Annotated in this window: 50 protein-coding genes; 45 read left to right on the top strand and 5 right to left on the bottom strand. The window is 59.6% G+C overall.

What is annotated here, in order from left to right; genetic code table 11:
• Positions 1–151: 151 nt before the first annotated feature.
• From cbl to N1689_RS10220, 20 genes are all read left to right on the top strand, one after another.
• Positions 152–1,111, top strand: coding sequence for an HTH-type transcriptional regulator Cbl (gene cbl / locus N1689_RS10315; RefSeq protein ID WP_013358380.1), 960 nt, complete (start codon positions 152–154; stop codon positions 1,109–1,111).
• Between the two features lie 160 nt (positions 1,112–1,271).
• A complete protein-coding gene (locus N1689_RS10310) occupies positions 1,272–2,729 on the top strand; it encodes an NAD-dependent succinate-semialdehyde dehydrogenase (protein ID WP_161735946.1) in 1,458 nt (485 codons plus the stop codon).
• Positions 2,730–3,176: 447 nt separating this feature from the next.
• Positions 3,177–4,646, top strand: a complete 1,470-nt coding sequence (locus N1689_RS10305) for an aldehyde dehydrogenase (RefSeq protein ID WP_161735945.1) — start codon at positions 3,177–3,179, stop codon at positions 4,644–4,646.
• 27 nt (positions 4,647–4,673) lie between these two features.
• Entirely contained in the window at positions 4,674–5,342 is a 669-nt protein-coding gene (locus N1689_RS10300; RefSeq protein WP_161735944.1) for a haloacid dehalogenase type II, read from the top strand.
• A gap of 10 nt (positions 5,343–5,352) precedes the next feature.
• Positions 5,353–6,630: an FAD-binding oxidoreductase gene (locus N1689_RS10295; protein WP_260058794.1), complete on the top strand. Its 1,278-nt coding sequence runs from the start codon at positions 5,353–5,355 to the stop codon at positions 6,628–6,630.
• Between the two features lie 81 nt (positions 6,631–6,711).
• Positions 6,712–8,319: an ABC transporter substrate-binding protein gene (locus N1689_RS10290; protein WP_161735942.1), complete on the top strand. Its 1,608-nt coding sequence runs from the start codon at positions 6,712–6,714 to the stop codon at positions 8,317–8,319.
• A 41-nt stretch (positions 8,320–8,360) separates the two neighbouring features.
• Complete coding sequence (locus tag N1689_RS10285; RefSeq protein ID WP_010247875.1) at positions 8,361–9,317, top strand: ABC transporter permease; 957 nt, start codon at positions 8,361–8,363, stop codon at positions 9,315–9,317.
• Positions 9,314–10,165: an ABC transporter permease gene (locus N1689_RS10280; RefSeq protein WP_161735940.1), complete on the top strand. Its 852-nt coding sequence runs from the start codon at positions 9,314–9,316 to the stop codon at positions 10,163–10,165. Before N1689_RS10285 ends, N1689_RS10280 begins: the two co-directional genes overlap by 4 nt.
• Positions 10,162–11,826 (top strand): ABC transporter ATP-binding protein, encoded by a 1,665-nt coding sequence (locus N1689_RS10275; RefSeq protein ID WP_161735939.1) that lies wholly within the window; start codon positions 10,162–10,164, stop codon positions 11,824–11,826. Before N1689_RS10280 ends, N1689_RS10275 begins: the two co-directional genes overlap by 4 nt.
• 138 nt (positions 11,827–11,964) lie before the next feature.
• Positions 11,965–13,296 carry an FAD-binding oxidoreductase gene (locus N1689_RS10270; protein ID WP_222925470.1) on the top strand — a complete coding sequence of 444 codons (1,332 nt, stop codon included), beginning with the start codon at positions 11,965–11,967 and terminating at the stop codon, positions 13,294–13,296.
• 11 nt (positions 13,297–13,307) lie between these two features.
• Positions 13,308–14,150 (top strand): GNAT family N-acetyltransferase, encoded by an 843-nt coding sequence (locus tag N1689_RS10265; protein WP_260058791.1) that lies wholly within the window; start codon positions 13,308–13,310, stop codon positions 14,148–14,150.
• Complete coding sequence (locus N1689_RS10260; protein ID WP_260058789.1) at positions 14,150–15,076, top strand: glyoxylate/hydroxypyruvate reductase A; 927 nt, start codon at positions 14,150–14,152, stop codon at positions 15,074–15,076. The genes N1689_RS10265 and N1689_RS10260 overlap by 1 nt, the downstream gene beginning before the upstream one ends.
• Position 15,077: 1 nt before the next feature.
• On the top strand, positions 15,078–16,211 hold the full coding sequence (locus N1689_RS10255; RefSeq protein ID WP_161735936.1) for a M20 aminoacylase family protein: 1,134 nt from the start codon (positions 15,078–15,080) through the stop codon (positions 16,209–16,211).
• 113 nt (positions 16,212–16,324) lie between these two features.
• Positions 16,325–17,641, top strand: coding sequence for a 4-aminobutyrate--2-oxoglutarate transaminase (gene gabT / locus N1689_RS10250; protein ID WP_161735935.1), 1,317 nt, complete (start codon positions 16,325–16,327; stop codon positions 17,639–17,641).
• 165 nt (positions 17,642–17,806) lie between these two features.
• Positions 17,807–18,319, top strand: a complete 513-nt coding sequence (locus tag N1689_RS10245) for an Lrp/AsnC family transcriptional regulator (RefSeq protein ID WP_010247853.1) — start codon at positions 17,807–17,809, stop codon at positions 18,317–18,319.
• A gap of 252 nt (positions 18,320–18,571) precedes the next feature.
• Entirely contained in the window at positions 18,572–19,018 is a 447-nt protein-coding gene (locus tag N1689_RS10240; RefSeq protein WP_253419135.1) for a GNAT family N-acetyltransferase, read from the top strand.
• Positions 19,019–19,036: 18 nt separating this feature from the next.
• Entirely contained in the window at positions 19,037–21,082 is a 2,046-nt protein-coding gene (locus tag N1689_RS10235; RefSeq protein WP_260058786.1) for a hydantoinase/oxoprolinase family protein, read from the top strand.
• A 1-nt stretch (position 21,083) separates the two neighbouring features.
• Positions 21,084–23,042: a hydantoinase B/oxoprolinase family protein gene (locus tag N1689_RS10230; RefSeq protein ID WP_260058784.1), complete on the top strand. Its 1,959-nt coding sequence runs from the start codon at positions 21,084–21,086 to the stop codon at positions 23,040–23,042.
• A gap of 62 nt (positions 23,043–23,104) precedes the next feature.
• Positions 23,105–24,886: a thiamine pyrophosphate-requiring protein gene (locus N1689_RS10225; protein ID WP_222925305.1), complete on the top strand. Its 1,782-nt coding sequence runs from the start codon at positions 23,105–23,107 to the stop codon at positions 24,884–24,886.
• Between the two features lie 98 nt (positions 24,887–24,984).
• Positions 24,985–25,827 (top strand): oxidoreductase, encoded by an 843-nt coding sequence (locus N1689_RS10220; RefSeq protein ID WP_161735930.1) that lies wholly within the window; start codon positions 24,985–24,987, stop codon positions 25,825–25,827.
• Positions 25,828–25,919: 92 nt separating this feature from the next.
• Here the strand turns inward: N1689_RS10220 and N1689_RS10215 are convergent, their stop codons facing one another.
• Both N1689_RS10215 and N1689_RS10210 read right to left on the bottom strand, forming a co-directional pair.
• Positions 25,920–26,141 carry a hypothetical protein gene (locus N1689_RS10215; protein WP_010670899.1) on the bottom strand — a complete coding sequence of 74 codons (222 nt, stop codon included), beginning with the start codon at positions 26,139–26,141 and terminating at the stop codon, positions 25,920–25,922.
• Between the two features lie 85 nt (positions 26,142–26,226).
• Positions 26,227–26,694, bottom strand: coding sequence for a hypothetical protein (locus tag N1689_RS10210; protein WP_260058783.1), 468 nt, complete (start codon positions 26,692–26,694; stop codon positions 26,227–26,229).
• A 366-nt stretch (positions 26,695–27,060) separates the two neighbouring features.
• Between N1689_RS10210 and N1689_RS10205 the strand changes: the two genes are divergently transcribed.
• The 3 genes from N1689_RS10205 to N1689_RS10195 are packed head-to-tail and all read left to right on the top strand — an operon-like array spanning position 27,061 to position 30,477.
• Positions 27,061–28,497, top strand: coding sequence for an amidase (locus N1689_RS10205; protein WP_260058782.1), 1,437 nt, complete (start codon positions 27,061–27,063; stop codon positions 28,495–28,497).
• Entirely contained in the window at positions 28,494–29,810 is a 1,317-nt protein-coding gene (locus N1689_RS10200) for a cytosine permease (protein WP_161735927.1), read from the top strand. The genes N1689_RS10205 and N1689_RS10200 overlap by 4 nt, the downstream gene beginning before the upstream one ends.
• Positions 29,791–30,477, top strand: a complete 687-nt coding sequence (locus N1689_RS10195) for a cysteine hydrolase family protein (protein WP_161735926.1) — start codon at positions 29,791–29,793, stop codon at positions 30,475–30,477. Before N1689_RS10200 ends, N1689_RS10195 begins: the two co-directional genes overlap by 20 nt.
• A gap of 93 nt (positions 30,478–30,570) precedes the next feature.
• On the opposite strand, the gene N1689_RS10190 is transcribed toward N1689_RS10195, so the two are convergent.
• Entirely contained in the window at positions 30,571–32,757 is a 2,187-nt protein-coding gene (locus N1689_RS10190; protein ID WP_161735925.1) for a bifunctional diguanylate cyclase/phosphodiesterase, read from the bottom strand.
• Between the two features lie 416 nt (positions 32,758–33,173).
• Here N1689_RS10190 and N1689_RS10185 point away from each other — a divergent pair, with 416 nt between their 5' ends.
• From N1689_RS10185 to phnE (N1689_RS10105), 17 genes are all read left to right on the top strand, one after another.
• Positions 33,174–34,274 (top strand): mechanosensitive ion channel family protein, encoded by a 1,101-nt coding sequence (locus N1689_RS10185; RefSeq protein ID WP_222925311.1) that lies wholly within the window; start codon positions 33,174–33,176, stop codon positions 34,272–34,274.
• A gap of 659 nt (positions 34,275–34,933) precedes the next feature.
• Positions 34,934–35,647: a bacteriorhodopsin gene (locus N1689_RS10180; protein WP_260058779.1), complete on the top strand. Its 714-nt coding sequence runs from the start codon at positions 34,934–34,936 to the stop codon at positions 35,645–35,647.
• On the top strand, positions 35,644–36,453 hold the full coding sequence (locus N1689_RS10175) for a Brp/Blh family beta-carotene 15,15'-dioxygenase (protein ID WP_260058777.1): 810 nt from the start codon (positions 35,644–35,646) through the stop codon (positions 36,451–36,453). Before N1689_RS10180 ends, N1689_RS10175 begins: the two co-directional genes overlap by 4 nt.
• Positions 36,454–36,689: 236 nt before the next feature.
• Positions 36,690–37,403, top strand: coding sequence for a phosphonate metabolism transcriptional regulator PhnF (phnF, locus tag N1689_RS10170; protein WP_260058971.1), 714 nt, complete (start codon positions 36,690–36,692; stop codon positions 37,401–37,403).
• On the top strand, positions 37,403–37,849 hold the full coding sequence (phnG, locus tag N1689_RS10165) for a phosphonate C-P lyase system protein PhnG (protein ID WP_161736015.1): 447 nt from the start codon (positions 37,403–37,405) through the stop codon (positions 37,847–37,849). Before phnF ends, phnG begins: the two co-directional genes overlap by 1 nt.
• On the top strand, positions 37,849–38,424 hold the full coding sequence (gene phnH, locus N1689_RS10160) for a phosphonate C-P lyase system protein PhnH (protein ID WP_090959849.1): 576 nt from the start codon (positions 37,849–37,851) through the stop codon (positions 38,422–38,424). Before phnG ends, phnH begins: the two co-directional genes overlap by 1 nt.
• Entirely contained in the window at positions 38,424–39,500 is a 1,077-nt protein-coding gene (locus N1689_RS10155; protein ID WP_260058774.1) for a carbon-phosphorus lyase complex subunit PhnI, read from the top strand. Before phnH ends, N1689_RS10155 begins: the two co-directional genes overlap by 1 nt.
• Complete coding sequence (locus N1689_RS10150) at positions 39,493–40,341, top strand: alpha-D-ribose 1-methylphosphonate 5-phosphate C-P-lyase PhnJ (protein WP_110330551.1); 849 nt, start codon at positions 39,493–39,495, stop codon at positions 40,339–40,341. The genes N1689_RS10155 and N1689_RS10150 overlap by 8 nt, the downstream gene beginning before the upstream one ends.
• Entirely contained in the window at positions 40,331–41,092 is a 762-nt protein-coding gene (gene phnK, locus N1689_RS10145; RefSeq protein ID WP_161736012.1) for a phosphonate C-P lyase system protein PhnK, read from the top strand. Before N1689_RS10150 ends, phnK begins: the two co-directional genes overlap by 11 nt.
• On the top strand, positions 41,093–41,806 hold the full coding sequence (gene phnL, locus N1689_RS10140; protein WP_222925314.1) for a phosphonate C-P lyase system protein PhnL: 714 nt from the start codon (positions 41,093–41,095) through the stop codon (positions 41,804–41,806). It begins immediately after the preceding gene.
• Positions 41,803–42,939 carry an alpha-D-ribose 1-methylphosphonate 5-triphosphate diphosphatase gene (gene phnM, locus N1689_RS10135; protein ID WP_161736010.1) on the top strand — a complete coding sequence of 379 codons (1,137 nt, stop codon included), beginning with the start codon at positions 41,803–41,805 and terminating at the stop codon, positions 42,937–42,939. The genes phnL and phnM overlap by 4 nt, the downstream gene beginning before the upstream one ends.
• On the top strand, positions 42,939–43,475 hold the full coding sequence (gene phnN / locus N1689_RS10130; RefSeq protein WP_260058773.1) for a ribose 1,5-bisphosphokinase: 537 nt from the start codon (positions 42,939–42,941) through the stop codon (positions 43,473–43,475). The genes phnM and phnN overlap by 1 nt, the downstream gene beginning before the upstream one ends.
• Entirely contained in the window at positions 43,472–44,242 is a 771-nt protein-coding gene (gene phnP / locus N1689_RS10125; protein ID WP_260058771.1) for a phosphonate metabolism protein PhnP, read from the top strand. The genes phnN and phnP overlap by 4 nt, the downstream gene beginning before the upstream one ends.
• A gap of 78 nt (positions 44,243–44,320) precedes the next feature.
• A complete protein-coding gene (gene phnC / locus N1689_RS10120) occupies positions 44,321–45,151 on the top strand; it encodes a phosphonate ABC transporter ATP-binding protein (protein ID WP_161736007.1) in 831 nt (276 codons plus the stop codon).
• A gap of 26 nt (positions 45,152–45,177) precedes the next feature.
• Positions 45,178–46,104, top strand: a complete 927-nt coding sequence (gene phnD / locus N1689_RS10115; protein ID WP_161736006.1) for a phosphonate ABC transporter substrate-binding protein — start codon at positions 45,178–45,180, stop codon at positions 46,102–46,104.
• Positions 46,105–46,196: 92 nt separating this feature from the next.
• Complete coding sequence (gene phnE, locus N1689_RS10110) at positions 46,197–47,057, top strand: phosphonate ABC transporter, permease protein PhnE (protein ID WP_260058769.1); 861 nt, start codon at positions 46,197–46,199, stop codon at positions 47,055–47,057.
• Positions 47,054–47,938, top strand: coding sequence for a phosphonate ABC transporter, permease protein PhnE (gene phnE, locus N1689_RS10105; protein ID WP_161736004.1), 885 nt, complete (start codon positions 47,054–47,056; stop codon positions 47,936–47,938). The genes phnE (N1689_RS10110) and phnE (N1689_RS10105) overlap by 4 nt, the downstream gene beginning before the upstream one ends.
• On the opposite strand, the gene N1689_RS10100 is transcribed toward phnE (N1689_RS10105), so the two are convergent.
• The gene (locus N1689_RS10100) at positions 47,892–50,501 is read right to left on the bottom strand and encodes an ATP-binding protein (protein WP_161736003.1); all 2,610 of its coding nucleotides are present in this window, start codon (positions 50,499–50,501) and stop codon (positions 47,892–47,894) included. The two genes, phnE (N1689_RS10105) and N1689_RS10100, sit on opposite strands and share 47 nt — an antisense overlap.
• Before the next feature lie 147 nt (positions 50,502–50,648).
• Between N1689_RS10100 and N1689_RS10095 the strand changes: the two genes are divergently transcribed.
• From N1689_RS10095 to N1689_RS10080, 4 genes are all read left to right on the top strand, one after another.
• Entirely contained in the window at positions 50,649–52,163 is a 1,515-nt protein-coding gene (locus N1689_RS10095) for a sugar ABC transporter ATP-binding protein (protein WP_161736002.1), read from the top strand.
• A gap of 10 nt (positions 52,164–52,173) precedes the next feature.
• Positions 52,174–53,154, top strand: a complete 981-nt coding sequence (locus N1689_RS10090) for an ABC transporter permease subunit (protein ID WP_161736001.1) — start codon at positions 52,174–52,176, stop codon at positions 53,152–53,154.
• 89 nt (positions 53,155–53,243) lie between these two features.
• Positions 53,244–54,182, top strand: coding sequence for an ABC transporter substrate-binding protein (locus N1689_RS10085; protein WP_161736000.1), 939 nt, complete (start codon positions 53,244–53,246; stop codon positions 54,180–54,182).
• A 44-nt stretch (positions 54,183–54,226) separates the two neighbouring features.
• Positions 54,227–54,910, top strand: a complete 684-nt coding sequence (locus N1689_RS10080) for a D-lyxose/D-mannose family sugar isomerase (RefSeq protein ID WP_161735999.1) — start codon at positions 54,227–54,229, stop codon at positions 54,908–54,910.
• 15 nt (positions 54,911–54,925) lie between these two features.
• Here N1689_RS10080 and N1689_RS10075 read toward each other — a convergent pair whose 3' ends face one another.
• Positions 54,926–55,669, bottom strand: coding sequence for a response regulator (locus N1689_RS10075; RefSeq protein WP_161735998.1), 744 nt, complete (start codon positions 55,667–55,669; stop codon positions 54,926–54,928).
• A gap of 422 nt (positions 55,670–56,091) precedes the next feature.
• Here N1689_RS10075 and N1689_RS10070 point away from each other — a divergent pair, with 422 nt between their 5' ends.
• Complete coding sequence (locus N1689_RS10070; protein ID WP_222925472.1) at positions 56,092–57,390, top strand: NCS2 family permease; 1,299 nt, start codon at positions 56,092–56,094, stop codon at positions 57,388–57,390.
• Positions 57,391–57,671 lie beyond the last annotated feature (281 nt).

Raw genomic sequence — 57,671 nt, 5'->3', positions numbered from 1 at the left:
CTGCCAGGCCAATCATCTCAGCATGTTCGCACAACCTCAGCCCCACCCCGTTATTCCCTAAATTCATAAAGCCAAATTTTTTAGTATTTCCTGTTATCAATAATAGTTCTTAACATCGGGGAATCAGATTATGTAAAGGGAGGTAAATACCGTGAATTTCCAGCAGCTTAAAATCATCCGCGAGGCGGCCCGCTGTGAGTTTAATTTAACGGAAGTCGCTAATACGCTGTTTACCTCTCAGTCAGGTGTCAGTCGGCATATTCGTGACCTGGAAGATGAACTGGGTGTTGAGATCTTTATCCGTCGCGGTAAGCGCCTGCTGGGAATGACCGAACCGGGTAAAGCGCTGCTGACCATCGCCGAACGCATCCTCGATGAAGCGGGGAAGGTACGACGTCTGGCCGATGTTTTTACCAATGAAACCAGCGGCATTCTGACCATCGCCACTACCCACACTCAGGCGCGCTACAGCCTGCCGAAAATCATCAAAGCGTTTCGTCAGCTCTACCCCAACGTCCGGCTGGAACTCAATCAGGGATCGCCACAGGAAATTGTCACCATGCTGCTGGCGGGTGAAGCGGATATCGGCATCGCCAGTGAAATGCTGGTTAATAACAGCAGTCTGGCGGCATTCCCCTGGTTCAGCTGGCATCACGCATTGCTGGTGCCGAAAGATCATGAACTGGTGCAGAATCAACCGGTTTCACTGAGCACCCTCAGCCGTTATCCTCTTATTACTTACCGCCAGGGTATCACCGGCCGTTCGCGGGTTGACCGTGCCTTCCAGTCGGCGGGCTTAAAACCGGATATCGTGCTCAGCGCCCAGGACTCCGACGTAGTGAAAACCTACGTTAAACTTGGTCTGGGCGTCGGGATACTGGCCGATCAGGCGTGTGAAACCGAAGAGAGTGAAGAGCTGGTACGCATCGACGCCACACATCTGTTTGATGCCAGCACCGTCTGGCTCGGCCTCAAGCGGGGTCAGCTGCAGCGTAATTACGTCTGGCAGTTCCTGGAGCTCTGCAACGCTAACCTGTCGCTGGAGGAGATCAAACGGCAGGCGCTCTCCTACAGTAATGACGACGAACCGGTTATCGACTTCCAGATTTAAAGCGCGTGCGCATCCCGCCGGATGCGCGCCCATTTCCGCACAGCATAAAATTTCAAATCACCGCGAAAAACTCGCTTAGCGACCTTTCTGACCCCGCACAACAACATCCTGCGCTGACACGGCGCGATAAAGTGGAATCAGCTGACCACAAGGGGATGTTATGTCGCGATTACAACTTAAAGACAGCGATCTGCTGCGCCAGCAGGCGCTGTTTGCCGGACGCTGGCAGGATGCGCATCAGGGTGCCACGCTGCCGGTTACCGATCCCGCCACGGGCGAAACGCTGGCGACTATTCCGGCGCTGGGCCGTGCGGAAACAGAGCAGGCGATAGCCTATGCGGAAACGGTACGCATCAGCTGGGGCAAAACCCCTAACGCCAGCCGTGCCGCACTGCTGGAAAAATGGCATCAGCTGATTATTGAACATGCTGACGACCTGGCAATCATCATGACTGCCGAGCAGGGAAAACCGCTGGCGGAAGCCAGAGGTGAAGTGCTCTACGGGGCCAGTTTTGTGAAATGGTTCGCGGAAGAGGCGCGCCGTATCTATGGCGACACTATTCCCGCGCCCAGCGACGACCGGCGCATTCTGGTGCTGAAACAGCCGGTAGGCGTTGCCGCCGCCATCACACCCTGGAACTTCCCGATTGCGATGATCACCCGCAAGGTGGCTCCCGCACTGGCCGCCGGATGCCCGATTGTTGTCAAACCCTCTGAGTTAACGCCGCTCTCGGCACTGGCGCTGGCGGTACTGGCAGAGCGTGCCGGTTTTCCGTCAGGCGTATTGCAGGTGCTGACCGGCCTGCCCACGGAGATTGGCGCGGCACTGACCAGTAGCCGTACGGTGCGTAAAATCTCCTTTACCGGCTCGACCCGCATCGGGCAGTTATTAATGCAGCAGAGCGCTGACAGCATCAAACGTCTGAGCCTGGAACTGGGCGGCAACGCCCCGCTGATCGTGTTCGATGATGCCGACATTGAGATTGCGGTCGCGGGCGTCATGCTCAGCAAGTTCCGCAATGCCGGGCAGACCTGCGTCTGCGCCAACCGCATTCTGGTGCAGCGCAACATCTATCCACGCTTTACCGCAAGACTGCTGGAGGCGGTCGCCACCCTGAAAGTGGGCGATGGCTTTGCACCCGACAGTACCATTGGCCCGCTGATCAACAGCCGCGCGGTGGAGAAAGTGAACGGTCACATTGATGATGCGCTGAGTCAGGGAGCTACGCTGTTGACCGGCGGCATCAGCCAGGGCAACGGCACTTTTGTTCAGCCCACGGTGCTCGGCGAGGTCACGTCCAGCATGCGCATCGCCCATGAAGAGACGTTCGGCCCGGTCGCGCCGCTGTTTATTTTTGATGATGAAGAGCAGGCGATCGCGATGGCGAACGACACGCCATACGGCCTGGGCGCCTACTTCTTTACCGAAAATATCCGGCGCGCCTGGCGGGTGGCGGAAGCGCTGGAGTTTGGCATGGTCGGCTTCAATACCGGCGCGATTTCTCTTGAGGTTGCGCCGTTTGGTGGCGTGAAACTTTCCGGTATTGGCCGGGAAGGATCCCGCTACGGAATGGATGAATATCTGGAACAGAAAACGTTTCACATTGGCAGTCTGTAATTAAATATGACCCCAACGCCAGCCGGAAAATCCGGCTGGCGTTTTTTTTCGCCTGGCGCACAGAATAAATTCTGCTGCGTCAAATAATCCTCTTTAAAAAGTAAAGAATTTATCAGGGATGTGAGGCGGGTCGGTAAATTGGCGGGGCATGAGCGCAAAAGTGGGCAGCCTGACCCGGAATATCCGCTTTGGTGCAATTTCCGTGCAGGTTGCACCAGCAGGGCGCATAAATTTTGTGAAGTAAATCATCTGTTTAATTGTTCGGCAAATCCACAAAAATTATCCCGGTAATACGGCAGAAAATTTTTTTGCGCTGTTTTAAACGCATTTTTATTTTTTGCCCGGCTGGCATACTTTCTGCATTAGCTTATTAACAGCGCAGAAAATGCCAGTTAAAAACGCTAATAAGCCAGCAACTGATGGGTGTTACAAATAAGGAATTCTTCCATGTTAAGTTTCGACCCTGAAAAAGTTTCTCTTCCGGTTGGCCATTATATTGGCGGCCAGCATTGCCAGAGCCAGGGCGCAGCCTTCGAGGTTAAACGTCCCTCTGATGGCAGCGTCTATGCCACGCTGCAGGACGCCATGCCGCAGGATGTTGATCGTGCCGTCACCGTCGCGCATCAGGCGCTAAAAACCAGCGGCTGGTCAGGCTGTCCGCCGCGTGAACGTGGTCGCGTCTTACGCCGTTGGGCCGATTTGATCGAGCAGGATACGCTACTGGCTCAACTGGAAGCGCTGGGCTCAACGCGACCCATCAGCGACGTGGTGCTGCACGAAATTCCATTTACCGCCGAGGCGATTCGCTTCTATGCCGAATGCGCCGACAAATACAGTGGCGATCTCTTTCCCACCCGCGACAGCAGCCTCGGCATGCTGATTGCGGAACCCTATGGCGTCATCGCCGCGATTACCCCGTGGAATTTCCCGCTGTCGATGGCGTCGTGGAAATGCGGACCCGCGCTGGCAGCAGGCAATGCGGTCGTGCTGAAACCCTCTGAACTGACCCCGTTTTCAACGGTGCGCATGGCCGAACTGGCGATTCAGGCGGGCCTGCCAGCGGGCGTGCTGAACATTGTGCAGGGCAGTGGCGCGGTGACCGGCAGCGCGCTGGTGAAACATCCGCTGGTGCGCAAAGTCTCGTTTACCGGCTCGACCCTGACTGGCGCGCGCATCATGAGTGATGCCGCGCAGCACGGCATGAAACCGGTGACGCTGGAACTGGGCGGCAAAAGCCCGCAGCTGGTGTTTGATGATGCCGGTGACCTTGAGGTGCTGGCTCAGCGCATTCTGCGCGGCTTCACCGCCAACGGTGGTCAGGCCTGTGTAGCGGGCACCCGTCTTATTGTGCAGCGCAACATTGCCGATCCGCTGGTTGAGCGACTGGCCCAGCTTTGCCGGGAAGTGAAACCGGGCGTCACCTGGCAGGAAGGCAGCCGCTACGCGCCGCTGATCGATGAACGCCAGGGCAATAAAGTCTGCTCGGTCATTGAAGCCGCAAAAGCGCAGGGCGCAGAGGTGCTGGTGGGTGGAGAGCGCTTTGCCGACACCCAAGGCGGCTGGTTCTGGCAGCCGACGCTGCTGAGCCATGTGGCGCAGGATAACCCGGCGGTACAGCAGGAAATTTTTGGTCCGGTGCTGACGGTACAGACGTTTGATGATGAAGAGCAGGGCCTGGCGATGGCTGCGCACGACACCTATGGCCTCTGCGCCGGTGTTCACACCCTAAGCCTGCCGCGCGCGCTGCGGGCGATGCGCGCCATCGACGCGGGCACTGTCTGGATCAATCGCTATGGTCGCTCCGGCGACTTCATCATTCCCACAGGCGGTTTTCTCGGCTCCGGCATTGGTAAAGATTTAGGGCGTCAGGCGTTTCAGGCCTGCCAGCGCCAGAAAAGCGTACTCATCGATTTCTAAGCGCAACTGACAAGACAGGGGTGTTACATGGCACTGTTTAAACCGAAATTCATCACGTTTGACTGTTACGGCACGCTGATTCGCTTCGATATGGCCGGTGCGGCACAACGCTGTTTCAGCGACCGCGTCGACCCGGATGCGATGAACGCGTTTACCGCCGACTTTGCCAGCTACCGGCTGGATGAGGTGCTCGGCGCATGGAAACCCTATTACGACGTGGTCAGTAATGCGATACAGCGCACTTGCAAAAAGTGGGGCATTAAGTGGGACAAAGCCGACAGCGACTTTATCTACACCGACTGCGCCAGCTGGGGTCCGCACCCCGACGTGCCGGCCGGACTGGCAAAAGTCGCTAAGGCGTTTCCGCTGGTGCTACTGACCAATTCGATGAAAGACCTCATCCCGCACCATGTACCGCGTCTGGGCGCGCCCATTCACATGACCATCACGGCAGAAGAGGCAGGCGCTTATAAACCGCAGATGAAGGGCTTCGAGTACATGCTGGATAAGCTTGGCTGTGGTCCGGAAGAGATCCTGCACGTCTCCTCCAGCTTCCGCTATGACCTGATGACCGCCTACGATCTCGGCATCAAAAACAAAGTCTGGGTCAACCGTGGTCATGAACCGGCGAACCCGTACTACCAGTACACCGAAATCAAAGATATCGGCGGCCTGCCTGGCGTCGTCGGACTCTGAGGAACTCCCCATGAAACTGGAATCGTTCTGGCAGGCCACGGCACCGGCCTTTACCGGTGCTGCCCGCGAACCGCTGCCCGCCCAGGCGGACGTGGTGGTGATTGGCGGCGGCTTCACCGGCGTTTCGGCAGCACTTAACCTGGCGCGCAGCGGCATCAGCGTGGTGCTGCTGGAGAGTGGCGACGTCATGAGCCAGGCATCGGCCCGCAACGGCGGTCACTGCAATACCGGTGTGGCGCAGAACTTCGCCTCGCTGGTGGCGAGTCAGGGTCTGGAGCAGGCCAGCCGCTTCTACCGGGCATTTGACGACGCGGTGAGCTACGTCCAGCAACTGATTCAGGCTGAAGCGATCGACTGCGACTTCCGTCTGTGCGGCAAACTTAAGCTCGCCAGCAAAGCATCGCATGTCGCCGGGCTACGGGAAGCCTATGAACTGATGCGTCGCACTGTGGACCCCGAGATCGAACTGCTCGACAAAACGGCAGTGCGCGACGAAATCGCCAGTGACAAATTTCACGGCGGCCTGCTGCAGAAGCGTGGCGGTCAGATGCACATGGGCAAGTTTGGCATTGGGCTGGCTGAAGCCGCCACCCGCAGCGGGGCGAAAATTTACCCGCACCACGCCGTGACGAAGCTGGAACGTCTGAAGGGCTATCAGCACCGGATTCACACCGCGCAGGGCACCCTTCTGGCGGATAAAGTGCTGATGGCGACGGGCTGCTCCAACAGCGGCCCTTTCCCCTGGTTTCAGCGCCGCATCGTGCCGGTCGGCAGCTTTATTGTGGTGACGGAAGCGCTCGACCCGGCGCTGCTGCGCCAGGCGCTGCCCCATAATCGGACCTATGTGACATCGCTGAATATCGGCAACTACTTCCGCACCACTGCCGACAGCCGACTGGTGTTTGGCGGGCGGGCGCGGTTTGCGGTCAGTAACCCAACCTCGGATTCGCGCAGCGGCGAGATCCTGCGCCACGCGATGACGCAGATGCTGCCACAGCTCGGCCAGGCAGAGGTGGAGTACTGCTGGGGGGGCATGGTCGATATGACGGCCGACCGTCTGCCGCACGCGGGTGAACAGGATGGCCTGTTCTATTCACTGGGCTACAGCGGCCATGGCACGCAGATGTCGGTGTGGATGGGGCGGGTAATGGCCGATTTGCTGGCCGAAAAGCGCACCGAAAATCCTTGGCAGCGTGATGCATGGCCCGCGCTGCCCGGTTATCACGGCAAGCCATGGTTTTTACCGCTCGCAGGACTCTATTACAAAGCAAAGGATCGCCTTTCTTAACGTCCCGTCGGGTGCTGGCCGCCAGGTTGCCAGCACCGCCAGAACATGATCCCGGTTCGCCTGACTATTGAGGGTAGAGAGATGAGTAAATTTGATAATAACGACGCTGATGCGGTAAATCCGGCACTGACGCGCATGATCACCGAAGGATCGCTGTCACGTCGCAGCCTGATGAAAATGCTTTCCGCTGGTGCGGTGATGAGCAGCGGGCTGGTGGGCTTTTCCGGGGCGGCACTGGCGGACGACAAGCCGGTCAAAGGCGGTAAAGTGCGGGCGGCAATGTCGAATGCTTCCGCTACCGACACGCTCGATCCGGCGAAAAGTAACAACAGCGCGGACTATACCCGTCAGTTCATGTTCTACAGCGGCCTGACCGAACTGGACAAAAACCTGATGGCGCAACCGGCGCTGGCCGAATCACTGGAGTCCAGCGACGGCATCACCTGGCATATTAAACTGCGGAAGGGCGTCACCTTCCATGATGGCAAACCGCTGACCGCTAAAGATGTGATCTTCTCGCTCAGCCGACACAAAGATCCGGCTATCGCCTCAATCGCCTTTAAGCTGGCCGATCAGTTCAAAACCTTCAGCGCAGTCAATGATAACGAGGTGCAGCTGGAGCTGAATAGCGCCAACTTTGACGTCCCTTACATGCTGGCGACGCCGCCTTTTTTGATTGTCAAAGACGGCACCACCGACTTCAGCAAAGGCATCGGCACCGGTCCGTTTGTCTGCAAAACCTTTATGCCAGGCACACGCACCATCGGCACCAAAAATCCCCATTACTACAAGCCCGGCTTGCCGCACCTGGATGAGGTGGAGCTGATTGGCGTTACCGACGGTGCAGCACGCGTCAATGCCCTGATGTCGGGCGATCTGCAGATGGTCTCCACCCTGACAGCCGCAGACTGCAAACGCATTAAAGCCAGCAGCGAGTTTGGCATACTGGAGAGCAAATCAGGCATGTACACCAACCTGATTATCCGCACCGACGTGAAACCGGGTAACAACGAAGACTTTGTGCTGGCGATGAAATATCTGCAGCCGCGCGACATGCTGGTGAAAACGGTACTGCAGGGTTATGGCGACGTCAGTAATGACACGCCGGTGCCGCCGTGGCATCCGCTCTACAACGCCGACCTCAAACCGCGTCCGCTCGACATAGAAAAAGCGAAGTTCCACATTAAAAAAGCGGGTATGGCTGGCGCGACAGTAGAGATCATCACGACGCCCAACATTGAAGGGGCGAACGAAGGGGGGCAGATGATCCAGCAGATGGCGCGCGGGGCAGGGCTGAATGTAAAAGTGCGACGTGTGCCGTATGACGGTTACTGGTCTTCGCACTGGATGAAAGATCCGGTGGGATATGGCTCGATAAATCCGCGTCCGACGCTCGACATGCTCTTCTCACAGTTTTATCTCTCTACCGCACCGAATAATGAATCGGGCTGGAAAAATCCCCAGTTTGATCAGCTGGTGGTCGCCGCGCGAGGGGAACGCGATCAGGCAAAGCGCAAGCAGATGTATGGCGATATGCAGACGCTGATTTATGACCACTGCGGCACGATCATCCCGACCTTTATCAGCTCCACCGATGGCTACAACAAAAAGGTTAAAGGGGTCGAAGCCTGGCCGTCAGGCATGATGATGGGCTATCGCTTCCATGAGTTTGCCTGGCTGACCGCCTGATCTCAGCCTGTCCCATCAGGCTATTCATAAGGAGTTCGCCGATGAACCGATACATGCTGTTCCTGATTGCCCGGCGCATTGGTGCTGGCATCCTGACGTTGCTTATCGTCTCGGCGGTGGTGTTTTTCATCACCAGCCTGCTGCCGGGTGACGCGGCGCAGATGATCCTTGGCCAGAATGCCACACCGGAAACGGTGGCGGCGTTACGGCAGCAACTGGGTCTCGATCAGCCTTTGCTGATGCGCTACTTCCACTGGCTGACAGGCATGGTGCAGGGCGACTTTGGCACCTCGTTTGCCAGCCATTTGCCGGTCTCGCAGCTGGTGGCGCAGCGCATTCCCGCCACCTTTGAACTGGCGGGCATCACCACGCTGATCTGCGTGCCGCTGGCGCTGATTATCGGCATTATTGCGGCGATGAATCGCGGTTCCCGGCTCGACCGGGCCCTGGTTATCGGCACCATGGCGACGGTGGCCGTGCCGGAGTTTCTGGTGGCGACGGTAGCGGTGCTGATTTTTGCCGTGAAGCTGCACTGGGTGTCGGCGATGTCGTTCGGCAGTCCGGATAGCGACCTGCTGAGTTACCTCAAAGCCTATGCGCTGCCGGTGCTGACGCTCTGCTGCGTGCTGGTGGCGCAGATGGCGCGTATGACGCGAGCCGCCATTATCAACCAGCTCGACAGCCCCTACCTGGAGATGGCGCTGCTGAAAGGGGTATCGCCGCTCCGCGCCGTGCTGCGTCATGCGCTACCCAACGCGGTTGGCCCGATCGCCAATGCGATTTCACTCAGCCTCTCCTACCTGTTTGGCGGCGTGATCATCATCGAAACCATCTTCAGCTATCCCGGTCTGGCCAGCCAGCTGGTGGATGCGGTCAGTAATCGCGACCTGCCGGTGGTGCAGCTCTGCGTGATGTTGTTCGCCGCCTGCTACCTGGTTCTGCTGCTGGCGGCCGACATTCTGACTATCGCCTTTAACCCGAAATGGAGAAGCGCATGAATACTCTCTTGTTGCCCTGGCGTTTCTTACAGTCGCTCTCCTGGTCAGGCCGGCTGGGTCTCATCATGTCGCTGTTCTGGCTGCTGATGGCGGTGTTTGGCACGCCACTGGCTCCGCACAGCATTGATGACATCGGCGGCGGTCCGCTGATGGGCGGCATGACGGCGGATAACCTGCTGGGGACCGACTACCTGGGACGCGACATGCTGAGCCGTATTCTCTACGGCGCGAAGTTCTCCATCGGTCTGGCGCTGAGTGCGGCACTGCTGGCCAGCCTGATCGGCACGCTGCTGGCGCTGCTGGCGGCGGTAACGGGACGCTGGCTGGAGGAGCTGCTGGGCCGCGTCAACGATGCCCTGCTGGTGCTGCCGGGCAAAGTGCTGTCGCTGATGATTGTCGCGGTGTTTGGCTCCTCGCTGCCCATGCTGATCCTCACGGCGGTATTCACCTACTGGCCGGGCGCATTCCGCATCGCGTTTGCCATGGCCAGCTCGCTGCGCAGCATGGACTACGTCCGGGCATCACGGCTGCGGGGCGAAAGCCGCTGGTATATCGCCCTTCACGATATCCTGCCTAACATGGTGCACCCGATGCTGACGGACTTTGGCCTGCGCTTTGTCTACATCGTGCTGCTGCTGAGCGGCCTGAGCTTCCTTGGCCTGGGAGTGCAGCCGCCGTACGCTGACTGGGGCACGCTGGTTCGTGAAAATATGCAGGGGCTGTTTGATGGCTCGCCCGCGGTACTGATGCCCGCGCTGGCGATTGCCAGCCTGACCATTGGCGCCAACCTGTTTATAGACAGCCTGCAGGCGATGCGTCCGATGACGCTGGCGAAGGAGGGAGCATGAACGTGACACCACATACCGCCATGCCGGTGATTTCGGTGGATAAACTGCGCGTTACCGCGCAGACCGATCGCGGCGAAGAGATCGACCTCGTTTCCGACATTCACTTCACGGTGCAGAAGGGCGAGGTGCTGGCGCTGATTGGCGAATCCGGCTCCGGGAAAACCACTATCGCGATGGCGCTGATGGGCTATGCCCGCAGCGGCTGCCGCATCGCCGAGGGCAATATTCACGTTGCCGGCACCGACATTAACAGTCTGACACCGGGCCAGCTGCGCGCGTTTCGCGGCAATAAAGTCGCCTATATCGCCCAGAGCGCGGCGGCGTCATTTAATCCGGGCATGAAGATCCTCGACCAGGTGATTGAGCCGGTGGTTATTCACGGCACGATGACCCGTAAAGACGCGAAAGCGAAAGCGATCGGCCTGTTCCGTGAGCTGGCGCTGCCCAATCCCGGGACCATTGGTGACCGGTTCCCGCACCAGGTGTCGGGTGGTCAGTTACAGCGTCTGATGACGGCGATGGCGCTGATTGGCGATCCCGACGTCGTGATCCTTGATGAGCCTACGACCGCACTGGATGTCACCACGCAGGTGGAAGTGCTGAAGGCGTTTCGCCGCGTGGTGGTGCAGCGCGGCGTCACCGCGATTTACGTCAGTCACGATCTGGCCGTGGTGGCACAGATGGCTGACCGGATTCTGGTGCTGCTGCGCGGTAAAATGGCGGAGTATGGCAGCACCGCGCACCTGATTGGCGCGCCGCAGGCAGAGTACACGCGGCTGCTGATGGACGCAGCGCGGCAGAAAGAGCGGCCCAGCAACTGGTGTCCGGCTGCCGCCGATATTCAGCCGCTGCTGGAAGTGCGCGATCTCTATGCCGGTTACGGTCCGCGCGGCAGCGACGGCCAGCCAAAAATACGCATTCTGGAGGAGATTAACCTTAAGCTGTGGAAAGGGCAGGCGATTGGCATCATCGGCGAGTCAGGTTCAGGCAAAACGACGCTGGCTCATGCCATTGCTGGTCTCAACGCGCCGAGCCACGGGCATATCCTGTTTAACGGCCACTATATTGCCGGCGATATGCAGAAACGTCCTGACAACGAGCTGCGGCGCATTCAGTATGTGTTCCAGATGGCAGATACCGCGCTGAATCCGGCCCATAGCGTTGAGCGCATCCTGTCGCGCCCGCTAACGCTGTTTCACGGCCTGAGCGGCGCAGCCCGACAGCAGCGACTTTATCAGCTGCTGGATCTGGTGCAGCTGCCACGCAGCGTACTGTGGCGGCGTCCCTGGGCACTCTCCGGCGGTCAGAAGCAGCGCGTCAACCTGGCGCGTGCGCTGGCAGCGGAGCCGGATCTGATTTTGTGTGATGAAGTGACCTCAGCGCTGGATACTGTGGTCGCCGCCGCCGTCCTCGACTTAATCAGCGAACTGCGCCGCGAACTGGGGCTTTCCGTGATCTTCATCAGCCACGACATGCATGCGGTGCGCGCGGTGTGCGACGAAATTGTGGTGATGAAAAGCGGTCGCATCGTCACCCAGCTGGCACGCAACGACTACGACAAGCCGACCAGCGAGTTGTATTTCGAGCGGCTGAAGCGCGCAGTGCCGGAGCTGCGGCAGGGCTGGCTGGATGAGCATGAAGAGATTTTAAAAGCGGAGTGAGTTGCCGCTGAGCCTTACGGGCAACTGAATTTATCCGTCTGCATAGTACTGATGTGCAAGGCAGGCGGCGTGGGTCAGCGTACAGCGGCGACGTCGCTCTGCGCCAGACCCGATACTGACAACAGAGGTCATCTTGTTATGCCCGCACCGATTCGTTATGTACAGGACAGTGCTGACTTTCCCGATTCCGCCGATGTGGTGGTGATTGGCGCCGGTATCGCCGGTGCCGCCGCCACCTGGGAGCTGGCGAAGCAGGGAGTGAAGGTGGTGCTGATTGAAAAAGGACTGGTCGGCGCTGAGCAGTCAAGCCGCAACTGGGGCTGGTGCCGCCAGCAAAACCGTGATGAGCGTGAGCTGCCGCTGATTATCTATGCGCTGCAACGCTGGGGTGAGCTCAGTGAAGAAACCGGCGAAGAGCTGGGTTTCCGCCGCAGCGGGCTGGTTTACGCCACGCAGGAAGAGTCGGATATCGCGGCCTGGGATAAGTGGAACCAGATGGCGAAAGGCTATGGCATGCGCAGTTCGATTCTCACCGCAGAGCAGGCTAAAGCGATGACGCCCGGCAGCACCACAAACTGGCTGGGCGGTCTCTCGTCGCCCACCGATGGTCACGCCGAGCCGCGCCTGGCGGCGCCTGGGCTGGTGGCTGGCGCGCAGAAAAAGGGTGCACTGCTGTTTCAGCAGTGCGCCGTGCGGGGACTGGATATCGCCGCCGGACGGGTCAGCGGCGTCTGGACCGAGCGCGGTCTGATCAAAACCAGCCGGGTTATCTGTGCCGCCGGGGCCTGGACCTCCATGTTCTGCCGTCGTCACGGCATCGACCTGCCGCTGGGCAACGTGATTGGCACGGCCTTCCGCACGCAGCCCATTGAGCAGGCGATCGCCATGCCGCTCTACACACCGGGCTTCGCCTGTCGCCCACAAATGGATGGCAGCTATACCGTGTCAGTATCTGGTCGTGGTCGTCTGGAGCCGGGCGCACAGGGGCTGCGCTATGCCCGTCAGTTCTATCCGACCTTTAAGAGCCGCCGCAAGAATCTGACCCTGAATCTCGGCCTGTCACCGTTCTTCAACGGCCCTGAGGCGATGGGGGGCTGGTCATTCGACCGCGAGTCGCCGTTTGAGCGGATGCGCATTCTCGATCCGGCAGCGGATGCAAAAATCGTGGAAGAAGGACTGGCGGCAATGCGGCGTGAATACCCGGCGCTGGCGAATCTCCGGCTGGCGCAGTCATGGGGCGGCATGATTGACAGCACCCCGGACGCCATTCCGGTTATCTCCACCGTGGCGAAACTGCCGGGGCTGGTGCTCTCGGCGGGTTACAGCGCCCACGGTTTCGGTATCGGACCGGGTGCCGGACGACTGGCCGCCGATCTGGCGACCGACGCCACACCCATCGTTGACCCGACCCCTTACCGCTACAGCCGTCTGGTTGACGGCAGCGGACTTGACACGCCAGGCATGATGTAAGGAGAACGCGAATGAGCCTGACAATACGCGCAATGACGCCAGACGATCTCGACCCATGTTTCGCCTTAACGCAGGTGCTGAAATGGCCCCACCGACGTGAAGACTGGCAGCTGGCGTTACAACTGGGCGAAGGCACAGTAATAGAAGAGCAGGGCAAACTGATGGGCAGCGCTGTGCTCTGGCGCTGGGGTGACCGTGCCGCCACGGTGGGACTGGTGATTATCGATAACCAGCAGCAGGGACGCGGCCTCGGCAAGCAACTGATGCTGGCGCAGCTGGAAAAACTGCCCGACGTTAACGTGCGTCTGCATGCCACCGAAATGGGCAAAGGGCTGTATGAAAAACTTGGCTTTGTCAGCTGTGGTGAGATCCGTCAGCACCAGACGCGTGCAGTTACCACGCTGCCAGAGGTGGTGATCCCCGCGGGGCTGAAACTGCGCCCGGCGACAGTAGCCGATCGTGACACGCTGGTCACGCTGGATCAGCAGGCACACGGCATGCATCGTCCGGCGCTGATTGAGCATTTAGTGCGCGACTGCCAGACGGTGCTCTTAGAGGACGCGGCACAGCGGATTCAGGGCTTCGCCAGCCTGCGCCGCTTTGGTCACGGCTGGGCGATTGGCCCGGTGATAGCGGCGGATTTCCCGATGGCTCAGGCGCTGGTCGCCTCGCTGATGCAGTCGCTGCAGGGTGAGTTTCTGCGCATCGACACCGATGCCGCGCTGCCGATGGCAGCCTGGCTTGAACGTCTTGGTATCCCTCAGGTCGATGCGCCCACCACCATGGTGCGCGGCACGCCCTGGACGCCGCAGGGTATGCACGCATTTGGACTGATGACGCAGGCGATGGCCTGATGCATATCGTCTATAAATCGGAGCCGGAACGAGGCCGGATCTGGCAGCGCTGGCTGGCGGAACATGCGCCTGATATTCAGCTGCATCTCTGGCCGGAGACCGGTGATCCGGAGCAGGTTGAGGCGCTGGTCGCCTGGCAGCCACCAGCTGACATTCCGGCGCTGTTTCCCCGCCTGAAACTGCTGTTCTCGGTGGGGGCCGGTGCCGACCAGTTTGACTTCAGCACGCTGCCGCCCGACCTGCCGGTAATCAGAATGATCGAGCCAGGCCTGACGCAGGGCATGGTGGAATATGTCACCTTCGCGGTGCTCGGTCTGCATCGCGACATGCCGCGCTATTTCCATCAGCAACGCCAGCAACAGTGGCAGCCTCATGCAGCCATACCTGCCGGGCAGCGTCGGGTCGGCGTGATGGGGCTTGGCGAACTCGGGCAGGCCGCGTTAGCCCGGCTGGTGGCGCTGGGCTTTGACTGCGCAGGCTGGAGCCGCACACCGCGCGAGTGCCCCGGTGTGCGCTGCTGGCACGGCGCGGATCAACTCGCTGACTTCCTGGCGCACAGCGAGATTCTGGTCTGCCTGCTGCCGCTGACCGACACCACCCAGGGTTTGCTGAATCAGTCCCTGTTCAGCCAGCTACCGCACGGCGCGGCGCTGGTACAGGCCGGACGCGGCCCGCAGCTGAATCATGATGATCTGCTGCAGGCGCTGGAGAGCGGTCAGCTCCGCGCCGCCGTCATTGACGTCACCGATCCGGAGCCGTTACCGCCGGGCCATCCCTTCTGGCACCATCCCGCCATCTGGCTGACGCCGCACATTGCCAGCCAGACGCAGAATGAGAGTGCCATTGCGGCCCTGCTGGAGAATCTGCGGCGCTACCAGCGTGGTGAGCCGCTGCACGGTGAGATTGACCGTTCGCGAGGATATTAAGATGGAACATTTAGTGGTACTGCGCCGCGACCTGCATGTGCACCCGGAGCTGGGTTTTCAGGAGCAGCGCACCAGCGACATCGTGGCGAACTTCCTGCACCAGCTGGGCATCGAGGTGCATCGCGGCATCGGTAAAACCGGCGTGGTCGGGATACTGAAAAAGGGCACCAGTGAACGCATGATTGGCCTGCGCGCCGATATGGATGCGCTGCCGATGCAGGATCAAGGCGGCACGGAATGGCAAAGTCAGGCAGAGCAGGTGAGTCACGCCTGCGGCCACGATGGTCACACCGTGATGCTGCTGGGTGCCGCTGAAAAACTGGCGCGGGACGTCAGCTTTGACGGCAGCGTCTGCTTTATCTTCCAGCCTGCTGAAGAGGGACTGGCGGGTGCAAAAGCGATGATCGACGACGGCCTCTTCAGCCGCTTTCCCTGTGAGGCGGTCTACGCCATTCACAACTGGCCGGAACTGCCGCTCGGTCAGGTACAGACCCGCCCTGGCCCGATTATGGCAGCGGCCGACCGCTTTGATATCAGGGTGCTGGGCGGCGGCGGCCACGCCGCGCAGCCGCACCTTACACGCGACACCCTGCTGGCGGTCAGCGAGCTGGTGGTGCAGCTCAATACGCTGGTTTCACGCGCACTCGACCCGTGTGAAACCGCGCTGCTCACCGTCACACGGATGCAGGGTGGCTTTTCACACAACATGATCCCGGCCGAGGCGAGTATCACCGGCACGGTGCGTACCTTCAGCCCGGCGGCGCAGGATACGATTGAAGCGCGGCTGCGCCAGATGGCGGAGCACGTCACGGCGGCTCATGGCCTGCGCGCAGAAGTGAACTATCAGCGTTACTACCCGGCGACGATTAACAGCGCGACGGAAGCGCAGTTTTGTCTGGAGGCGCTGACGCAGGCGGGCATACCGGTTGACACCGCGGCCAGACCCGCGCTCACCTCGGAAGATTTCGCTTTTATGTTACAGGCGTGTCCCGGTGCCTATCTGTGGCTGGGATCGGCACCCTGCAAGCCATTGCACCATGCCGCTTATGACTTCAACGATGCGCTGATCCCGCATGGCGTTAACGTTTTTGTCGCGCTGGTACGCCAGGCGCTGGCAGAGAAATTTCCCTGCTGAATGCAGCGGGATTTTGACAGGAAATGCCGCTGCCTCGGAAATTACGGCAGCGTGAGAAACCAGCGGGTTGCGATACTTGAGCCAACCGAACGTTACGTGGATGAGGGTTTAAAATGCAGAATGTCATGGCAGAGCAGCAAGCATACTCCGATAACAGCCTGTTACTGGATGCACGCGAGCAGAACGTGCCGCGCGGTGTAGTGACCGCCCATCCGCTGGTGATTGAACGCGCCAGAGGCAGTGAAGTGTGGGACGTTGAGGGCAATCGCTATCTCGACTTTGTTGGCGGCATCGGCGTGCTGAATGTCGGTCACAATCACCCGGCGGTAGTCAATGCGGTGACCCGCCAGCTTGGTCTGGTGTCACACGCCTGTTTTCAGGTGGTGGCCTATCCGGGCTACATTGAGCTGGCGCAGCGGCTGAATAGACTGGTGGGTGGCGATGAGGCGTACAAAAGTGTCTTCTTCACCAGCGGCGCCGAAGCGGTGGAAAATGCGGTGAAGATTGCCCGCTCACACACCCAGCGCCCCGGCATTATCGCGTTTGATGGCGCGTTTCATGGCCGCACCCTGCTGGGCGTCACCCTGACCGGCATGTCCGCGCCATACAAACAGAACTTTGGCCCGTTCCCCGGCGACATCTATCGTCTTCCCTTCCCGAATCCACTGCACGGCGTGACGGAAGCGGACTGCCTGAAGGCGCTGGATCAGCTATTCGCGGTGCAGATCCTGCCGGAGCGTGTGGCGGCGATTATCATTGAGCCGGTTCAGGGCGACGGCGGCTTCCTGCCCGCTGGCCCGGCATTTATGCAGGCGTTGCGTCGCATTACCAGCCAGCACGGCATTCTGCTGATTTGTGATGAAATCCAGTCCGGCTTCGGGCGTACCGGCACGATGTTCGCCTTCCAGCAACTGGGTATCACACCCGATTTAGTCACGCTGGCGAAAAGCCTGGGCGGGGGGCTGCCGATTTCTGGCGTGGTGGGGCGTGCGGAGATCATGGAGGCACCGACGCCTGGCGGGTTAGGCGGTACTTATGGCGGCAACGCACTGGCCTGTGCGGCGGCACTGGCGGTGCTGGATCTGTTTGAGCATGAGAACCTGCTGCAGCGTTCCTGTCAGCTCGGCGAACAGCTCAATGCCCGTCTGCGACAGCTGGCGGATAAATATGCCTGCATCGGTGACGTGCGCGGTGTGGGCTTCATGCAGGCGGTAGAAATTCTTGATTTCGAAACCGGTCGTCCCGATGCGGCGCTGACCCAGAAGATCCTCGACAGCGCCTGTCAGGAAGGACTGCTGCTGATTAAGTGCGGCCTGCATCGCAACACCATCCGTTTCCTGGCACCGCTGGTCACTACCGACTCACAGCTGGAAGAGGCGCTGCATATTTTCGATATTGCGCTGGCACGTGCCACCGGCCGGCTGGGTTAAACCGTATTCCTCATTGATTTTGTTAGAGTAATTTGAAAATCTCCCGCTGGTATAACCACTGCGAAGCGCTGGCGCGTTTACGGTAAAGCATGTTATATCTTCGGGAGGTTCTGAACATTTGATTGCGCGCCTGGCCCAACAGGCTCTGACAATGAGGGGGGTGCTATGAACGGCTTAATGAAACTCGACCGCATCGACATCAACATCCTGGTGCAACTCCAGAAAGATGGCCGTATCAGCAACGTTAACCTCGCCGACGCCGTAGGCCTCTCGCCCAGCCCCTGTCTGCAACGGGTCAAACGTCTGGAACAGGCCGGTTTTATCACCGGTTATGAAGCGCACATTAATCTCACCCGCATCACTGATTCAGTGACTGTCTTTACCGAAGTCACCCTGTCCGGCCATCGCCGCGAAGATTTTATGAAATTTGAAAGTGCGATGCGCGACGTCGATGAACTGATGGAGTGCCATCTGATCACCGGCGGCTATGACTATCTGCTGCGCTTTATTACCCGCAGCATTGAACATTACCAGGAAGTGATTGAGAAGATGCTCGACGCGCAGATCGGCATCGATAAGTACTTCAGCTATATCGTCATCAAATCCCCGATCATGAAAAGCAGCGTGCCATTACGCTCGCTGATCGGCAAACATAACTCAGTCGAATTCGGCGTATAACGGGCGGTCGCCTCTCGCCACCTCCCCGGTGGAGAGGGCGGCCACACGCATTGTCTCTGTCTGCTGTTCCCCCCACCCACCTTTGTTCACAGACGGGCTTCCTTTCCCCTTTAACCTTTGCGATTTTTCCCTCAGCATAAAATTTTTTCCCTGCCCAAAATTCAGTCGCTCTGTCCGGTTTTGTCGCGTGCTACGGCCTCAATCGTTGAGCGAACCCTTTTACACTGAATTTAACCGATACAAGGAGTTGTGATGGACTCACTACTGATTGCTGACCAGCAGTGGCAGCGCGATGCGTTCACTGTCTCTACCGATCGCCAGCGGCTCGATCTGGCCTGGATCCACATCCAGCTGGCGGAGAAGTCGTACTGGGCCAAAGGCCAGCCGGAAGCGAAAACCCGGCGGGCGATTGCCGGTTCGCTGCCGTTTGGCCTCTATCACCAGCAGGCACAGATTGGCTTTGCCCGACTGATCACCGACTACACCCGCTTTGGCTGGCTGTGCGACGTGATAATTGATGAAAACTGGCGTGGTCACGGGCTGGGTAGCTGGCTGGCGACCTGTGTTCGTGAACACCCGGAGCTGCAAACGGTGCATCGCTGGATGCTCTCAACCCAGGATGCGCATCAGGTCTACCAACGGCTCGGCTGGCGTGTGGTGCAGCATCCCGAGGCGCTGATGGAATTTCCCCCTTCCTGACACTGGAGTTAACCCGATATGCGATACCGCGTTGGCGTGGATATTGGTGGTTCCTTTACCGATTTCGCCGTGCTCGATCAGCAAACGAACCAGATCCACACCCTGAAGGTCCTGTCGCGACCGGATAAGCCCGGCAGCGAAATCTTAACCGGGCTGGCGCAGTTTCAGCAGCAGCAGGGCATTGATCCCGCTGAAATTGGCTACTTCACTCACGGCACCACGGTAGGCATCAATGCGGTGATCCAGCGGCGCGGCGTGCGGCTGGCGCTGTTTGCCACCGAGGGCTTCTGCGATGTACTGGAGCTGGCCCGGCTGAAAATCCCGCATATCCATGACCTTTTCTCACGGCGTGCAGCGCCGCTGATTACCCGTGACAGGGTGTTTGCCATCCGCGAACGCAGCGACGCGCAGGGCAACATACTGCAACCCGTGGATCGCCAGAGTGTGCTCGACGCAATCCATCAGGCACGCGCTGCCGGCTGTCAGGGCATTGTGGTGTCGCTGCTGCACAGCTATCGCAACCGACACAATGAAGCGGCGGTGAAGGCGATTATCGATGAGGTGGCACCTGAACTGCTGACCTCCTGTTCCGCCGACATCTGGCCGATCATCCGCGAATATGAACGCACCATCACCGCCACCATCAACGCCTACGTGCAGCCGATGGTCATTCACTACCTGGAATCCTTTGAGCAGGCACTGCAACGGCTTGGCGTTAAGCCACCGCCGCGCATCACCAAATCCAACGGCGGGGTGATGGGCGTTGACCAGGCGAAGCGCGAATGTGTGCAGATGGTGCTCTCCGGCACCGCATCCGGCGTGATTGGCGCCAGTTACCTCGCCAGCGCCTGCGGTTTTGACAAAATCCTCAGCCTGGATATCGGCGGCACCAGCGCCGACGTGGCGGTGATCATCGACGGCAAGGTGGCGCAGGGCAATGGCGAAATCATCGGGGATTTCCCGATCTTTATTCCTTCCGTCGCTGTGACCTCGGTGGGTCAGGGCGGCGGCTCGCTGGCGTGGATTGATGGGCAGGGCGTATTGCAGATGGGGCCGGACAGCGCCGGTTCGCTACCCGGGCCGGTCTGCTTCCAGCGCGGCGGCACGCAGCCGACCGCTACCGATGCCTTTGCCGCCTGCGGCATGATGGGCCACGGTGCGCTGGGTTATGACGCGGTGACGGTGGATGTTGCCGCCGCCTGTGCGGCCTGGCAGCCGCTGGCGGATGCGCTCGCAATTTCGGTTGAAGAAACCGCCGAGACCGCTATCCAGCTGGCGATCTCCAGCATGTACAGCGACACCAGCGGCCTGCTGTCGCGCTTTGGCCTCGATCCACGTGAATTCTGGTTCCTCGCCTTTGGCGGCGCGGGACCGATGATGGGCTGTTTTCTCGCCCGCGAACTGAACATGAAAGGGGTGATCGTGCCGCCGACGCCGGGCGTGCTCTCCGCGCTGGGCGGGCTGGTGGCGGACATCCGCAACGACTTTATCCGTACGCTCTACGGCGATCTGACGCCTGCGCTGGCCGACACCTTAGCCAGTGAAGCCGACGCCTTGCAGCAGCGCGCCTGCGGCTGGCTGGCGCAGGAGCACGGCAGCGACATGCCATACAGCCTGCAGTTCAGCGCGGATATGCGCTATCGCGGTCAGTCGTTTGAAATCGACGTGCCGCTGGAGGCGAGCTGGCTGGTGCAGGCGGACTTCGCTGCGCTGCATGACGCCTTTGACCGGCAGCACCAGCAGCTGTTTGGTCACTGTGACCCGGAGGCGCCAGTGCAGCTGATCACCCTGCGGCTGGTGATGACCTCACCGACGCCGAAACCGGTGCTCATCACACTTCCCCCCGCCACAGCACCCGTGCCGGTCCTGAAACAGACCAGAGCCTGGATCGACGGCGGCTGGCATCAGATCGATTTAGTGCTGCGTTCAGTGCTGCGTGCCGGACATCAGCTCAGTGGCCCGGTCATCATCGCCCAGGACGACTGCACCACCTGCGTGCCGCCCGGCATGAGCGTCACGGTCGATTCATTCGGTAATCTGCTCATCACGGCGAACGAGGCATAACATGGCGATTGACGGACGTAACTTACAGATCCTGGCGAACTACTGCGCCGCTGCGGCTGATGCGATGGCCTTTACGCTGATGCGCACCGCGCACTCCACTTTCGTGAAAGAGACGGAAGATTTCTCCTGCCAGATTGTCAGCCGCAGCGGGCTGGCATTTGCCTCGCCGCGCAGCTTTGGCGCGCCCTGGTACAGCGGCATCGACTATGCGCCGGTGCTGGCGCTGATAGAGGAGTACGCCGAGGGCGACATCTGTATTACCAACGACGCCTACGCCGGTAACGTGGCAACTCACTCGCCCGATATCCACATCTGGAAGCCGGTATTCCATCAGGGCGAAATTGTCTGCTTCGTGGTCGGTCACATTCACAACACCGACGTCGGCGGCGCAGTGCCTGCCTCGCTGTCGCGCTCGCTGACCGATATCGTGCAGGAGGGTATTCGCATCCCGCCGCTGAAGATCATACAACAGGGTCAGCTCAACGAAGAGGTCGCCAGCATTATGCGGCTCAACGTCCGGGTGCCTGATCAGAACTGGGGCGATTTCAAGGCGCAGCTGGCGTCGGTGAACGTGGGCGAGCGCAAAATCCACGACATCATTGCCCGCTTTGGCATTGATGATTTTTTGCAGGGCATTGAGGGCATTCTTGATTATGCCGAAGCGCAGGCGCGCACGATTATCAGTACCATTCCCGACGGTGAATACTTTTACGCCGACTACGCCGATGAAGATGGCGAGGGCGGCTATCCCTGTCGCATCGCCATTACGCTGCGGGTGCAGGGCGACCGGCTGGAGCTGGACTACACCGGCAGCGATCCGCAGCTGGCGTCGTCGCTGAACATGCCGACTGGCGGGCGCGAGCGGCATCCGCTGGCGCTGGTGGGCGTCACCTATGTGCTATCAACGCTGGACCGTTCGCTGCTGCTTAACGCCGGTACGCTGCGGCCAACCCGGGCAATTCTGCCGCCAGGCACGGTGATGAACTGTGAAGCACCTGCAGCAGTCGGGATGCGTTCGCTGACCTGTGCACTGTCGCAGATTGCGACGATTGGCGTCTTCTCGCTGGCGATGCCGGACCGACTGCCCGCGAACTCACCGGGCGGCAACTCGATTATGAACATCCGCACTCAGACGCAGAACCGCAGCGTGGTCGCCTCACTGGGGCCGGTGGGCGGCGGGGCGGGCGGCACGCCGCATCATGACGGACCCGATGGTTCTGGCGGGCTTTCCGCCTTTCTGAAAAACACCCCGATTGAGATCAACGAAGCGGAAGTGCCGATTCGCTTCCATCGCTACGGACTGGCGCAGGACAGCGCCGGCGCCGGTCGCTATCGCGGCGGCCTGGCGACCGAAATGGCGTTCGAGATTTTCTCGCCCAACACCACCATTACCGCGCGCAACCGTAACCGGTCAGTGTTTGCCTCGGCGGGTGTAGTGGGCGGACAGAGCGGTGCGCTGTCGACCTTCCGTACCCGGCGCAACGGTGAAGTCATTAATCACGGTAACACCGATGTGATCCACTGCCAGCCAGGTGATGTGGTCGACGTGCGCGGACCCGGTGCAGGCGGTTACGGCCTGCCGTCACAGCGCAATGTTGAGGCGGTCATGCAGGATGTGCGCTGTGGGTATCTCAGCGTCGCGGCGGCCAGAGCGCAGTATGGCGTGGTGGTAGTGGATAACCGCGTGGATCAGGCGGCGACAGAAAGGTTGCGCGCCGACATGCCGCAGCAGGTCGCGCACCATTTTGAGCACGGCGAAGCACGGAGTCGCTTCGAAACGTGCTGGACGCCTCAGCGTTATCAGTTGCTGACTGCCTTTCTGGCAAACGCGCCGGTGAGCTGGCGTCACTTCCTGAAAACCCAGGTATTCCGGGCGGTGGAGGAGACAGGCGAAACGGCGGATATGGCGCAAATATTCAGTGATTTGCGTCAGCGATACCCGGCAATGGCGAACAGTTAACGGTGATGGCTCATCGTCTACTACGCTTTAAGTCTGTAAGGACAACGAGGGGAAACGCGACGATGAGCATGAAAACCAGTGATTTTTTTGTCCAGCGCCTGAAAGAGTGGGGCGTCACACGCATTTACGGCTATCCGGGAGACGGGATTAACGGCGTGCTGGGGGCGATTCAGCGCGCAAACGCCAAAGGAGACGGCATCGAATTTATTCAGGTGCGTCATGAAGAGATGGCGGCCTTTATGGCGGCCGGACACGCAAAATTTACCGGTGAGCTGGGCGTCTGCCTGTCGACTGGCGGACCGGGCGCAACCCATCTGTTGACCGGACTCTATGACGCCAAAATGGACCATGCCCCCGTGCTGGCCATTGCCGGACAGGCAGAGGCGACTGCGCGGGGTGCCAGTTACCAGCAGGAGATGAATCTGGATCGCATCTTCTCGGACGTCGCCAACTTTGTTCAGGAAGCCTCGACCTCAACGCAGGTGCGCCATCTGCTGGACCGTGGCGTGCGCATCGCCAAAGCGCAAAACGGCGTGGCGGTGATCATCATCCCTAAAGATATTCAGGATGAAGAGTGGCAGCCGCCGCAGCATCTGCACGGTTTTACCCATTCCGGCAGCGGCTATCAACGTCCTAAAGTCATTCCTTACGAAGCGGATCTGCAACGCGCCGCTGAGGTGCTTAACGCCGGTAAAAAAGTGGCGATTCTGATCGGGGCAGGCGCACGCGACGCCGCCGTGGAAGTGGTTCAGGTCGCCAATGTGCTGGGTGCGGGCGTGGCAAAAGCGCTGCTGGGCAAAGATGTGCTGCCGGACGATGCGCCGTTTGTGACCGGTTCGATTGGCCTGCTGGGCACGAAGCCCTCATCTGATTTAATGCAGAACTGCGATACCCTGCTAATGATCGGCAGCGGCTTCCCGTGGACAGAATTCCTGCCGGAAGAGGGCAAGGCGCGTGCGGTACAGATTGACATCGACCCGGCCATGCTCGGCCTGCGCTATCCCAGCGAAGTCAATCTGCATGGCGATGCGGCTGAAACCCTGCGTGCGCTGCTGCCGCTGCTGACCCACAAAGAGGATCGCAGCTGGCAGGAAGCTATCGCGGTTCAGGTACGTGACTGGTGGACGCTGATGGAAGAGCGCGCCATGGCACCCGCTAATCCGGTCAATCCGCAGCGGGTAGTGTGGGAGATGTCGCCTCAGTTGCCGGACAACGCCATTGTTACCTCGGATTCCGGCTCCTGCGCCAATTGGTTCGCCCGCGACTATCGGGTGAAACAGGGGCAGCGCGCTTCGCTCTCCGGCGGCCTGGCCTGTATGGGCGCGGCGGTGCCCTACGCCATTGCCGCGAAATTTGCTCACCCGGAGAAACCGGTGGTGGCGCTGGTAGGTGACGGCGCGATGCAGATGAACAACATGGCCGAGCTGATCACCATCCAGAAATACTGGCAACAATGGGCCGATCCGCGCCTGATCGTCTGCGTGTTCAACAATCAGGATCTCAATCAGGTCACCTGGGAGCAACGCGTGATGGAGGGTAATCCGCGCTTTGACGCCTCGCAGCAGTTGCCGGACGTGAAGTATGCCGAGTTTGCGCAGTCGCTGGGGATGGTCGGCATTTATGTCGATAATCCTGACGATCTGGCCGGTGCATGGCAGCGTGCGCTCAGCGCCGATCGCCCGGTCTTGCTGGAGGTGAAAACCGATCCGGAAGTTGCGCCGTTACCGCCGCATATCACCTTTAAGCAGGCGAAAGCCTTTATGGCGTCGATGGTGAAAGGCGATCGCGGGGCGGCGCAGATCATCAGCGACACCGCCAGCCAGCTGTTCCATAAAAAGCATTAAGGGCTAAGTGGGGCGGTTCCGCCTCGCTAACCTTGATCCCCGGATGCACTCGCGTCCGGGTCGTAAACCCCTTCATCATACTTAACGGGAGTCTTAACATGACTGCTCATTCCAGCCCTGTCTGGTTAATCTCGGGATGTTCAACCGGTTTTGGTCGTGAACTGGCGCAGCAGACCATCGCGCGTGGTTTTAAGGTCGTCGTAACGGCGCGTGATACGTCGTCCATCGCCGATCTGGTTGAAGGACACGACAACGCACTGGCGTTGGCGCTGGATGTGACCCGGCAGGCGAGCATCGACCAGGCCGTCAAAGCAGCTTTAGACACCTTCGGCACCATTGATGTGCTGGTAAACAACGCCGGTTACGGCTACCAGAGTTCGGTGGAAGAGGGTGTGGAAAGTGAAATTCGCGCCCAGTTTGATGCCAACGTTTTTGGCCTGTTCGCCCTGACGCGCGCGGTGCTGCCTGCGATGCGCAAAGCGCGCAGCGGTCATGTTATCAACATCACCTCTGTGGCTGGCTTAATTGGCTTTGCCAGCTCAGGCTACTACTCTGCCAGCAAACATGCGGTGGAAGGCTGGTCCGACTCGCTGGCGCTGGAAGCGGGGCCGTTGGGGATTCACGTTACCTGCGTCGAACCCGGTCCGTTCCGCACCGACTGGGCCGGACGCTCACTGCATCAGACGCCGAGTAACTTGCCGGACTATGCAGAGACTGCAGCCGCACGGATGAAAGCCACCGCCGAATACAGCGGTACTCAGAAAGGCGATCCGGCACGGGCCGCCGCGGCGATGATCGCCATCACCGAACATGACAACCCGCCACGCCATCTGGTGATGGGGGCCTGGGGCCATGACGCCGTTACCAGCAAGCTCAAAGAGCGTCTGGCTGAGATAGAAGCGTGGAAACAGACGTCAGTGGAGACGGATTTTCCGGAGTAGAGGTGAGTGCGCTGTGGGTGGCGGAAAGCCGCCCGCGTGTGAGCCAGAAGCTGATAAAAATACGAAAGGCCCGTTTATCGGGCCTTTAAGCGTTAAGCGCTGATCTTAGCTTTCTGCATTTCGCGCGCATTCAGCTCCTTCAGCTTGCGGCGCAACAGGGCAGATGAGGAGCGTTTTTTCCTCTGAGCTAACTGGGCCTTAATGGCGGGCAGATCGGGTCTGGCCAGCCACTCAGCTATCAATAGTGCCCTTAACTCCCTGTTCTCGGCATCAGCCGCATCTGTGATGCCATCGTATTTATCGTAAAACGACATAGCAAGCTCTCCCTGTAGTCACTACTTTATAAGCCCGGAAATATTTCGGGATTAAAGGTTGCGGTGCTTTCTTCGGCAACCCTGTTCAGCGATTGTAGCGTAGTTCATTTTTTAACCCAAGCAAAGCGTCATAGATCTCCTCAAGGGGTGTCGGGCGATTGCGGTCGACGATCTCTCCTGATGCAGCCTGGAAAACAAAACCGCCTATAAAGAAGCTTTCATGGTGTGCCATTAACGCCAGGAGTACGCTTTTGAAAACGACAGCACCCCCTAATCCTGCAAAGCTGATATGGCGGAAATCGCCCAGACACTCCAGACCATCGAACACGTCAAAACAGACTTCAGCCAGCCCGTTAACCGGAAAAGCGATACCGGGTGGCAACTGGTATCCGATGCGGGTAAAGGTCTGTTCATCCATTAGCGTGCCCACGATGACAGTGTAATTCTCATTACCGGCAACAAACGCGTAACTGTAATGAATACGCCGATCGTAAATGAATTTTTTTCGCCTGATTTCGTAGTTTTCAAGATAAATATCTTCTTCAAAGCGCACTTCTCATCCCTGCCGCAGCTTATGAATCCCTGAAACTCGATTTTTGCTCTCCTGCTCAGTAACCTCAAACATCACTGGTAAAGATGTGGTTATTGATTCCAGCATATCGGCCGCTGTTGCTGATTATCGACATCGTTTTGTAAGCCAGCCCGCAAACCATTCAGCTATTACGCCCCTTTATCGCGCAGGCCTGCGCCATCATCGTGCTGAAAAAATAAACAGCCACCCATCCCCAACATCATAAGAATTCGATCTTGTATCCCAGCCCGTATTCCATCTGGCATCCCCGTTTCAGACCGGATGCATCACCGCTAACTGGCACGCTTCATGCACTCGCTGACAGGTACAATTCTGGCGAGGTAACCCATGTTTGACTCCTTATTAGACGAAGATGCCACCACGATGGCCGCTCTGATTCGCAGCGGGGACGTGTCGGCGTGCGAGCTGACCGGGGCGGCGCTGGCGCGGATGGAACAGCGGGAACCGGCGATACAGGCTTTTTGTACCCCGACGCCTGAACGGGCAATGGCACAGGCCAGAGAAGTGGATGCCCGACGGGTGCGCGGGGAAACGCTGGGCGCGCTGGCGGGCGTACCGCTGGCGGTGAAGGATTTAATCTGCACCGCAAACGTCAGAACCACCTCCGGATCGGCGGCATACAAAGATTTCGTACCGGAAGATGACGACATCACGGTGGAACGGTTGCTGGCCGCCGACGCCATCCTGCTGGGCAAAACGACTGCGCCGGAGTTTGGTTACAGCGGCGTCGGACACAATCCGCTGTTCCCGTCACCACGCAATCCCTGGGATCGGGCAATGACGCCAGGCGGTTCCAGCGCAGGTTCCGGCGCAGCGGTAGCGGCGCGGCTCTGCCCGATTGCACTGGGCAGCGACGGTGGCGGCTCGGTACGCATTCCGGCAGCGCACTGCGGCATTTTTGGCTTTAAGGCGTCAATGGGTCGGGTGCCATTGTGGCCCGGCTGCCGCGATGAGCGCTATCCCGGCGTGTCGAGCTGGGAGTCACTGGAGCATATCGGGCCGATGACGCGCAGCGTGCGCGATGCCGCCCTGATGATGTCGCTGATGGCCGGGCCGGATATGCGTGACCGCCACTCGATCCCTTGCTGCGACGTTGACTGGCTGGGCGCACCAGAGCATTTGCCTGGCAAACTGCGCATCGCCTTTAGCGCAGATTTTGGTTATGTGGCTGTTGACCCGGAGGTGCGGGCGCTGGTCAGCGCGGCGGTGCAGCGTTTTGCCGCTGAAATCGGGGCTGAACTGGAGCTGGCCGATCCCGGCTTCCCTGATCCGGCTGCCGCCTTTGGCGCGCTGGTGGCGATGGAGAGCGATCTCACCGGCATGCGCCAGATGATGGCGGAGCAGGACAGCAAGATGTCGCCGCATCTGGTCGCCATGCTGCAGCGCGACTGGCGGGCGGAAAACTTCACCGATGCCATCACCACCCGAAAAGCGGTCAGCAACAGCCTGTGGCGCTTTATGCAGCGCTTTGATCTGCTGATCACGCCGACGCTGGCAGTGCCGCCATTTCCGCTGGGGATGCAGGGACCAGAGATCATTGATGGCCGCATGGTCCGCAGCGATCACTGGCTCTCGTTCTGCTTCCCGTTCAACTTCACCGGACAGCCTGCTGCGTCTGTGCCCGCCGGTTTTACCGCCAGCGGCCTGCCCGTCGGGATGCAGATTGTCGGACGTCATCTTGATGATGCGTTAGTGCTGGCTGCCAGTGCCGCTTTCGAGCGCATTCAGCCGTGGAATCACCTTCAACCCGGAATCGCCCAATGAAAACATCTGATACACCTGCGCTGGAGCAGGAGTTTGAACATGAGCCGGTGCCGCTGTCGCACCGTCATTCCACCCGCTCCGTCTCGGCGGTCTGGTTTGGCTTTCCGATGATCCTCACCAACGCGCTGTTTGGCGGCATCATCACCTGGCATCTGGGATTCTGGCCCGCGCTGATCGCCATTCTGCTGGGCAACCTGGTACTGTTCGCCTATGTCGGTGCGCTGAGCTGGTACGCCGGTAACAGCGGGATGAACTTCGCTCTGCAGGCCAGACGCACCTTTGGCAGCAAAGGCTACATCCTGGTTTCCGGTTTTCTCTCGACGGTGGTGATCGGCTGGTATGCCTTCCAGACCGGTCTCACCGGCACGGTGATTAATCAGACCTTTGGCTGGAATGCGCTGGCGGTGACCGCCTTTGCCATGATCCTTTACACAGGTATTACGTTCCTGGGCGTGCGGGCGCTGTCGGTACTGGGGATGATCGCCGCGCCGCTGTTTGTGGTGCTGGGGATGGTGGCGTTGTGGCTGATCAGCAAACAGCACGACTTCTCCATCGTGACGCAGTGGAAGGGCAGCGCCAGCGCCGCCGGTGCCATGAGCATGGGCACCGCCGTCACTATGGTGGTGGCCGGTTTTGCTGACTCCGGCACCATGACCGCTGACTTCACCCGCTGGTCGAAGAATGGCCGCTCGGCGGTGATTGCCGCGTTCTCTGCGTTTCCGATCGCCAATGTGATCTCCTATCTGTTTGGCGTGGTGATTGTGGCAGTGGGCGCGGCGGTTGATCCGCTGACCAACGGCGGTAACTTTCTGCCGATGCTGATGGGACACAGCGCCTTCCTGTCGGTGGTGGCCTGTCTGTTTGTCTTTATCAATCTGGGGTCAGTTTGCACCCACTGTCTCTACAACGGTGCGGTGGGTTTCAGCCATCTGTTCAGCAGCAAAATGCGCCTCTGGACGCTGATCCTCGGTGCCATTGGCGGCGTGCTGGCGCTGGCGGGAGTCTGGTCTTACTTCCTGGAGTGGCTCAGCCTGCTGGGCATTGTGGTGCCGCCGTTTGGTGCGGTAATGATTGTGGATTTGATTTTCATGGCGCGCATCAGCGAGCAGCGTCCGGCGCAGCGTTTCCGTGGCACCGCGTTTGCCGCCTGGGCGATTGGCAGCCTGTGTGCAGTCATCGCCCATGTGGCTTTCCCGCAGTTCGGTGAAGCGGTTATCGGTTTGATGACCGCCGCCATCAGCTACACCCTGATCAGTAAAATGCGCATGCCGCGCCCGGTAATGGAGAACAGCAATGCCCGACTACAGCGTTAATTCGACCCCCTACGCCTGGCCGTTTGACGGCAGCTTTAGCCCGGCTGACACGGCGCTGATCGTGATTGATATGCAGACCGATTTCTGTGGTGTCGGCGGCTATGTCCACAGCATGGGCTATGATGTGAGCCTGACCCGCGCGCCCATCGTCCCTTTGCAGCAGGTGCTGGCGGCGATGCGCGCCCGGCAGTTTCCGATTATCCATACCCGTGAAGGACACCGGCCCGACCTCAGCGATCTGCCCGCCAACAAGCGCTGGCGCTCGCGACGGATGAACGCCGGGATCGGCGATGTGGGACCCTGTGGCCGTATTCTGGTGCGCGGTGAACCGGGCTGGGAAATCATCCCGGAGCTGGCTCCGTTGCCGGAGGAAGTGGTGATTGATAAACCGGGGAAGGGATCGTTTTACGCCACCGATCTGGAGCTGATTCTGCGCAGTCGCGGCATCCGTAACCTGATCCTGACCGGTATTACCACCGACGTCTGCGTCCATACCACGCTGCGCGAAGCCAACGATCGCGGCTTTGAGTGCCTGGTGCTCTCCGATTGCTGTGCTGCGACCGAGCAGCGGCATCATGAGGCGGCGCTGAGCATGATCCCTATGCAGGGCGGCATCTTTGGCGCGGTCGCTACGTCGGCCGCGCTGCTGGATAGCCTGGGCGTGTAGCGTTTTGCATCCCACAGTAAGAGGTGCTGCCCTGATTCTCAGGGCGATTCCGCCTGGCCTGAGCGCCGTTATGCGCTCAGGCCATCCACAGCACTATTCGCGCTGCGTATCCTCTGGCGCAGGTAATCTCATCAGCGCTTCAAGCTGATCGGCGGGTACCGCCTGACTGAACAGATAGCCCTGCAGCTGATTACAGCCTGCATCTGCCAGTGCAGACATCTGCCCGGCGGTCTCGACACCCTCCGCCGTCACTATCAGCCCCATGGCATGGCCCAGTTTCACCACGGATTCAACAATCGCCACGGAATTTTCCGCCACGCCCAGCGACTGGGTGAACGAGCGGTCAATTTTGATTTTGTCCACCGGGAAGGTGCTGAGGTAGTTGAGGCTGGAGTAGCCGGTGCCGAAGTCATCCAGCGCGATGCGGAAGCCTGCTTCCCGCAGCGACACAATAATCTCGCGTGCTTCGCGTTCATCCTCGATTAATACGCCCTCAGTGATTTCCAGCTCCAGCCGCTTTGGGTCACCGCCGTGCTGGCTGACAATCGCCATTACACGGTCAACAAAGCCGGTAGAGCGGAACTGCACGGGCGAGACATTGACAGCCACCAGCAAATCGGGAAAGCGCTGCTGAGTGGCACAGGCTTCAGCCAGCACCCATTCGCCCAGCGGGATAATCAGGCCGGTCTCTTCGGCAATCGCGATAAATTCACCGGGTGCGATCAGGCCGCGCGTCGGGTGATGCCAGCGCAGCAGCGCTTCAATGCCGACCATCTGCTGACCGCCAACGTCCATCAGTGGCTGATACCATACCTCCAGTCCCTGTCGGGTTTGCAGCGCCGTACGCAGATCGGCGGCGATGGTCTGCCGGGTTTGCACTGACTCATCCATTGCCCGTTCAAACTGACGAAACCGGCCGCGCCCGCCGCTTTTGGCTTCATACAGCGCGATATCGGCTTTGCGCATCAGCTCCAGCCGATCAATGCCGTCTTTAGGTGCCAGCGCCAGTCCGATACTGGCCCCGCTCCAGACATCGCTGCCGAACAGGGTAAACGGCTGAGCCAGCTCGTCAATCATGCGCTGCGCCAGGCTATTCACCTGACCAATATTATCGACCTCCGGCATCACCACGATAAATTCATCGCCCCCGATGCGTCCCACGGTATCGCTGGCCCGCACGATACGACTCAGGCGCTGCGCCACCGCGATGATCAGCTCATCGCCAGCATGATGACCGTGGGTATCGTTGACGGCCTTGAAGCGGTCAAGATCGATCAGCAGCAAGGCTACCCGCTGATCGTTGCGCGTCGCCAGGGCCAGCGCCTGGGTTAAGCGGTCTTCAACCAGCGCGCGGTTCGGCAGGCCGGTCAGCACGTCATGAAATGCCAGATGTTGTGCCTGCGCTTCCGATGCGCCCAGCCTGAGCATCGATTGCGAGAGGTTAACTGACGAGTTCCAGAGTCGCCGTACCATATAAAGACAAAGCAGCGATATCGCCAGCACCGCCAGCCCGGTAGACGGCCCGATGGTGCGCAGCATCTGCGCACCCGGGCGGGCGGGGATCCAGTTGAGATAGCCAACCGGCTCGCCCGCCTGCGCGATCAGCAGATAGCGTGCGCTGGTGCCGGACTGAGATGTGCCATCAGAAAAGTGCAGTCCCTCCAGCTGATTGCGTTCCGCCAGGCTCGCCAGATAACCGTCGTCGAGAAATTTCAGGCTCACCAGCCGGAAACGCGGCAGGTCGTTGCTATCCCGCTGTATGCTACCCACGGCCAGCGCCGCAGCTCGCTGGGTAACACGGGCATAATCGGCGTTATCCTGACGCCTGGGATCCTGGATCAGCGTGTTTTGCAGCACCTCGGCGATCAGCGGACCGTTGTCCGCTTCCATAACCGGCTGGCCTTCACGCCAGACTCTGACGATCTGGTTTTGCGCATCCAGCACCATAATCAGCTGATGACCGAACATCTCATACAGCCACTGCCCGATGTTCTCATCCAGCCACCTGTCGCTGTTCCCCTCAGCCAGATGCTCCTCAAAGGGCCGCCAGCGTGACAGGCTATGCAACTGGCGCAGATGCTCATTCAGACTCTGCGAAAAAGAGGCCTCGATCATCCGCTGCTGCTGATGCCGGGCCTCAGTATTGGTCAGTGACGTGCCAATAAATAGTGCCGCACCCGCACCAGCAAACGTCAGCACAAGGATAGCCACCAGCGGCACCAACACTTCGCGCAGAAAACTGTGGCGAAAATCAGAGGAAAGTTTAAGGGTATTAATCATATTGTTGTTTTTCTCAGCAGCAGGGGAACAGCTTAAAAATTAGCAGATAGGAACAGATCTTCCATGAAAAGCTTGATGGATAGTGAGCAGGCGAGCGTTTTTCTGTTAGCGAGCGGCGGGGGCAGGCTGACAGTCAGGGAAAGAAAGTGAGTACGTTTTATCAGTTATTTTAATGAGCGCGGCAGTCATGCCGAGGGCATAAAGGTCAGGATGGTAAACCCTGACCTGTGCGGTAAGGCTGACAGGCTGAATTCGGCCGCAAGTCCATCACCGCGCATTTCCTGCCAACTTCGCTGCTATGGTTCATACTCATGAGCGCTGATTGTGTTACGAATGGATAACCGTGCAGACAACGGTTACTGAGTGGGTCACTTATCTGACAGCCTGCGCCTGACAGCTAACGAAAAGGGAAAATAATGCCATTGTTATTCGGTGAGTTATCTGGTTTCCCGTCATGGGTACCTGTTGTATTACTCGTCTCGCTTTCTTTTATTCTGGGTTTCCTGGCCCGCCTTATCCTGCTCGCGTTTATCCGCTACTGGCAGGGCCGTGACAGAAAGCTGTTCAAATCTCTGGAAAAGCACCTTAGCGGTTCGATGTTCTTTTTCGTGCCGTTATTGATGATCAATGTCGGGATTAACTACATCGATTTCCATCCTGAATCACTTGAACTCATCACCAATATCATCAACGTTTTTATCATCATGTCATTCTGCTCGGTCTTAATCCGGCTGACCAACGTGGCGCAGGATATGCTTTATATCCGCTACGACATTAATATTTCCAATAACCTGCGTGCGCGAAAAATCCGTACTCAGATTATCTATGTCAAGAAAGTCGTTATTGTCATCCTGGTGCTGTTCTGTGTTTCGCTGATTCTGCTGAGTTTTCCCGGCGTGCGTAAATTCGGCACCACTATTCTGGCCGGTGCGGGTGTGGCCGGTATCATTATTGGTTTCGCTTTACAGAAGTCGCTGGTTAACCTGTTCGCCGGTATTCAGATCGCCTTTACCCAGCCGATTAAGATTGATGATGCAGTGGTGGTGGAAAAGGAGTGGGGCTGGATTGAAGAGATCAACCTGACCTATGTGGTGGTGCGCATCTGGGATCTGCGCCGTCTGGTGCTGCCGATTACTTACTTCACCGAGAATCCGTTTCAGAACTGGACGCGCAACAACGCGCAGATTTTAGGCTCGGTATTTCTCTATGTGGATTACTCGATGCCGCTGGAGCCATTGCGTAAGCATTTCGACAAAATCCTGAGTGAAACCAAACTCTGGGACCAGGAAACCTCGGTGCTTCAGGTGACCGACACCACCGAGAAAACCATGACCATCAGGATGCTGATGACCGCCCAGAACTCCCCGATCGCCTTTGATTTGCGCTGTTATGTGCGTGAAAAGATGATTGAGTTTATTCAGCAGAATTACCCGGAAAGCCTGCCACAGGTGAGGGCGTCGCTGACGGATAGTGGGTCGGAGAAGGTGGGGAGAGCAGTAATGGAAGAAAATATTTAGAGAAGGAGAGAAACGGCAGTTTAATTGGGTTTGCAGAAAAATACAGCTGTCGTTTCGATTTTATAAGCCAGAAATTAAGTTTGCACATTCTTACCCCACTTATGGATTGGGCATAAGATAACGGGCAGGATGGGGGCAACTTTTAGACATTATTTCTTTTTATAGTTTTACGTTTAATCGGCAGGCATCAGAATTCAGTTTTTATTTATGCCATTGAACCCATGTGAAACGCCTCACCACGCTATTCTCATAGCGCCCGATTTCATATTTACCACTGAAAAATAAAATTATTGCTCTTTTGTCAGTTTATGCAAATAAGAGGCCTGACCCACCGCCATGATGAAAAATATGACTTAAATCAATAGGTTATTTGCAGGATTGCTTTCTCTTTTTTTGAGGTTATGGAAGTAAAGCGAAACGCTGAGAAACATAACTTTACATTGAATTTTTTATCAGACGCTTACCAGGTTGATAAAAGAGGTTAATTTAACCGTTTATTTAAAAATAAGAACTTGTGAGTTAATCATCCTGAGCAGATGACGAATATCACCATATACTTTCAGCATATTCGTTGAATGAATATAAACCTGCTTGATTAACGATAATTTGTCGCTGCATTGCTGGCGCGATACCGGCGTTTTAGTACAGGAGAGAGAAAAATGGATCAATCCGCATTCATGATTGGGTTTTCGGTCATGGCCATCGCATCACTGATTATCTACGTGACGGGTGACAAAAAATATCCTTTTGGCCACCATACACTCGTGCACGCGTCAGTCCCGTTTATTGCGGCCACGGCTTATCTGGCCATGGCGTTTGAATTTGGCAACCTCACGCTGGACAGTGGCACGGTAGTGTATCTGGCACGTTATGCTGACTGGTCTGTCACCACGCCTCTTTTACTGGCCGGGCTGGTCATGCTGGCTTTCCATGAACAGGGTAAGCCGGGCGAAATGGCGGGCTTTCTCACGGCCATCATTGTGCTGGATGTGATGATGATCGTCACCGGTCTGGTCTCTTCGCTGGCTGAAAATGCTGTCGCGAAATGGGTCTGGTATCTGTGGTCATGCGCGGCATTTCTGGGCGTTGTTTATCTGCTCTGGGGACCGCTGCGTGCTATAGCCGCTACGCGGGGTAGTGCGCTGGCAGGTGCATATAACAAAAATGTGGCCTTGCTGACCATCGTATGGTTTATCTATCCGATCGTTTTTCTGGTGGGTCCGGAAGGGCTCAACATCATTACTGATGCGACATCGGTCTGGGCATTCCTGATTCTGGATATCATCGCAAAAGTTTTCTATGCCTTCTACGCCGCGGCTAACATGAAGAAAGCCCTTTCTCATGCCGTGCCTGTTGGTGCAGTCAGGAGATGAGAGGCCAGGTGCGGCTCGGCTGGGCAGGACTGTGGGGGGCAGCGCTGGCGGCCTCTTTCAGCCCTCTTGCCGGGCAGGTGCTGTTTGCGACCGGAGCGATTGGCCTTATCGGCATGGCGCACGGTGCCAGCGATCTTGACGTCGTGAAACGCGAGCGTCAGTTTCCATTTCTTGCCGCCTATGGGCTGGTCATTGTGCTCTGTCTGTTCTGGTGGCACGGTGCGCCGGCACTGGCGCTGCCCGTTTTTCTCCTGGCCTCAGCCATACACTTTGCACTTGAGGATGCCCCTCTTGGATGCAGCATTGAACGTCTGGCGCGGGGAATAAGCATGATAGCGACGCCAGCTGCTCTGCATCTGCAGGCGTTCAGTACAATTCTGCATGAGGCGGGGCTGGGATTTTCATTGCCACACTCTTTTGCTGCAGGCATTGCCCTCACAGGGGGAGTTTGTGCAGCAGGCCTTATTTTTGTGGGCTTACTCCGCCGGGACAGACGTCTTCTGGCCGGTACACTGGCATTATTACTCCTTCCGCCTTTCGTCGGTTTTTCAATGGGCTTTCTGATTTTGCATGCGCTCCCGCAAACCCGGCAGCGGCGCGATCTGCTGGGATGCAAAAGCTACACAGGCTACCTGCATGCCACATGGCCGGTACTGACGGCAGCCATTCTGCTGGCGGCGGGAACCGTCGCGATGATGCATCCCACGGATAAAGCGGGAATTCAGTCACTTTTTGCGGCACTGGCCGCACTGGCGATTCCGCATATGCTCATTACGCCCTGGTTTGAAACACGGCAAGAAGCGTAAAGCCATCGTGCAGCACCCTGAAAGTGTTCCCGGACAAACAGAGCAGAGGGTTTCAGGCCTGAGCTCTATTCCCATGACGCCTCTTTATCCTTAACTGGCTTCTGTCCCGACTTTCACTTTCACCCCACCTTCACCCCTGCGTCACTATTCTGTCATCTGCGTCCCTCAGGCTAACCCCATCCCGCAGCGTCTTATCACTGCGTTCCCACTCTGTAACCCGTGAGGATTTCATCGTGATGGAGTTATCCAGACATCCGACCACTGTCTATCAGGCTGTTGCCGCACAACTGGAGCAGGCGCTGAAAGAGCGCTACCGCTGCGGCGACTATCTTCCTTCCGAACAACAGCTGGCCGATCACTATGAGGTGAACCGCCACACCCTGCGCCGCGCTGTCGATGAGCTGGTGCACAAAGGGCTGCTGCAGCGCCGTCATGGCGTCGGCATCCTGGTGCTGATGCGCCCGTATGACTATCCGCTGCATGCGCAGGCGCGCTTTAGCCAGAACCTGATGGAGCAGGGCAGTCACCCGACCAGCGAACGGCTGCTGGCGGTGCTGCGTCCGGCCAGCAACGACGTCGCCAGTGCGCTGGGCGTAAAAGAGGGCGACAACGTCATTCACCTGCGCACCCTGCGCCGCGCCAACGGCGTGCCGCTCTGCCTGATCAACCATTTCCTCGCCGACCTCAGCTGGTGGCCACAGCTGCAGCAATTTAACAGCGGGTCGCTGCACGATTTCTTAGTGGAGCACACCGGCAAACAGCTGGTGCGCACCCAGACGCGTATCAGCACCCGCCGGGCGCAGGCAAAGGAGTGTCGGCAGCTGGATATCGCGCTGCATGCGCCGCTGCTCTGCGTGCGGACCCTGAACAAAACCAGTGATGGCGCGGTGGCGGAATACTCCGTCAGCCTGACGCGCGGCGACATGATCGAACTGACTCTGGAGCACTAATGGAACAGCAAACGGATCGCCAGCGCTGGCTGTCGGTGCTGGCACACAGCAGCGCCACCCTGCTTGAAGCGCACTGGCAGGCGCTTAATCTCCAGCCCGAATTCACGCTGGTTCGTCCGGCAGAGATCGGGCTGACGCGGTTACAGGCGCGGATGGGGGCTACCGGAAAACGCTTCGTGATGGGTGATGCCACGGTAACGCGCGCAGTGGTGCAGCTGGGCGACGGCACCCTGGGCTACAGCTACCTGTTAGGGCGCGACAAAGCCCATGCCGAACGCTGCGCCCTGCTGGATGCGCTGTTGCAGCAGCCGGAAACCCGGCTTTTGCTGGAAGAGAAGATTATTACGCCGCTGGCAGCGTGGCGCGATGAGCAGCGACAGCTGCGCGCCCGTGAAATCGCCAGCAGCAAAGTGGATTTCTTTACGCTGGTTCGCGGAGATAACTGATGACTTTACTGGCAAGTTTTAACCATCCGGTCGCGGATGCACAGCGCGCGTTTCGCCGCATTCTGAAAGCGATGAGCGAACCGGGCGTGATGGTCTCGCTGCCGCTGCAACAGGGCTGGGGCGCACTGTCCCCGGCGGCCACGGCGCTGCTGCTGACGCTGGTCGACCAGGAAAGTCCGGTCTGGCTGGATGCGCAAATCGACAACGAACAGCTGCGCAACAATCTGCGCTTCCACACCGGCGCGCCCATCACCACGCAGCAGGACGCCCCTTTCGCGCTGAGCCATGCGGCGGCGCAGCCGGATCCGACGCAGTTCGCGGCGGGTGACAACATGTCGCCGGAAAAAAGCACCACGCTGATTATCGAGGTACCGTCGCTGAATGGCGGATTAACGCTGCGTCTCTCCGGTCCCGGCCTGCGGGAAACCCGCGCCATTGCGCCGCAGCTGCCGGAAAGCGTACTGGAATATCTGCGCACCCGTCCGCATCCGTTTCCACAGGGCGTGGATCTGATCTTCACCTGTGGCGAAGCGATCATGGCCGTGCCGCGCACCACCGTTGTGGAGGTGTGCTGATGTATGTCGCGGTGAAAGGGGGCGAAAAAGCCATCTCTAATGCCCACCAGCTGCAGGCCGATCTGCGACGCGGGGATCGGGCAGTAGCGGAACTCGGCTGTGACCAGGTGGCGCAGCAGCTGGGCCTGGCGGTGGACCGGGTGATGACCGAAGGCGGAATTTACGATCCGCAACTGGCGGCGCTGGCTATCAAGCAGGCCAGCGGCGATCTGGTCGAGGCGATCTTTCTGCTGCGCGCTTATCGAACCACATTGCCACGGCTGGCGGAGAGCACGCCGCTGGCGACCGGTGCGATGCGTATCGAACGCCGCATCTCGGCGGTCTACAAAGATCTGCCGGGCGGCCAGGTGCTGGGCCCAACCTATGACTACAGCCACCGGCTGCTCGACTTCACGCTGCTGGCTAACGGTGAAACGCCCGCTGCGCCGCGTGACGATTGCCCGGTGCCAGACCAGTGCCCCCATATGTTCAGCATGATGAGCGAGGAAGGGCTGGCTGCTGGCGAGGTGGATGACGGCAGCGAGCCGGTCGATATCACCCGCGAGCCAGTGAGTTTTTCCGCCTCACGCGCCGCGCGGCTGCAACAGCTGGTGCGCGGCGACGAAGGGTTTCTGCTGGCGCTGGGCTATTCGACCCAGCGCGGCTATGGCCGTACCCATCCGTTTGCCGGTGAGATCCGCACCGGCACTCTCAGCGTCAGCATCTGTCCCGAAGAGCTGGGTTTTGAGCTGGAGATCGGGGAACTGCTGCTGACGGAGTGTGAAATGGTCAACGGCGTCGCCCACAGCGATGATGCTGCGCCGCAGTTTACCCGGGGTTACGGGCTGGTGTTTGGCCGTGCCGAACGCAAAGCGATGGCGATGGCGCTGGTAGACCGCGCGCTGCAAAGCCGCGAGCAGAATGAGCGTGTGACCAGCCCGGCGCAGGATGAAGAGTTTGTGCTGTCGCACGCCGACAACGTCGAAGCGGCGGGCTTTGTCTCGCACCTCAAGCTGCCGCACTATGTCGATTTTCAGGCCGAGCTGGAATTGCTGAAACAGCTCCAGAACGATTATCAGGAACGCAACCATGGCTGAACTCACCGGCTATAACAACGGCTATCTCGACGAGCAGACCAAACGCACCATCCGTCGCGCCATCCTGAAAGCGGTGGCGATCCCCGGCTATCAGGTGCCATTCGCCGGACGCGAGATGCCGATGCCTTACGGCTGGGGCACTGGCGGCATCCAGATCACCGCCAGCGTGATTGGCGATCAGGATGTGCTCAAGGTGATCGATCAGGGCGCAGATGACACCACGAATGCGGTATCGATCCGCCAGTTCTTTAAGCGGGTCAGCGGCGCGGCCACTACCGAGCGCACCGCCGATGCCACGCTGATCCAGACCCGCCATCGCATCCCGGAAACGCCACTGGAGGAGGATCAGATCCTGATTTTTCAGGTGCCGATCCCGGAGCCACTGCGTTTTATTGAGCCGCGCGAAACCGAGACCCGCACTATGCACGCGCTGGAGGAGTACGGCATCATGCAGGTGAAGCTGTATGAAGATATCGCCCGCTACGGGCATATCGCCACCACCTACGCTTATCCGGTGCGGGTCAACGATCGCTACGTGATGGATCCGTCGCCCATTCCTAAATTCGATAACCCGAAGATGCACATGATGCCCGCGTTGCAGCTGTTTGGTGCCGGGCGTGAAAAGCGCATCTACGCTTTGCCGCCTTATACCCGCGTGGAGAGTCTCGACTTCGACGATCACCCGTTCACCGTGCAGCAGTGGGAAGAACCCTGCGCGCTGTGCGGCTCGCGCCACAGCTATCTCGATGAGGTGGTGATGGACGATCAGGGAACGCGGATGTTTGTCTGCTCCGACACCGACTTTTGCCATCAGCAGCAGGAACAGCAACATGCACAGTGAACAGCCGCTGCTTGCGGTGAACCAGCTCACCCATCTTTACGCGCCGGGCAAAGGGTTTGAGCAGGTCAGTTTTGATCTCTGGCCCGGTGAAGTGCTGGGGATTGTCGGCGAGTCCGGCTCCGGTAAAACCACGCTGTTGCAGAGCCTGTCGGCGCGTCTGACGCCGCAGCAGGGCAGCATTCTTTATCAGAACCGCAACCTTTATCAGATGAGTGAAAGCGATCGCCGTCGCCTGCTGCGCACCGAGTGGGGCGTAGTACATCAGCATCCGATGGACGGACTGCGTTCGCAGGTCAGTGCGGGCGGCAACATCGGCGAACGGCTGATGGCGACCGGGCAGCGCCACTATGGCGACATCCGCGCCGAGGCGAGCCGCTGGTTACAGGCGGTAGAGATTGATGCCGGTCGCATCGACGATCTGCCGACCACCTTTTCCGGCGGGATGCAGCAGCGTCTGCAGATTGCCCGCAACCTGGTGACGCAGCCGCAGCTGATGTTTATGGATGAGCCAACCGGCGGGCTGGATGTCTCGGTGCAGGCGCGACTGCTGGATCTGCTGCGAACGCTGGTGCGCGAGCTGAATCTGGCGGTGGTGATTGTCACTCACGATCTCGGCGTAGCGCGACTGCTGGCGCATCGCCTGCTGGTGATGAAACAGGGGCGGGTGGTGGAGAGCGGTCTGACCGACCGCGTGCTGGACGATCCTCATCATCCTTACACTCAACTGCTGGTCTCTTCGGTGCTCAATTAAATGACGACTCACACTCCGCGTCTGCGTGTAGAAAATCTGTGTAAAACCTTTGTGCTGCACAATCAGAACGGCGCGGCGCTGCCGGTGCTGCACAACGCCAGTCTGACGGCAGGCGAGGGCGAATGCGTGGTGCTGCACGGTCACTCTGGTAGCGGCAAATCCACGCTGCTGCGCGCGCTTTATGGCAACTATCAGCCCGACAGCGGCCACATCCGCGTGGCGCATCAGGGCGAATGGATCGATATGGCGCAGGCATCAGCGCGTCAGATTATCGCCCTGCGCCGTGACACGCTGGGCTGGGTCAGCCAGTTTCTGCGGGTGATCCCGCGCGTGCCGACACTGGAGATTGTGATGCAGCCGCTGCTGGAGCGCGGCGTGGATCGTGAATTCTGCGAAGCGCGGGCCGCCGAACTGCTGGCCCGGCTGAATGTGCCGCAGCGTCTCTGGTCGTTGGCCCCGTCCACCTTTTCCGGCGGTGAGCAGCAGCGCGTGAACATCGCTCGCGGCTTTATCGCCGACTATCCGGTGCTGCTGCTGGATGAACCCACCGCCTCGCTCGACAGCGTCAACAGCGCGGCGGTAGTGAGTTTGATTGAACAGGCGCGCGCCCGGGGTGCCGCCATCGTCGGTATTTTTCACGATCGGGCGGTGCGCGAGCGGGTAGCCGACCGGCTGCACCTGATGCACCCGACCGACACAGGAGTGCAGGCATGATCATCAATAACGTCAGACTGGTGCTGGAAAACGAAGTGGTGAACGGATCGCTGGAGTTTCGTGATGAGCGCATCAGCAGCTTCAGCGAAACCACCAGCCAGCAGCCGGGCGCGCTGGATGGCGAAGGGGCCTGGCTGCTGCCGGGGCTGGTGGAGCTGCACACCGATAACCTCGACAAGTTTTTCACCCCACGGCCAAAAGTGGACTGGCCTGCACATTCGGCGATGAGCAGCCACGATGCGCTGATGGTTTCCAGCGGCATCACCACCGTGCTGGACGCGATTGGCGTGGGCGATGTGCGCGACGGCGGGCACCGGCTGGATAACCTCAGCAAGATGATCGACGCCATCCGCGACAGCAACCGTAAAGGGCTGAACCGGGCCGAGCATCTGCTGCATCTGCGCTGTGAACTGCCGCATCCTACCACCGCGCCGCTGTTTGAAGCGCTGATGGGCACGCCGGAACTGGCGCTGGTGTCGCTGATGGACCATTCGCCGGGCCAGCGCCAGTATGCGTCGCTGACCAAATATCGCGAATATTATCAGGGCAAATATCAGCTCAACGACGCCGAGATGGATCAGTTCGAGCATGACCAGCTCACTCTGGCGGCAGCGTGGTCGCAGCCCAATCGTCAGGCGATTGCCGGACTGTGCCGTGAACATGGCATCGCCATTGCCAGCCACGATGACGCTACCGCGGCGCACGTGGAGGAGTCCCATGCGGCAGGCAGCCGCATCGCGGAATTTCCGACCACGCTGGAGGCGGCTCGCGCCTCACGCTATCGCAACATGCAGGTGCTGATGGGCGCGCCCAACATCGTACGCGGCGGCTCGCACTCCGGCAACGTTGCCGCCTGGGAACTGGCGTCACACGGCCTGCTGAATATTCTGTCATCCGATTACTACCCGGCCAGCCTGCTGGATGCGGCGTTCCGGCTGGCAGATGATGAGCGCAACAGCCTCGGCATGGCGCAGGCGATTGCACTGGTGACCTGTAACCCGGCCCGCGCGCTAGGGCTGGAGGATCGCGGTGTGATCGCCGAGGGCTGCCGCGCCGATCTGGTGCTGGCGCACACCGCACACGGCTATCCGCACGTGCGGCACGTCTGGAGCAAAGGCCGGCAGGTGTACTGATGGCGCGGCTGATCTGGCTCACCGGTCCCTCGGGTTCGGGTAAAGACAGCCTGCTGGATGCGCTGCGGGCGTCACCGCCGCCCCGGCTGCTGATCGCCCATCGCTACATTACCCGCGCCGCCGATGCGGGCGGTGAAAACCATGTGGCGCTGACTGAGGTGGAGTTTGAGCGTCGCGCCGCACTCGGCCTGTTTGCGGTGAGCTGGGAGGCGCACGGTTTCCGCTACGGCATCGGCTGTGAGACCGAGCAATGGCTGTTGCGCGGGCAGAATGTGGTGGTGAACGGGTCGCGGCTGCATCTGGCCCAGGCGCAGGCGCGGTTTGGTGCGCAGCTGCTGCCAGTCTGTCTGCAGGTGTCGCCCGCGGTACTGGCGGCGCGGCTGCGTCAGCGCGGACGGGAAGATGAGGCGGAGATCGCCCGGCGGCTGGCGCGCGCCGCTCAGCCGCAGCCCGATGGCTGCCTTATTCTCAACAACGACGGCGCGCTAGCGGATACCGTCTGCCAGCTGCGCCAGATACTGGAGGCGCATCAATGAAACTCACTTTTCTGGGTACCGGCGGGGTGACTGCGGCACCGCTGCCGGGCTGCGACTGTCGCGCCTGCCAGCGGGCGCAGCGCAATAGCGCCCATGCGCGTGCGGCCTGCAGTGCGCTGATTGAGTTTGGCCACGAGCGAATCCTGCTGGATGCCGGTCTGCCGCTGCTGGCGTCGCGCTTTCCGCCCGGCACGCTGACGCGCATTCTGCTGACCCATTACCACATGGATCATGTGCAGGGCCTGTTTGCGCTGCGCTGGGGAGTGGGCGCACCGATTCCGGTCTGGGGACCGCCCGATCCGCGAGGCTGTGACGATCTCTATAAACACCCTGGCCTGCTCGATTTCCGTCCCGCCTTAACGCCGTTTGTAGCGCACGCCTTCGGTGAATTGCAGGTCACGCCGCTGCCCCTGCAACACTCGAAGCTGACGCACGGCTATCTGTTCGACTGGCATGGCACCCGGCTCGCCTGGCTGTGCGACACCTGCGGACTGCCGTCCGATACCGCCGACTTCCTGCGTGGCCAGCCGCTGGATCAACTGGTGATTGACTGCAACGATCCGCCCCGTGCCGAACCGCGTAATCACAATGATGTGACCCGGGCACTGGCGATTGCGGCGCTGCTTCAGCCGCGTCAGACGTGGCTGACCCACCTCAGTCATGAGATGGATAACTGGTTAGCCGAAAACCCGTTGTCGGAGGGTGTGCAGCCTGCCCGTGACGGTCAGACATTGCTGTGCGGTGCGCACTGGCCTGTCACGGTTTGATCATCTTGCTGTCATCCCGCGTTCATCGCGCCACGCCTTAATAACCGGCAGACGCAATCAGCGATGACGGAGAACAGCATGGCACAGGCACTTCTGAAAACGGTGGTCGATAACGACGTACCACCGGCCAGCCACAGCGGACAAAAAGTGTTGTCGGTGCAGAAACTGAGCAAAGCCTACGGCGACACCCAGGTGCTGGATCAGGTTAGTTTCGACCTGCACGCCGGTGAACTGGTGGCGGTGATTGGCCGCTCGGGCGCGGGTAAATCGACCCTGCTGCATATGCTCAACGGCACGATTAACGCCACGTCCGGCGCGATTATAAGCCTGCATGAAGGCGAAGCCGATCGTAACGTGGTCACGCTCAACAGCCGCCAGCTGCGCGAATGGCGCAGCCAGTGCGGCATGATCTTTCAGGACTTCTGTCTGGTGCCGCGACTCGACGTGCTGACCAACGTGCTGCTGGGCCGTCTGAGCCAGACCGGCACGCTGAAGTCTTTCTTTAAAATCTTCTCTGACCAGGACCGGGCGCACGCCATCGAACTGCTGCAGTGGATGAACATGCTGCCGCAGGCGCTGCAGCGGGCGGAAAACCTCTCTGGCGGTCAGATGCAGCGCGTGGCGATCTGTCGCGCATTAATGCAGAACCCCAAAATCCTGCTGGCCGATGAGCCGGTGGCGTCACTCGACCCTAAAAATACCAAACGCATCATGGATGTACTGCGTCAGGTCAGCGAGCAGGGCATCAGCGTCATGGTCAACCTGCACTCGATTGAGCTGGTGAAAAGCTATTGCACCCGTGTGATTGGCATCCAGCGCGGCGTGGTGCTGTTTGACGGCCATCCTTCCCGACTCACCGACAGCCTGCTGCACCAGCTGTACGGTGATGAACTTAACCAAATCCATTAACGTCCACAGCAAGAGAATAATTCCGAATGAAACTGACTTCTTTAGCACTTCTGACCCCTGTCATGGCGTTTGGTGTCAGCGCAGCGGATGCGCCGAAACAGCTTAATCTGGGGATTCTGGGCGGGCAGAACGCCACCCAGCAGATTGGCGATAATCAGTGTGTGAAGACCTTCTTTGATAAAGAGCTGGGTGTGGATACCCAGATGCGCAACGCCTCTGACTATTCGGGCGTGATTCAGGGCCTGCTGGGCGGCAAGATCGATATGGTACTGAGTATGTCACCGGCTTCGTTTGCCTCGGTCTACATTCAGGACCCGAAAGCGGTAGACGTGGTCGGCATTGTGGTGGATGACAAAGATCAGTCACGTGGCTACCACTCTGTCGTCATCGTTAAAGCGGACAGCCCGTATAAAAAGCTGGAAGACCTGAAGGGCAAATCTTTCGGTATGGCCGATCCCGACTCGACGTCCGGTTTCCTGATGCCAAACCAGGCGTTTAAGAAGATGTTCGGCGGCTCGGTGGATGACAAATATAACAACACCTTCTCCAGCGTCACCTTCTCCGGCGGCCATGAGCAGGACATTCTGGGCGTGCTGAACAACCAGTTCGATGGCGCGGTCACCTGGACCTCGCTGGTCGGTGACTACAACAGCGGCTACACCTCTGGCGCATTTGGCCGTCTGATCCGTATGGACCATCCGGATCTGATGAAGCAGATCCGCATTATCTGGCAGTCACCGCTGATCCCCAACGGCCCGGTGCTGGTCAGCAACAAGCTGCCTGCCGACTTTAAAGCGAAAGTGGTGTCGGCGATTAAAAAGCTGGATAAGGAAGATCACGCCTGCTTCGTGAAAGCGGTAGGCGGTGAGCAGCATATCGGTGAGGCGACGGTCGCTGATTACAAAAATATCATCGATATGAAACGTGACCTGATGAAAGGCAGCCGCGGCTAAGGCCGGACTTCCTGACTTTTCCTGCCCAGGCGGGAAAGGCGGGACGCGGCAACCCCGCCTGCGTCCCGCTGCTTTAGCGCCGGAGAACCCCTTTGACCGACTTCGAACACTATTACCAACGCATCCGCCGTCAGCAGAAGCGTGACACGCTGTTTTGGTCACTGCTGCTGGTGGCGCTCTATCTGGCGGCGGGCAGGGTGGCAGAATTTAATCTGCTCACCGTCTGGCAGTCGCTGCCGCACTTCTTCGACTACCTGCACGAAATCCTGCCGGTGCTGCATCTGCCGCTGCTGTTTGCCGACGGCAAAACCAGTGGCTCGCTGGCTTACTGGGGCTACCGTCTGCCGATTCAGCTGCCGCTGATCTGGGAAACGCTGCAACTGGCGCTGGCCTCGACGCTGGTGGCGGTGGCACTGGCCGCAGTGCTGGCCTTTTTCGCCGCCGACAACACCCAGACGCCGGTCAGCGTGCGGATGACGATTCGCGCCTGTGTTGCCTTTCTGCGCACCATGCCAGAGCTGGCGTGGGCGGTGATGTTTGTCATGGCGTTTGGCATCGGCGCGATCCCTGGTTTTCTGGCGCTGGCGCTGCACACCGTGGGCAGCCTGACCAAGCTGTTTTACGAGGCGATTGAGTCGGCGTCGGATAAGCCGGTGCGCGGTCTGGCCGCCTGCGGTGCCAGCAAGCTGCAGCGGATGCGTTTCGCCTTCTGGCCACAGGTGAAACCGATCTTTCTCTCCTACAGCTTTATGCGGCTGGAGATTAACTTTCGCTCCTCCACCATTCTTGGGCTGGTCGGCGCAGGTGGCATCGGCCAGGAGCTGATGACCAATATCAAACTGGACCGCTACGATCAGGTCAGTATCACGCTGCTGCTGATCCTGATTGTGGTGTCGCTGCTGGATACGCTCTCCGGCCAGCTTCGTCGCCGTGTCACAGGAGACAGGACATGATAAGCACCGTTCCCGATATCGCGCTAATGAAGCAGCAGCATCGTGAACTCTTCGCCGCACAGCCGCGCTATCTGCGTCGCCTGGCGCTGATGACACTGGCAGTGCTGCTCTACTACCTCTTTTTCTTCTCGGTATTTGGTCTGGAGTGGTCGCGTTTGCTGATGGGCTGTCAGCAGCTGGGGCGCTATTTCCTGCGGATGTTTGTCTGGCACGATTTCGTGAACTGGCCGTTTGGCTACTATCTGTCGCAGGTCGGCATCACCTTAGGGATTGTCTTTGCCGGCACGCTGACTGCCTCGCTGCTGGCGCTGCCGCTATCGTTTCTGGCGGCACGCAATGTGATGCACGATCGCGCTGCGAAGCCGCTGGCGTTTCTGGTGCGGCGTCTGTTCGATGTGTTACGCGGCATCGATATGGCGATCTGGGGGCTGATATTCGTGCGAGCGGTGGGGATGGGGCCGCTGGCCGGGGTGCTGGCGATTATCCTGCAGGATGTCGGCCTGCTCGGTAAGCTGTACGCCGAAGGGCATGAAGCGGTGGAGCGCTCGCCCAGTCGCGGGCTGGGCGCGGTCGGGGCCAACAGTCTGCAGAAACACCGGTTCGGCATCTTCACCCAGTCATTTCCGCAGTTCCTGGCGCTCAGCCTTTACCAGATTGAGTCTAATACCCGTTCGGCGGCGGTGCTGGGCTTTGTCGGCGCGGGTGGCGTCGGCCTGGTCTATGCCGAGAACATGCGGCTGTGGAACTGGGATGTGGTGATGTTCCTGACGCTGATCCTGGTGGTAGTGGTCATGGTGATGGATGTGATCTCCAGCCGCCTGCGTAAGCGCTACATCAGTGGCAAGCCGGTGCCGTTGTGGCAGCCTGCTGCGCGCGATTAAGTCGCTCGCTGCGCTGCCAGGCGCGCTGCAGCGCCTGCACCAGCTGGGCCTGCTGCCAGGGTTTCGCCAGTCGTTCGCACAGCGGCAGCGTCACCGGCTGGTGGCGCAGATCCTGACCGCTGATAAGCAGCGTCGCCAGCTGCGGCCAGTTCTGCTGCGCCTGGCGGATCACCTCTGCACCATTGATCTCGCCGGGCAGCATCAGATCGCTGATCAGCAGGTCGATATCAGGCGTCTGGCGCAGCAGCGCCAGCGCCGCTTCACCATCACCACACTCCAGCGTCAGATACCCCAGCTGATGCAGATGCTCGCACAGCGTCTGGCGCACCGCCGGTTCATCATCCAGCACCAGTATCAGCCGGTTGTTCGCTGCCTCTGCCTCCGCGGGCTTTGGCGGTGGCGGGGCGATCGCGGCAGTGGCGGCGGCTTCCGAAGCGCGCGGCAACAGCAGCCGCACCGTGGTGCCCTGGCCCGGCGCGGTTTCCAGTTCGATCTGCCCGCCTGACTGTCGCACAAAGCCGTAAACCATCGACAGCCCCAGTCCGCTGCCGCTGCCGGTGGCTTTGGTGGTGAAGAAGGGCTCGAAAACCTGCTCGCGAACCTCGGCGGACATGCCACAACCGCGATCGATGACCTCTATTGTGACCCTGTCACTTTTCTCGCCTGCTTCCGGACGACGCTGATTCCAGATGCGCAGCCGGATTTCGCCGCTTTGCTGATACATCGCATCGCGCGCGTTTACCACCAGATTCATCAGCGCATTCTCCAGCTGGCTGGCATCAATCCAGGCCAGCCAGCCAGGACGCTGCGCATCAATAACCAGCTGCTGTCCCGGCAGCAGCGAGTGTTGCAACAGGCTCTGCAGGTTATCCACCAGCGTCACGACCGACACCGCGCGGGGATAGAGCGCCTGCTTGCGTGAAAACGCCAGCAGCCGCTGCGTCAGCTGGGCGGCGCGATCGGCGGCCTGCCGCGCCCGCTCTATCCGGGTCGCCAGCGGGCCGGGCATCAGCTGGCCTTCAGTCAGCGCCAGACTGCCGATAATCACCGCCAGCAGATTGTTGAAGTCGTGCGCCAGGCCGCCGGTCAGCTGACCGACCGCCTTCATCTTCTGGCTGTGCTGTAGCGCTTCCTCCAGCGTTTTGCGCGAGGTCCGATCCAGCACGGTATTGACCATGCCGCGCCGGGGGATTGGGCTGAAGCGCAGCTCCAGTGTCCGGCCATCGGCCAGCCGGATCTCCTGCGGTTCGCCGGGATCGTGCAGATCGACCGCCAGCGGAGCCAGCAGTTGCTGATAATGGACGCCACGATGCAGCTCACGCGGCGCGATACCCAGCAGCTCGGCATACTGGGCGTTCCACACCACCAGCTGACCGTGGTGATCGAACAGGGCAAAGCCGTCGCGCATCGCCAGAAACGTGGATTCCAGCTGATTGCTTTTCTCTTTCAGCAGTCGTGAGGTATGCGCCAGCGAGGCGGTATTGCGGGCAAAGACGTTAAAGGCGCGCGCCAGCTCGCCCAGCTCGTCGCGCCGCTGCAATCCCGGCACGCTGACGTTCTGCTCGCCCTGCGCCAGCCGCGTCATCGCCCCGGCAATCGCCGTCAGGCTCGACCCAAGATTGCGGTAGATATAGATCCCGGCGTACCCGGTGATCGCCAGCGCCAGCAGCACAAATAGCGCGATAAAGCCGATGATGGAGTCGAGTTCGTGATGGGTGGCCTGGGTGCGCGCCTCGCTCTGCAATGCGACCTGCTGCACCGACGCATTGATATCGTCGTTCAGCATCGCGACCAGCGCTTTAATCCGGTAGGTGGCGTAGGCGATCGCCAGGTCACTCTGCTCCAGCGCCTCCGCCAGCGGCAGCAGGCGCTGCTGAGTGACCAGCAGCCGCTGTACCTGCTGACCGGTGATCCCCGTCAGCGGCACCGTGCGCCACTGCGTCATGATCTGCTGAAGCTGCTCAATCACGGCGATGGGCGAGGGTGTACGGATGGCGATAGTGATCAGCCGTTCGGTCTGCTCGCGCAGTGCGGCATCCGGTCGCGTCCGCTGTTCCAGCTGCACCCGCTGGTCGATATGGCTGAGCAGAATCTGCGTCTGCCACAGATCGCTCAGCATGTTGTTGCGCTGCAGATGCCGCTGATGGCCGTTCAGCAGCAGGCTGTTAATCGTCTGTTCCAGCATCAGGCTGCGCGCGCGGATCCGGGCGATGCGCTCCGGCTGACGGGCCGCCAGCGGCGCGCTGGCCAGCAGGCTCAGCGACTGCTGCAACGCCTGCTGATTCTGCTGCAGCCGCTGTGATTCGCTCTGATACTCCAGCGCCCCGACCACCTGAGACAGCCGCACCGCTGCTGTCGCCACGTTGGCGGTGTCACGTGCCAGCGCCAGGCTGCCGTTCATATCCGCCAGCGTCTGCGCCTGCGCCTGCTCCTGAATCGCCCCGGCATGACGAAAGCCGATAATCGCCACCACGCTCACCATCAGCGTGACCGACACTACCAGCAGATTGAACAGCAACAGGCGGCCACGTGCCCCGGCCTGCCACGGATAACTGCGCTGCATCCCACAACCTCTTCATCACTGCAACAGTGGGCCGAGTATAGGAGCGTGATGTCGGGCATTTATGACAAATATGAATGGCGGCTGACATTTTCCGTTTATCTGGTGTTGCTTAACTGGCGGCTATCCACAGTCCGCAGGAGCAGGGCGATGACAGCCACACCGATACTGGAAATGCGGGGCATTACCCGGCGCTTCGGCAATTTTCATGCCCTGAAGGGCGTTGACCTCACGGTGTATCCTGGTGAGGTTCATGCGCTGATGGGAGAGAACGGCGCGGGTAAAAGCACACTGATGAAGATTCTGGCCGGTGCCTATACCGCCAGCAGCGGGGAAATTCTCATTGAAGGCAGGCCCTATACGATTAAGGGGCCGAAAGAGGCGCTGGCCGCCGGGATCACCCTGATTTATCAGGAGATCAACCTGGCACCCAATCTGACGGTGGCGGAGAACATTTTTCTCGGCAGCGAAATCGCACCCGGCGGGCTGGTGAAGCGGCGGCAGATGGCCGAAGAGGCGCAGCGGGTGATTGACCGGCTCGGCGCGCAGTTCAGCGCCTGGGATCTGGTGAGTCGATTGAGCATCGCCGAGCAGCAGCAGGTGGAGATCGCCCGCGCGCTGCAACGCAACAGCCGCATCCTGGTGATGGATGAGCCGACCGCCGCGCTCTCTAATCGCGAAACCGAACAGCTTTTTGCGCTGATTAAACGGCTGCGCAGCGAAGGCATGGCCATTATCTATATCAGCCACCGCATGGCGGAGGTCTATGAGCTGTCCGATCGCGTCAGCGTGCTGCGTGACGGGGAGTATGTGGGCAGCCTGACCCGTGACCAGCTCAATGCCAGTGAACTGGTGCGGATGATGGTCGGGCGGCCGCTCAGCGACCTGTTTAACAAAGACCGGGCTATCCCGTTGGGCGACATCCGGCTGGCAGTGAATCACCTCGCCGACGGCGGCAAAGTGCATCCCAGCAGTCTGGCGGTGCGGGCCGGGGAAATAGTCGGCCTGGCCGGTCTGGTGGGCGCAGGCCGCAGTGAACTGGCACAGCTGATCTTTGGCGTACACAAGCCGAAACAGGGTGAGATCTGGATCGACGGCGAGAAGGTCACTATTCATTCGCCGCGTGATGCGATTGCGCGCGGTATCGGTTTTCTCACTGAGAACCGCAAAGAGCAGGGGCTGTTTCTGGAGATGGCGGCGCAGGAGAACATCGTCATGGCGACGCTGGAGCGCGATTCGAGTTACGGCATGCTCAACCGCCGTAAAGGACAGACCATCGCGACGGAGGCGATCGCCTCACTCAATATTCGTGTACCACACGCTCAGGTCCGTGCAGGCGGCCTGTCGGGCGGCAACCAGCAGAAGCTGCTGATCTCACGCTGGGTGGCGATTGGCCCGCGCATTCTGATCCTGGATGAGCCGACGCGCGGCGTCGATGTCGGCGCGAAAAGCGAGATCTACCGCATGATGCAGGCGATGGCGCGGCAGGGTGTGGCGATTTTAATGATCTCCAGCGAACTGCCGGAAGTGGTCGGGATGAGCGACCGCGTTTACGTGATGCACGAAGGCACCATCGTCGGTGAGCTTGAGGGCAGCCACATCAGTCAGGAAAACATTATGACGCTGGCAACCGGTGCGCACAGCACGTCAGCAGGCGAAATCTGAGGAGACCATCATGTCACAACTGGCCCGCACCAAAGCGCCGACGCTGAAACGCGCCCTGATGGGCGATCTGCTGCAAACGGTGGGTATCCTGCCGATTCTTATCCTGATCGTGGCGGTATTTGGGTTCGTTACGCCCAACTTCTTTACCGAAGCGAACCTGCTCAACATTACCCGTCAGGCGTCGATCAACATCGTGCTGGCGGCGGGCATGACCTTTGTCATTCTGACCGGCGGCATCGACCTGTCGGTGGGATCGATGCTGGGCACTACGGCGGTGGTCGCGCTGGTGGCGTCGCTGGATCCGATGCTCGCCTCCCTGACTATTCCGATGGCGCTGGGCGCGGGCCTGGTGATGGGGCTGTTCAACGGTATCCTCGTCGCCTGGGCCGGGTTGCCGCCCTTTATTGTCACGCTCGGCACCTACACTGCGCTGCGCGGGGCGGCCTATCTGCTGGCGAACGGCACCACGGTGATTAACTCCGATATTAACTTTGAGTGGATTGGTAACGGCTATCTCGGGCCGGTGCCGTGGCTGATTGTGATTGCCTTTGCGGTAATCGCCATCTGCTGGTTCATCCTGCGTCGCACCACGCTGGGCGTCCATATCTACGCGGTCGGCGGCAACATCCAGGCGGCGCGTCTTACCGGCATCAAGGTTGGCGTGGTGCTGCTGTTTGTCTACGGCATGAGCGGCCTGCTGTCGGGGCTGGGCGGCTTAATGAGCGCCTCGCGGCTCTACAGCGCCAACGGCAACCTCGGCGTCGGCTACGAGCTGGATGCGATTGCGGCGGTGATCCTCGGCGGCACCAGCTTTGTCGGCGGCATTGGTACCATCACCGGCACCCTGATTGGCGCACTGATTATTGCCACGCTGAATAACGGCATGACGCTGATGGGCGTCTCCTATTTCTGGCAACTGGTGATCAAGGGGGCGGTGATCATCATCGCGGTCCTGATCGACAAATACCGTACCCGACATCATGTGAGTTGAGGCTGAAAAGGGCGGATGCGCCGTGTCGCCTCCGCCACCCAAAAAACGCCATTAAGTGGTTGGCACCTAAAAACAGCAGGAGAAGGTCTATGCGTTTTAATCCGATTGTAACCGGGCTGCTGGCGGCGACGCTGCTCAGCACCGGCCTGGCTCAGGCAAAAGAACTCAAATCTATTGGCGTCACGGTCGGCGATCTCGCTAACCCCTTCTTCGTGCAGATCACCAAAGGCGCAGAGATGAAGGCGCGTCAGCTGGCGGGCGATAAGGTCAACGTGACGCTGGTCTCCAGCGGTTACGATCTCGGTCAGCAGGTCGGCCAGATTGATAACTTTATCGCGGCCAAAGTCGACATGATTATCCTCAATGCCGCCGACTCCAAAGGGATCGCCCCGGCGGTGAAGCGGGCGCGTGACGCCGGTATTGTGGTGGTGGCGGTCGACGTGGCAGCCGATGGCGCGAATGCGACCATCACCTCCGATAACACCGAGGCGGGCGCGATGGCCTGTAAATATATTTCTGACCGCCTGAAGAACAAAGGCAACGTGGTGATCATCAACGGACCGCCGGTTTCAGCTGTACAGAACCGCGTTGAAGGCTGCATGAATGAGCTGAAAACCCATCCGGATATCAAGCTGCTCTCCTACAACCAGAACGCCAAAGGCAGTCGTGAAGGCGGACTGGAAGTCATGACCGGCCTGCTCTCGGCTAACCCGAAAATCGATGCGGTCTTTGCTATCAACGACCCGACCGCGATTGGTGCCGATTTAGCCGCGAAACAGGCGCAGCGCAGTGAGTTCTTTATCGTTGGCGTCGATGGCTCGCCAGACGGTGAAGAGGCGCTGAAGCGCAAGAATTCACTGTTCGTTGCGACGCCTGCGCAGGACCCGCAGGTCATGGCGGCCAAAGCGGTTGAGATTGGCTATGACATCCTGCAGGGCAAACCGGCCCCGGATAAGCCCGTGCTGATCCCGGTGAAACTGATCGACCGCAATAATATCGGCAGCTATCAGGGCTGGACGGTGAAATAGGCTTTAATGTGGCACCCTTCGGGTGCCGCTCTCAGGAGGCCACTATGCAACGTTCAGAGGTTAACTCTTATCTGCAACATACCCGCGAGTTTTTCCGGCAGCAGGATGTGCATCTGCCGCCGTGGGCCGATTACAGCGTCAGCCAGTGGCGCGCTCAGGATCGCGACGTGATACAGGAGATTCTGGCGCTGCGGCTGGGCTGGGACCTCACCAGTTTTGGCGCGGCAGATTTTATGCAGACCGGCCTGACGCTGTTTACCCTTCGTAACGGCTCGCCGGGCGGGCAGCCGTGGCATAAACCCTACGCCGAGAAGATAATGCACGTGCGTGAAGGGCAACTGACGCCGATGCACTATCATCCGCGCAAGATGGAAGACATCATCAATCGCGGCGGCGGCAACCTGATTGTCGAACTGCATAACCGCGACGGTGACGGGCTGGCTGACTCGCCGGTGGCAGTGTCGCTGGATGGCCTGCGCCAGATTCATGCTGCCGGTTCACAACTGCGGCTCTCTCCGGGTGAAAGCGTAACGCTGGAGGCGGGCGTCTGGCACAGTTTCTGGGGCGAAAGCGGCTTCGGCGATGTGCTGGTGGGTGAGGTATCAATGCCCAACGATGATGAAAACGACAACGTGTTTCTGACGCCGCTGGCCCGTTTTAATCCACTGAATGAGGATGAAGCGCCGCGCTGGCTGCTGTGCAACGATTATTCGGACTGGCTATCCTGAGCGCGGCAGGCGTAATCAGGCAATCTGACTGGCACGCGTTGTCGAATCGGGTTTCACCACATCGGCCGAAAAGACGTAACCCAGCCCGCGGATGGTGCGGATCAGGTCAGGCTGATGCGGGTTAGTTTCAATTTTACGGCGCAGCCGCATGATGAGCACGTCGATGGTGCGGTCAAACACATCGAGACTTTCGCTGTGGGTCAGCTCCAGCAGCTGATCGCGGGTCAGCACCTTGCGGGCGTGACACACCAGCGCACGCAGCAGACTGTATTCTCCCTGGGTCAGCGGCACAAGTTCGCGCTGCGGATTAAACAGCTGGCAGCGGCCATCGTCCAGTTGCCAGCCGCTAAAACGCCAGCCCGCCTGTTCAGGATCGGCCTGTGCGATACGCCCGCTGCGACGCAGGGCCGCCCGGGCGCGCGCCACTACCACGCGGGGATTAAAGGGTTTGGCGATGTAGTCGTCTGCGCCCATCTCCAGACCGACTACCATCTCCGCTTCTGAACCCATGCCGGTCAGCATAATCACCAGCACTTCCGGTCGTTGCCGCTGAAGCTGCTGCAGCACCAGTAAACCGTTGGTATCGGGCAGCATCATATCCAGCATCACCAGCGAAATCTCCGGGTGCGCGTTGAGCATCGATAGCGCCTCGCGTCCCTGATGACAGCGGTAGACTGTTAACAGATGTTCACTTAACGCATCCTGCAGGACATCGCAGACAGCAGGATCATCATCCACCACCAAAATCGCTGGCTTCATGGCGCGGCCTCAATGTTACGAAAGAGTTAATTCTGGAGTCTACACAGGCCAGAAAAGGTTGCTGAGGCAGCGTGCTGAAACGTGACCCGCTTCGCCTGTGAGAGTATGGAAGCGTGCGCTGGCGCAGAGTTTTCAGGGGTTGCTGATTTGCCGCAGGAAAACGATTGCGCAGGATCGGTGCATTGCACCATAATCGCGCCTCGTTTTGGTTCGGACTCTTCTTAGGCAAGTCCGGCTCTGCCAGGTAATCGATTGCGTCGGCAGATGGCATGGCAATTGCTTTGGGCAGTGGGTAAGGCAGGGATTTCAGGCGGTTCTGGCACGCAGGTATGCAGCGGCCGGCATCCATGTCCCGGAAACAGAATAATCAGCATACAAACCCCTTTGGCAAGAGAGACGGCTGTCTCCTGTATCGAGAGATGATGATGTTAGAAAAACTATTCAAACTCAAAGCGCATAACACCACGGTTCGTACCGAGATTATCGCCGGGATCACCACCTTCCTGGCGATGGCCTATATTCTGTTTGTGAACCCGAGCATTCTGGGCGCAACCGGCATGGATAAAGGCGCGGTATTTGTCGCCACCTGTCTGGCGGCGGCGATTGGCTGCGTGCTGATGGGGCTGATCGCCAACTACCCGATCGCGCTGGCACCAGGCATGGGACTGAACGCCTTCTTTACCTACACCGTGGTGTTGCACATGGGTTACACGTGGCAGGTTGCGCTGGGCGCGGTGTTTCTCTCGGCAGTGATTTTCTTCGCAATGTCCCTGTTTAAAATCCGTGAGTGGATTATTGCCAGTATCCCGCTGCCGCTGCGCGCCGGGATTGGCGCCGGTATCGGGCTGTTCCTGGCGATCATTGCGCTGGAAGGGGCGGGCATCGTGGTCGATAATCCGGCCACGCTGGTGGGCATTGGCGATCTGACCAAACCGGGTCCGCTGCTGGCGATGCTTGGCTTTGTGGTGATCGTGGTACTGGAAGCGCGTCGCGTCACCGGCGCGGTGCTGATCGGTATTCTGCTGGTGACCTTTATCTCGATGGGCATGGGTTTGTCGCCCTTTGCCGGGGTCTTTTCTGCGCCGCCATCGATTGCACCAACCTTTATGCAGCTGGATATTGCCGGGGCATTTAACGTCGGCCTGATTAGCGTGATTTTCGCCTTCCTGTTTGTCGATGTGTTTGATAACACCGGCACGCTGCTGGGCGTGACGAAACGTGCTGGTCTGGCGGATGAGCAGGGCAACGTGCCGAAGATGGGCCGTGCGCTGATTGCTGACAGTGCGGCTGCACTGTTTGGTTCACTGCTCGGGACCTCGACCACCACCAGTTATGTGGAATCGGCGGCAGGCGTGAGTGCCGGTGGCCGTACCGGACTGACCGCGATCGTGGTGGGTATCCTGTTCCTGCTGGCACTGTTCTTCTCACCGCTGGCTTCCAGCGTGCCGGTTTACGCTACTGCGCCTGCACTGCTGTTTGTGGCGGTGCTGATGGCATCGGGTCTGGCAGATATTGACTGGAAAGATATCACCACGGCTGCCCCGGTTACCGTGACCGCGCTGACCATGCCGCTGACCTATTCCATCGCCAATGGCATCGCGTTTGGTTTTATTACCTGGACGCTGGTGAAGCTGTTGAGTGGTCGCGCGAAAGAGGTGAATGCGGCGCTGGTGATTCTGTCGATTTTGTTTGTGATTAAACTTGGGTGGTTAAGTGCCTGATGGGTGCCTGGCGGCGGGGTGAGTTTCGCCTCGCGGCAGGCAGGGATCGCTTTGCAGCGGGCTGGCACTGAGAAGGTTACGCCCGCCAGGCTATGGGGAGTTTCAGGTTGCCTGTGCAGGCGAACGCGTCAAGGGGCGGACGCCCGCCCCTTAACAATCCCGGCGTCCGGCAGCCTGCGCGCCCCGCTGTGCGGGGTGCCTTCATCACGCCCTGCGGCCAGCGGACCGTCCGGACGCGCCATCCCTGGCGCGAACCGTCCTTTCGCCGACGTCCTGTCGGC

The sequence above is a fragment of the Pantoea sp. XY16 genome (assembly GCF_025153065.1).
In the GTDB taxonomy this organism is placed as follows: domain Bacteria; phylum Pseudomonadota; class Gammaproteobacteria; order Enterobacterales; family Enterobacteriaceae; genus Pantoea; species Pantoea alfalfae.
The sequence above is the reverse complement of the archived record's forward strand: the minus strand, read 5'-3'. Positions and strand labels throughout refer to the sequence as shown.

What these genes read in the sequence shown, in the direction of transcription:
- N1689_RS10310 (WP_161735946.1), top strand. Translation starts at nt 1,272, where the DNA reads ATGTCGCGATTACAACTTAAAGACAGCGATCTGCTGCGCCAGCAGGCG.
- N1689_RS10305 (WP_161735945.1), top strand. Translation starts at nt 3,177, where the DNA reads ATGTTAAGTTTCGACCCTGAAAAAGTTTCTCTTCCGGTTGGCCATTAT.
- N1689_RS10300 (WP_161735944.1), top strand. Translation starts at nt 4,674, where the DNA reads ATGGCACTGTTTAAACCGAAATTCATCACGTTTGACTGTTACGGCACG.
- N1689_RS10295 (WP_260058794.1), top strand. Translation starts at nt 5,353, where the DNA reads ATGAAACTGGAATCGTTCTGGCAGGCCACGGCACCGGCCTTTACCGGT.
- N1689_RS10290 (WP_161735942.1), top strand. Translation starts at nt 6,712, where the DNA reads ATGAGTAAATTTGATAATAACGACGCTGATGCGGTAAATCCGGCACTG.
- N1689_RS10285 (WP_010247875.1), top strand. Translation starts at nt 8,361, where the DNA reads ATGAACCGATACATGCTGTTCCTGATTGCCCGGCGCATTGGTGCTGGC.
- N1689_RS10280 (WP_161735940.1), top strand. Translation starts at nt 9,314, where the DNA reads ATGAATACTCTCTTGTTGCCCTGGCGTTTCTTACAGTCGCTCTCCTGG.
- N1689_RS10275 (WP_161735939.1), top strand. Translation starts at nt 10,162, where the DNA reads ATGAACGTGACACCACATACCGCCATGCCGGTGATTTCGGTGGATAAA.
- N1689_RS10270 (WP_222925470.1), top strand. Translation starts at nt 11,965, where the DNA reads ATGCCCGCACCGATTCGTTATGTACAGGACAGTGCTGACTTTCCCGAT.
- N1689_RS10265 (WP_260058791.1), top strand. Translation starts at nt 13,308, where the DNA reads ATGAGCCTGACAATACGCGCAATGACGCCAGACGATCTCGACCCATGT.
- N1689_RS10260 (WP_260058789.1), top strand. Translation starts at nt 14,150, where the DNA reads ATGCATATCGTCTATAAATCGGAGCCGGAACGAGGCCGGATCTGGCAG.
- N1689_RS10255 (WP_161735936.1), top strand. Translation starts at nt 15,078, where the DNA reads ATGGAACATTTAGTGGTACTGCGCCGCGACCTGCATGTGCACCCGGAG.
- gabT (WP_161735935.1), top strand. Translation starts at nt 16,325, where the DNA reads ATGCAGAATGTCATGGCAGAGCAGCAAGCATACTCCGATAACAGCCTG.
- N1689_RS10245 (WP_010247853.1), top strand. Translation starts at nt 17,807, where the DNA reads ATGAACGGCTTAATGAAACTCGACCGCATCGACATCAACATCCTGGTG.
- N1689_RS10240 (WP_253419135.1), top strand. Translation starts at nt 18,572, where the DNA reads ATGGACTCACTACTGATTGCTGACCAGCAGTGGCAGCGCGATGCGTTC.
- N1689_RS10235 (WP_260058786.1), top strand. Translation starts at nt 19,037, where the DNA reads ATGCGATACCGCGTTGGCGTGGATATTGGTGGTTCCTTTACCGATTTC.
- N1689_RS10230 (WP_260058784.1), top strand. Translation starts at nt 21,084, where the DNA reads ATGGCGATTGACGGACGTAACTTACAGATCCTGGCGAACTACTGCGCC.
- N1689_RS10225 (WP_222925305.1), top strand. Translation starts at nt 23,105, where the DNA reads ATGAGCATGAAAACCAGTGATTTTTTTGTCCAGCGCCTGAAAGAGTGG.
- N1689_RS10220 (WP_161735930.1), top strand. Translation starts at nt 24,985, where the DNA reads ATGACTGCTCATTCCAGCCCTGTCTGGTTAATCTCGGGATGTTCAACC.
- N1689_RS10215 (WP_010670899.1), bottom strand. Translation starts at nt 26,141, where the DNA reads ATGTCGTTTTACGATAAATACGATGGCATCACAGATGCGGCTGATGCC.
- N1689_RS10205 (WP_260058782.1), top strand. Translation starts at nt 27,061, where the DNA reads ATGTTTGACTCCTTATTAGACGAAGATGCCACCACGATGGCCGCTCTG.
- N1689_RS10200 (WP_161735927.1), top strand. Translation starts at nt 28,494, where the DNA reads ATGAAAACATCTGATACACCTGCGCTGGAGCAGGAGTTTGAACATGAG.
- N1689_RS10195 (WP_161735926.1), top strand. Translation starts at nt 29,791, where the DNA reads ATGCCCGACTACAGCGTTAATTCGACCCCCTACGCCTGGCCGTTTGAC.
- N1689_RS10190 (WP_161735925.1), bottom strand. Translation starts at nt 32,757, where the DNA reads ATGATTAATACCCTTAAACTTTCCTCTGATTTTCGCCACAGTTTTCTG.
- N1689_RS10185 (WP_222925311.1), top strand. Translation starts at nt 33,174, where the DNA reads ATGCCATTGTTATTCGGTGAGTTATCTGGTTTCCCGTCATGGGTACCT.
- N1689_RS10180 (WP_260058779.1), top strand. Translation starts at nt 34,934, where the DNA reads ATGGATCAATCCGCATTCATGATTGGGTTTTCGGTCATGGCCATCGCA.
- N1689_RS10175 (WP_260058777.1), top strand. Translation starts at nt 35,644, where the DNA reads ATGAGAGGCCAGGTGCGGCTCGGCTGGGCAGGACTGTGGGGGGCAGCG.
- phnF (WP_260058971.1), top strand. Translation starts at nt 36,690, where the DNA reads ATGGAGTTATCCAGACATCCGACCACTGTCTATCAGGCTGTTGCCGCA.
- phnG (WP_161736015.1), top strand. Translation starts at nt 37,403, where the DNA reads ATGGAACAGCAAACGGATCGCCAGCGCTGGCTGTCGGTGCTGGCACAC.
- phnH (WP_090959849.1), top strand. Translation starts at nt 37,849, where the DNA reads ATGACTTTACTGGCAAGTTTTAACCATCCGGTCGCGGATGCACAGCGC.
- N1689_RS10155 (WP_260058774.1), top strand. Translation starts at nt 38,424, where the DNA reads ATGTATGTCGCGGTGAAAGGGGGCGAAAAAGCCATCTCTAATGCCCAC.
- N1689_RS10150 (WP_110330551.1), top strand. Translation starts at nt 39,493, where the DNA reads ATGGCTGAACTCACCGGCTATAACAACGGCTATCTCGACGAGCAGACC.
- phnK (WP_161736012.1), top strand. Translation starts at nt 40,331, where the DNA reads ATGCACAGTGAACAGCCGCTGCTTGCGGTGAACCAGCTCACCCATCTT.
- phnL (WP_222925314.1), top strand. Translation starts at nt 41,093, where the DNA reads ATGACGACTCACACTCCGCGTCTGCGTGTAGAAAATCTGTGTAAAACC.
- phnM (WP_161736010.1), top strand. Translation starts at nt 41,803, where the DNA reads ATGATCATCAATAACGTCAGACTGGTGCTGGAAAACGAAGTGGTGAAC.
- phnN (WP_260058773.1), top strand. Translation starts at nt 42,939, where the DNA reads ATGGCGCGGCTGATCTGGCTCACCGGTCCCTCGGGTTCGGGTAAAGAC.
- phnP (WP_260058771.1), top strand. Translation starts at nt 43,472, where the DNA reads ATGAAACTCACTTTTCTGGGTACCGGCGGGGTGACTGCGGCACCGCTG.
- phnC (WP_161736007.1), top strand. Translation starts at nt 44,321, where the DNA reads ATGGCACAGGCACTTCTGAAAACGGTGGTCGATAACGACGTACCACCG.
- phnD (WP_161736006.1), top strand. Translation starts at nt 45,178, where the DNA reads ATGAAACTGACTTCTTTAGCACTTCTGACCCCTGTCATGGCGTTTGGT.
- phnE (WP_161736004.1), top strand. Translation starts at nt 47,054, where the DNA reads ATGATAAGCACCGTTCCCGATATCGCGCTAATGAAGCAGCAGCATCGT.
- N1689_RS10100 (WP_161736003.1), bottom strand. Translation starts at nt 50,501, where the DNA reads ATGCAGCGCAGTTATCCGTGGCAGGCCGGGGCACGTGGCCGCCTGTTG.
- N1689_RS10095 (WP_161736002.1), top strand. Translation starts at nt 50,649, where the DNA reads ATGACAGCCACACCGATACTGGAAATGCGGGGCATTACCCGGCGCTTC.
- N1689_RS10090 (WP_161736001.1), top strand. Translation starts at nt 52,174, where the DNA reads ATGTCACAACTGGCCCGCACCAAAGCGCCGACGCTGAAACGCGCCCTG.
- N1689_RS10085 (WP_161736000.1), top strand. Translation starts at nt 53,244, where the DNA reads ATGCGTTTTAATCCGATTGTAACCGGGCTGCTGGCGGCGACGCTGCTC.
- N1689_RS10080 (WP_161735999.1), top strand. Translation starts at nt 54,227, where the DNA reads ATGCAACGTTCAGAGGTTAACTCTTATCTGCAACATACCCGCGAGTTT.
- N1689_RS10075 (WP_161735998.1), bottom strand. Translation starts at nt 55,669, where the DNA reads ATGAAGCCAGCGATTTTGGTGGTGGATGATGATCCTGCTGTCTGCGAT.
- N1689_RS10070 (WP_222925472.1), top strand. Translation starts at nt 56,092, where the DNA reads ATGATGTTAGAAAAACTATTCAAACTCAAAGCGCATAACACCACGGTT.